This is a genomic window from Lysinibacillus sp. TE18511 (genome assembly GCF_054062295.1).
In genome coordinates, this window is the sequence record NZ_JBSSFD010000008.1 from 115,343 (window position 1) to 158,268 (window position 42,926).

A 42,926-nucleotide genomic window follows, 5' to 3' on the forward strand; every position below is an offset into this window, starting at 1 on the left:
TTTAAAACGAACAGGTGAAGGTTTTAGAGGTGAAAAGATTGGCATTGTAAAAACTTGCAATGCACTTCCTAAGCTTAAAAAAGGTCATAAATATTCGAATCCACGCATTTCATTTGACGGACGAAATTGGTTCTTATCCATTGGATTTGAGCAAGAATTTGAGCCATATGATTTGACCGACGAAAGTTTAGGAATTGATGTGGGTATCGAAAAATTGGCAGTTTGTTCTGATGGTGAGTTCAAAAAGAACATGAACAAAACTGAAGAAGTCAAACGATTAGAGCGAAAGTTGAAGCGAGAACAACGACAACTAGCTCGTAAGCTTGAAGCCAATACGAAAGCGTATACTAAAAAACGAAAGCCAATCTATAAAATACCTTTAAAGAATATGAAAAATATTCAAAAACAAAACACTGAAATTCGTAATTTATATAAGCGACTTAACGACATCCGAACAAATCATTTACATCAGTGTTCTAATGAGATCGTGAAAACCAAGCCATCTCGTATTGTAATGGAACATTTAAATGTAAAAGGTATGATGAAAAACAAACATCTGGCGAAGGCGGTAGCCGGGCAGAAGTTATATGAATTCAAACGGCAAATTCAATACAAATGTGAAAAGTATGGAATTGAACTTGTTGAAGCCGACAGATGGTTTCCATCATCAAAAACTTGTTCTTCTTGTGGACAAATCAAATCAGATTTGAGACTGAAAGACAGATTATTTATCTGCTCTTGCGGATTAAAGATGGATAGAGATTTGAACGCAAGCATTAACTTAGCAAATTATTCAATCTAAGAAGCTTAACTGAAACTAAGCCTTAGATGTGTACGTAACGATACTGCGGAATTTAAGCCTTTGGAGAGTCATACCAAATGGCAGTAGCCTCGGCGAAACCAGACTCGGTGAATAAGGAAGACACAAAACGAAAGTCAAAAGATATAAGTTGTGTCACAGTAGAGATGTCTACATTTTTTTAGAAATGTATATGTTTTTCGTATCGGGTTAATGGTCATTGATTTAAAAAATCCTCAAGAAGCATCGAAAGCTGGAAAAGTGATGCTTATGGTCATAACGATCATTTTCTTAATGGCTATTATGCTTGCCTTGATGCTTGTCTCTTGGAAGGATTTTAATATTGAGGAAAGCCCATTTATTACAGCCCTTCGTGATTATCACATTCCTTTTGTTGCAGATATTTTTAATGGCATTTTAATTATTGCCGGTTTTTCAACAATGGTAGCCTCTTTGTACGCAGTCGTAACGATTCTCATTACACTTGCAGAGGATCATGATGCCCCAGCTGCACTGGCTAAAAAGGGAAAAATGAAGGTTCCATTTCCTGCTTTGCTCTTTCTAGCCAGTGGTTTAATCATTACAATTGTTATTGGTTTCCTCATGCCAGAAAAGATTTTTGAATATTTGATGACAGCTGCAGGTCTCATGCTTATTTATAACTGGCTCTTTATATTAGTAACATATGCGAAGCTAATGGAGCTAACGAAGTGGGATCATGTAAAAAATGGTATCGGGATGTTGCTCATTGGTGTGACAGTGTCTGGAACGTTAGGGGAAAAAACTAGTAGACTCGGATTTTTCGTGAGCCTGCTTTTTATCGTCATAATAGGAATTGCCACTTGGATTGTGATGAAAAGGCAAAAACACGATAAACATGTTTAATGTTCTTCGTTGTGTGATGAAAACAGAGAATTTTGCATACGTAGAAATGGACATTTCGATGGACTACCGTGATCATCGCTTAGAAAATATTGCTTCCATTCATAACTATCTTCTTGCCCATACCATTTTAAATCAGGATGAGCTGGAATGGCATCATATTCAGAGATGCGTTGACGAATTAGTTTTTTTAATTTTCGACCAAATACAGTAGAGTCATTGATTTCTTCAAATATCCAGCGGGGCTGAAATGCCATTAACAAAGTAGAAAAATGACGGCTCTTTCGCGATTTATGGGCTGGCGTTGCACAAGAGATAAAATAAGGTTGACCGTTAAAACAAAATTCCCAATCATGATGAGATGGATCAGTTGGAATTTCCACTGGCCAATCGCAATCATCAAATTTAGTTAAATTGTTTAAAACCAACCAAAACAAATTTCTATAATCCTCAACATCGAAGTTTTCCAGCATATCGTCAGGGGTTTTAAAGAAAATGGCGTGGGTTGTATATTTTCCAAATGTTTGCGAGCATTTTCCGTATTCCTTTAAGCATTGTGCTAACGTCTTTATCGATTGCTCCTCCCGTGGATCTTCGATAAAACTATAACGAAGATGGTTTGATAAAAAACCTGTTCTAGCTGGGATACAGGGGAAAGTATTTACTTCATCTTCAACTGTGGCAGCGAAGTCTTTATATGCTGACTGTTGCCATAATGGAAGTGTTTCAAAATGTTCTTCTATCCACTTCTTGTCTACTACTTCCATTTGAGTCTCCTCCTTCTATACATATTATTAAAAAAAGTGCAGATGAGTGACGATGTATTGGCAATAATGTTTTCTAAATAGTGAAAATAAGGGGGATTTACACTTAATAGGCTCATCACCATAACGAGTGGTTGATTTCCGTTCCGACTGGGCGCTTTGTTGCTGACGCTTCGCTTTCACACAGATAAAACATTTGCCGCTGACGCTTCGCTTTCGCGCAGAGCAGAGCTTCCTGGGGGCGTCCGATGAGCCGCTTCGCTTCGCTGCAGGGTCTCGGGCCAACAAGATGTTGGTCACGATGGCGTTATCACAGGACGTGATGCCCTTAGCCTTCGTTCCTCTACCGCTAATCCCCAAGGAGTCGCCCAGCCTCCACTCCAATCAACATTCAAATGTCATTCCTAATTTTTAATAATAAGCAAATTAATAGTTTCAATTTTATTTATAATAGAAAACATGATTAATGATATGATAAAGTTCTAATATTTCAGTTATTTAACATAGAGATTAAATTGAGAAGTTGAAGAAAAATCAATGAAAGGATGTTAGGCATTTGAATTCATCTACTATAAAATTAACAAATCGTATGTTAAGGATCAAAAAAAATGCAGAAAAAGAAGCTTCCTCTTCACAACATAATATGTTACTACCAATTCATTTCCTACTGGCTTGTTTAAAAGAAAAAGAGGGGGTCCTTGGCGAAATAGTATTAAAATGTACTATAGATGGAGCTTCTTTAAGAGACAGGGCTAATGAGTTTAGTCTAAAATCAGACAAGCAAGTTACAAGTCATCATTTATTTAATGTTCCCATAACAAAGGATGTTGTAACTGTATTGGAACAAGCAACTAGCTATATGCAAAACTATAACCAGGTTTATTTAAATGAAGGTCACTTGCTTAAAGCATTAATAAAGACGAATATGCTTGAGGAATTCGTTTCAGAAGAAGATATGAAATTGATTTTAAAGCTTGGTACCACATCAAGAGATATGGTTACTCATCTTGAAAATTACAATTTTCCAAAAGTGAATTCTAGCAATATTCGTAGGGTAAATCGTGATGATCAGAATAAGCTAATTCAATTTGTAGAAAATCATTTTTCACAAGAGTGGTCAGATACAATTAATAGTGCATTTTTAAGTACTACACCTTCTATATATGTAGCTTTTGATAATAAGGGAGATCTTGTTGGATTTGCTGCATTTGACGTGTATCAAAATAAAAAATGTTATTTTGGCCCTATGGGTGTAGCGAAATCTAATCGAGTGAAAGGGATAGGATACTCTCTACTCCATCATTGTTTAAAAGATATGCATGATATTGGGTACGAATATGCAATCATTGGGGGAGCAGGTCCAATCGAGTTTTATGAGAAAGCTTGTCATGCTGTCGTCATTCCTGCTACCAACATTTAAAGGAGATAAGTTATGAATATAGTTCAGGCAAACACTATTTCTCCAATTATTAGAAAGCTACTTTCTTTTGCAACGTCGGATGAAAAAGTTCTACAAGTGTATGAAAAATATATCTTTTTATCGAATAGGACATTATATAGCTTCGAAGTTGAGGGTGAAATAGTCGGTTGTATTGGGATAGAACAAATCAGTTTATCAAAATGTGTTATTAAGCATATTGCTGTATTAGTTAATCAAAGAGGAAAAGGCATTGGCAGTAAAATGATTAATTTTATGGCAAATGAGTACACATCAATAGTTGCTGAAACAGATCATGAGGCAGTAGATTTTTATCGACGCTATGGTTTTTTCATAACTAGCCTAGGGGAGAAATACCCGGGTGTGGAACGTTTTCTATGTCAATATACTAAACAGTGAAAGAACCTGCAATGCTTTTCCTAATGAAAGCATGCAGGTTTTTTTATAATTTTGGATGAAAGACCTTTTTGTTAAGAATGTTTAAAGCATATTGAATGTCCTCTAAATCTTTCTTAGATGCATGTTGTATTAGTTGTTGAAAGCGCTCTTCTATACAGGCAAATGCTTCTTTCATCATTTTTTCTCCATCTGCTGTAAGGCAAACATAATGCTTTCTTCGATCTTCGGTATCAATCATTTTTTCTACTAGCTTTGTTTCCTGTAATTTTCGTAATTCACGGCTTGTATTAGGTAATGACATATGCAGACAGTCACTAATTTCAGTAGGCGTGACTGGCTGGCTTACTTTTATATTTTCAAGAATTTTATATTGTACTGGGGTAATATTGTCGATTTTAACGTCTTGTGTTAATTCGTGCGTTACTTGGTGTACAGCTGTTGTAAATGCTACAAACTGATCGAATAAATCTTTTTTGTCCACACTTGTTCACCTCTTACTGACAAGATAACAAAAAACTTATCTTAAAACAATTATCATTTGACAACTAAAAACAGAAGGTTTATTATTTTGTTATCAAATGATAAGCAATGGAGGGCGCATGATGAACGCATTAATTATTTATACATATCCGAATCATAAAAGTTTGAATTATGCTTTTTTACAGGAGGTTATGAAGGGCTGTAATGACAATCCTTCTATAAAGGATATTCAAATAGTAGATTTATACGAGGAGCAATTTAATCCGCTTTTAGTATTTCATGAACATAAACGCCGTCGGGATATGTTTCGTGATCCAAAGCTTGAGAAATATCGAGAACAAATTAGGTGGGCTGATAAAATCGTTTTTGTCTATCCGATATGGTGGGGAAGACCACCAGCAATGCTATTAGGGTATATTGACCAATTGTTTGCGGCCAATTTTGCGTATAAAGATAAAAAGGGGCTATTTCCAGAGGGGCTTCTAAAAGGAAAATCAGTGGTGTGTATTTCGACAATGAAGGGTCCAACAAAATATCCTTTATTATGGCTGAATAATGCTCATAAAATATTAATGAAAAGAGCGTTATTTAGTTTTGTGGGCATTAAACAAGTGAAGTTTTTTGAATTTGGCAATATGGAAAGTAAAAAGGGGAAACAAGGTAAAAAACTTGAAAAAGTTTATCAGTATTTTAGAAAAGTAGCTTACTAGATTCCTTGTTTAATAGACCCGTGCCAGACGAAGAAAGAAGCTATTATTCGTTTGCACGAGTCTGATCTGTCTGCAATGGCAGTGTGACAAAAAATGTTGTAAATTCAGCAAGCTTGCTTTCGACAGTGATTGTTCCGTTATGCATATCGATAATTTTTTTGACAATGGATAGCCCTAAGCCACTTCCACCATTAGCAGCTGTCCTCGATGGGTCAGCCTTATAAAATCGCTCAAATATATGCTTTTGCTGTTCTTCTGTTAGACCAATACCATTATCATGAACGGCAATAGTAATCGTATTGATTTGCTTCGTCATAGAAATTGTAATGGTGCCAGTAGCGGGTGTGAATTTAATGCTGTTGCTAAGTAAATTCATCCATACTTGATTCATTAAGTCTTCATCAGCCATAACCGAAATATTTTCTAATTGAAGATCCATCTCTATATTTTTAGCTAACCAATTCGGTTCAAGTGCTAGCACTACATGGCGTAATTGCTTATCGAGTCGGTAGTGCTTTGGCTCGAAGGGGTGATGCTGTGATTCTAATGACGTTAGCTTTAGTAAATTGTCACTAATTTTCGATAAACGATTACTTTCCATCTCAATAATTTCTAAATAATGCTGTCGCTTATCCTCTTGGAGATCCATGTTTTTCAATGCTTTAGCAAAACCATTAATAGATGTAAGGGGAGATTGGATTTCATGAGATACATTCGAGATAAATTCTTGTCTCATTCTTTCTAATTCGCCTAATTCGACCGCCATATGGTTGATACCATGTATTAATTGACCGAATTGATCTTCATTTGTTTTAAGGTCTAATTTTACAGTAAAGTCACCTTTAGCAAGTCGGCTTAATGCATCTACAACCGTATCCCAATAGTTTCGCTGTTTATTTAGTCCAATTAAAAAGAGAATAATAATAGTGCAAGTAAAGAGAACAAATACGCCAACTACGGTCCATAACTGAAGCCAAAAACCTTGTGGATGTTTACCTAACCAATCATAAATCCATGAAGTAATGTGGAATGAAATAAAAGCAAATATGATGTTAACGATAAGAAGGACCGTTAAAGATAACAAAAGCTTTAAAAAGTTTTTTAGTCTTCTCATGAAACAAGTTCCAATCGATAACCTAAGCCACGAATTGTGCGAATAACAAATCCACTTGTTTCTTGTGGGAAACGTTGACGAAGCCTTTTAATGTGAACATCGACTGTACGTTCATCACCTTCATAGTCATATCCCCAAATTTCTTCAATGAGTTGTTCGCGTGAAAATGTTTTCCCAGCATAGCTTGCTAAGGCAAATAATAATTCAAATTCCTTTAAACGCAGTGTTAAAGATTTCCCATTATATACGACTTCATGTGTATTGCGATTTAACTTTACATTGCCAGCTTCCACGAGTTGAGATATGGAAATACGGTATCTTTTAAGTATTGATTTTACACGGACGATTAGCTCTGCTGGCTCAAAAGGTTTCACAAGATAATCATCTGTTCCAAGATTAAAGCCCTTCACCTTTTGTGAGGTTTCTCCCTTTGCGCTGAGCATCAGGATGGGGAGTTCATCGTTAAATGAACGTATTTCTTCACATAATTCCCAGCCATCCATTTTTGGCATCATAATATCCAATATGATCATATCCACTTTATCAGAAGCTAATTTGGACAGTGCATCCACACCGTCCGTAGCCTCAATTACCTCTAAACCTTCATTTTGTAAAAATATTTTTATTAATTCTCGAATATGCGCATCATCATCTACAACTAAAAGTGTTGTCATGCTAACAAATCCCTTCGTTATTCCTCTTTAATACGTAATTGTTGCTTGGCAAACTCTCGATACATGTCATGAGTCTCAAATAGAGTATCATGTGTGCCACTGCCCGTTATATGTCCTTTTTCCACAAAAAGTATTTGATCTGCATCCACTACTGTTGAAAGGCGGTGGGCAATGACAAGCGTTGTTCTACCTTGCATTAAATTATCTAAAGCTTTTTGAACATAGATTTCCGAGTTACTATCCAGACTAGATGTTGCTTCATCTAGCATTAATATTTGAGGGTTGCGTAATAGTGCTCTGGCGATAGAGATGCGTTGTCGCTGACCGCCAGAAAGTTTAATGCCCCGTTCTCCGACTTCTGTGTCAAATTGCTCTGGCAGTTCGTTGATAAACTGATCGGCATAGGCCATTTTAGCAACTCTTTCAAGTTCTTCATCCGGCACCACTCTGTCGATGCCGTAGCAAATATTTTCACGAATCGTACCAGATAGCAGTGCACTCTCCTGAGCAACGTAGCCGATTTGGTTTCTCCAAGAATGTAGGGAGTACGTGTCGATCGGAGTATCTCCGAGTATGATACGTCCGTTAGTAGGTTGATAATATCTTTCTAACAGAGAAAATGTCGTTGTTTTTCCTCCGCCACTTGGTCCAACGATGGCCGTTACTTTACCTGGTTCAATTGTAAAATTGATATTCGATAAAATCGGTTCTTCTCCATAAGCAAAGTCAACATTTTTTACATAAATCGGTTGATCCACCTTTTCTAATGTTTTTCCTTCGAAAATATTTTCTTCTTCATGCTCAAGTAATGCACTGATTCGCTCTGTAGCACCCATCGCCTTTTGTAGCTGTGTAAAGAACATCGTTAATTGGGTCATTGGCATGATGATTTGGATTAAATATAAAATAAATGCCACCATGTCGCCAGCTGTAAGTTCTCCTGAAGAAACTCGTACGCCACCGTATCCAATAATCGCCACAAGGACTGACATTAATACAAACGAAATAAGCGGAGAGATAAGGGCGTGGATTTTCGCTTCTTTTAAACCAAACGTAAAGAGGTTGGTAATTCCTTTCTTGCCTCTCTCGTATTCCAAACGCTCGGCGTTAGAAGCCTTTACTAATCGAGTTTCAGGTAAAACTTGATTTAACACAGACGTAAATTTTGCCGTCTCATCTTGCATACCTTTGGAAATGACAAACATCCGTCTTCCTAACAGCATCAAAATAATCATAGCAAGCGGAACAGCAATGAGCATCACTAAAGTCATTTTCCAATCTAAGATTAATAGAATGATGACTGATCCTATAATGGAAATAACACCCGATAAACAGTTCGCAAGGTGTTCTGTAATAAGCTCCTTGACGACAGCTGTGTCATTCGTAACACGACTTAATGTTTCGCCTGTATCATTTTCATCGTAATAGGGAATTGGTAAATGAAGTAACTTTCTCCAAAGCTGATCTCTTAAATTCGCGACAACATGATGTCCGACACGATTTAAATAATAAATGGAAAGCCCACTCGCAATAGCCTGCACGATAAAAGCAATACCTAACAAAATAATTTGCCAATAATCAAGGGACTCTACTGAAAAGCCATCCACTAATTTTTTTGTAAATAACGGAACGATAAACCCAACCCCGGTAGTCGCTAAACTCATCATTAATGAGATTATTAAAAGCCATATTGGCGGCTCAGCTTGTTTGACTAAGCGAACAAATCGTCGCCAATCATTCTGTTTTGTCGTATCTTTTGAAGTCTCCTGCAACGTAAAAAGCCTCCTTCATTTTCATCAACAATAAATTATGAACCTTTTATGTTTCTTACTATAGCACGTCTTTGTGAACTGAATATGAAACGAGTAGTTCATAGTAAAATATGATGATTGTGATAGAGGTTTATTCTTGAAATGTATCTATTTCTAAGTTTTTTAGGGGAAGTTCCAAACAGGTTCATTTTTTGGAGAAGCAACATACAATATTATAAACCGACAGTCGGTCTATTGTGGTTTAATTACAAAGGAAAATAGTCACTATGTTGACGTATTAAAGTTCGTGTTGTATTATTTTAGTAAACATGGTGACTAAAAAGAGGTGCTACATATGGATTTTAATCTTTTATTGAAGGAATTACATTTTATGCAGCAAAGTTATGCGACATTGTTTTCAGTTGTCAATAAAGTCCAGATCAGAGGAGATGAATATTTAGAGGTATTAACTTCTAGACAGCATATGGCTTTAATTGCCATTGCCCATTTACCAATAGAAAATACAACGCTCGTTAATATTGCTAAAAAGCTCGGTACAACAAAGCAAACCGCAAACAAATTAATAACAAGTCTTGTGAAAAAAGGATATGTTCAAACGATACCAAGTAAATTAGATAAAAGATCAATTAATGTCGAGATTACTTCAGAGGGAAAAATAGCTTTAATTGCTTGTTCGGAGAAGTCTACTTACTTTTTAGCAGATATCTTTAAAGACTTTAATACTGAGGAAATTGAAACATTGTGGAAGTTATTGCAAAAACTCTATCGTTTTGACGGTGAGGAACTAGATGGATATGAAGAAATGGTAAATATGGAGATAGGGGAGCCAGAACAGATTTCGGACTTCCAAGAGAGAGTTTTGACTGAGTTATTAAAACGACGATATGGAGATGAAGAACGCCGTGACTAAAGGAGTTATAACATTTTTTTATCCTCAAAAAACAAAAGAGATGAAGCAGAAGTTAAAAGAAAAAGTTTATCTTATGAAACGTAAAATAAAGAAATCTTCGTATTACGTTAAGGAAAAACTTCGTCGGAAATCAAAAATAAGTCGCACTGGAAATTATATATCTATTATCGTGGGACTCTTGCTGCTAATGATATCTTGGAGCGCGCAAAGTGAGTGGCTCATGTGGTTAAGTACTATGAGTATTTTTTGTAATGTCCTTCTTCTTACAATACAAAAATATTCTACACTTTCAAAAGGGTCTTGAATGTTAAAGGAAGGGGTCTAAAGAATGGAATCACAGATTAAACGAAAAGGCTTTTCAAAAGATTTTAACCTCATGGTAATTGGGCAAATTATTTCTATTTTAGGATCTGCTCTCTTACGATTTGCCCTATCACTATATGTACTAGATATTACAGGGCGTGCAGATCTTTTTGCAGGACTATTTGCGATATCAAGTATTCCAATTTTACTAGCACCGTTTGGAGGAGCTATTGCTGACAGGTTTAATCGACGTAATTTAATGGTAATATTCGATTTTACTAGTAGCATCATTGTTTTTGCTTTTTTTGTAGTACTAGTAATTGGTCATATTTCTATTTTGCTTATTGGTGTTGTGATGGTGCTGCTTTCTTTCGTTAGTGCCATGTATGCACCTACAGTGATGGCCAGTATTCCAGTCCTTGTAGAGGAGGAAAAACTTGAGCAAGCAAATGGAATTGTCAATGGTATTCAAGCGTTGTCTAATGTAGCGGCTCCAGTACTAGGGGGGATACTATATGGCATGATTGGCTTAAAAGTGCTTGTTATAGTGAGTGGTCTGTTCTTTTTCCTCTCTGCCATATTAGAGATGTTTATTAAAATACCATTTATGCAACGAGAACAGAACGGACATATTATTTCAACGCTTGTAAATGATTTGAAAGAGGGCTTTAGCTATGTAGTGAAGCAATCTTTTATTTTCAAATGTATGATTTTAGCGGCATTATTAAACTTATTATTAACACCCTTATTTGTCGTGGGTGTACCAATTATTCTTCGTGTCACTTTGCAAAGTAGTGATACATTGTATGGAGTAGGGATGGGGTTAATCGATTTTGCTACGATCTTAGGGGCTTTATCAATGGGGTACTTTGCGAGAAAAATGGGCATCAATAATTTGTATTTTTGGATTTTCATCACGGTTTTATTGATTGTTCCAATGGCTTTATCGGTTACCCCTATCATGCTTAATATTGGCTATTATTCATCCTATACTTTATTTGTTGGTAGTGCACTTTTAATAGCAATGATTATGACGATTATTTCCATTTACGTGATTACAGTTGTACAAAAAGAAACACCTAATGAAAACTTAGGGAAGGTGATGGCGATTATCATTGCCGTTTCACAATGTATGGCACCAATTGGTCAAATATTGTATGGGCTGTTATTCGAAGGTTTTAGTGTTAACATCTATGTTCCTATTTTAATAATTAGTGTTGTCATGGTTGTGCTGGCAATAGCAACAAAGAGGATTTTGCGATTTGAAGTGAGCGAGGCTGTAAAATGATGCTCTAGAAAATCTTTGTGAAATCGCCTCTGAAGGACCTTTCGCCTTGCTTACGATAGTGGGTTGTGATTAATGGCCATAAATCTCCGAAATACACGGGCCATTAACAGAGAAATAGGGTAAAGGAGATTGAATGACTTGGTCAAACAAGAAAAAAGAGAAATCGATGCTGTTCGATTTCTCTTTTTCCTTAGGCAAAGGGGACAATAATGGATGGAATTGTGTAATATATAAAATATCGGCATTTTTGGAGACTGATTCGGAATGAACAAAATAATACTTACAAAAACTTGTCAAGAATATGCATGCCTATTTACTTACTTTAGCAATTGTTCAAAAAGATGAAAGCAGTCTCTTAAAAGTGAGAAGGGGTGTTTGTCTCAATGACCAGAAAAATTAACAATACAAGAATTTATTTGAGCAAGAAGATTAGTACTTGTATCGCGCTAAAAATGGGGGTTGTGCAAACTATGTGATTTGTGAAATATCATTAGTTTTTAATGGCGTAGTTGATTTCCTATTTGCACTAGTGAATAGGAATTTGTACTTTGAAAGGGTTAATATATTTCTGATTATTCCGTCGATTCGAAAACGTTGTTTTATCAACGGATAATATATAAAATTAAGAAACACGACAGCACAAAATTGTTGTATAATGTTGTGGTATGAGGAAAGAAAGCAGGTTGACAAAAATGGAAAGCAAAATGAATGTATACACAGTTAAAAACATGCAAAAGCATCAAGCATTCGTATTGAAGAATAAGCTAGATGTGAAACTTAAGGTGAATATATGAAAAACTGGTTGATTTTCATTTCTGTCTTTATGGTTTCATTGTCACTTGTCATTAGTATTATAGTACTCTGGAAAGCCGAGGCTCCATTCCGTTCAATTGAAGAGCAGGCTGAACAGTTGGCACTCGATGCCAAAGCCCTCGCAATTGTCTCGGAGTCATACACATATAATGGCAAACATTCGTACGTCACTGTGTTCGGGGTAGATGAAAACAGTGAGAAAAAGGCTGTCTTTGTTCCGACGAATCTAAAAGCTGATTCAATTAAGGAAGTATTTTTGAAAGATGGTATTACGGAAAAGCAAGCATTATCGGTTTTAAAAAAAGAAGGAAATGTACAAAAGGTCCTCAATGTAAAATTAGGCTATGAGGAGCCAGGTGCTGTTTGGGAAATTACATACCTAAACGATCACGATAAGCTCAACTATGTCTATATTATGTTTAAGGACGGCGACTGGTGGACGCGCATTACGAATTTATAAGAGGAGTAGATCCCGTATGAAAAATTTATTAGCAAACCGTGTGAAAACTTTAACACCATCAACAACTCTAGCAATTACTGCGAAAGCAAAAGAGTTAAAAGAGCAAGGAATTGATGTTATTGGTCTAGGTGCTGGTGAGCCAGACTTCAACACGCCACAAAATATTTTAAATGCTGCCATTGATTCGATGGAAAAAGGTTTAACAAAGTATACACCTGCTGGCGGTCTTCCAGTACTTAAGAACGCTATTATCGATAAACTACAACGCGACAACAACCTTACATATAAGCCGAATGAAGTAATTGTAGGTGTTGGGGCGAAACATATTCTTTACACTTTATTCCAAGTTATTTTAAACGAGGGCGATGAAGTTATTATTCCGATTCCTTATTGGGTATCTTATCCAGAACAAGTGAAATTAGCGGGCGGTGTACCTGTTTATGTTGAAGGTACAAGCGAGCAAAACTATAAAATTACTGCAGATCAATTAAGAGCTGCTGTGACAGATAAAACAAAAGCAGTTATTATCAACTCTCCTAGCAACCCATCAGGTATGATTTATTCTCGTGAGGAGCTAGCTGAACTTGCAGCTGTTGCAGAAGAAAAAGATATTTTAATCGTGTCAGATGAAATTTATGAGAAGCTTGTATACAATGGTATTGAGCATTTTTCAATTGCACAGTTATCTGATGCAGTGAAAGCACGTACAATCGTAGTAAATGGTGTTGCAAAATCTCACTCTATGACAGGCTGGCGTATCGGGTATGCTGCAGGAGATGCGGACATTATTAAACCAATGACTGACCTTGCATCACACTCTACATCAAATGCAACAACAACTGCACAATATGCAACAGTTGAAGCGTATAATGGGCCACAAGACGCTGTAGAAGAAATGCGTCAAGCTTTCGAATCTCGTCTTGAAAAAATTTATCCACAGCTAAGTGCGATCCCTGGCTTCAACGTATTAAAGCCTCAGGGTGCATTCTACTTATTACCAGATGTAGCTGAAGCTATGGCTCATACTGGTTATGATTCAGTAGATGCGTTCGCTGCGGATATTTTAACAGAAGCAAACGTAGCAGTGATTCCAGGCTCTGGCTTTGGTGCACCAACTACAATGCGATTATCTTATGCTACATCTTTAGAATTATTAGAAGAGGCAGTCCGTCGAATTGATGCATTTGTAAAATCAAAATGGCAAGACTAATCCTTTTAACCAACTTTGGAGGATTTCTATGAAAAAAATTATGATTCAAGATATGCCAAAGCATATCGGTGAAACCGTCAAGCTAGGTGCTTGGTTAGCAAACAAACGATCAAGTGGGAAAATCGCTTTCTTACAATTACGTGATGGTTCTGGCTTTGTTCAGGGTGTTGTTGTAAAAGAAGAAGTAGGCGAAGAAATTTTTGCTATTGCAAAAGGTATGTCCCAAGAAACATCAATGTACATTACGGGAGAAGTTAAAGCAGATGAACGTTCAAGCTTTGGCTGTGAGCTAGCTGTTACTGGTATTGAAGTACTACATGCTGCAACTGATTTCCCTATTACACCAAAAGAACATGGACCAGAGTTTTTAATGGATAACCGTCACTTATGGCTACGTTCTCGCAAGCAACACGCTATTATGAAAATCCGTAACGAAATTATTCGTGCAACTTACGAGTTTTTCAACAACAATGGCTTTACAAAAATGGACCCACCAATTTTAACAGGTTCAGCTCCTGAAGGTACTTCTGAGCTATTCCATACAAAATATTTTGATGAGGATGCATACCTTTCTCAATCAGGTCAGCTTTATATGGAAGCGGCTGCGATGGCATTAGGTAGAGTATTCTCATTCGGTCCAACGTTCCGTGCTGAAAAATCTAAAACACGCCGTCACTTAATCGAATTTTGGATGATTGAGCCAGAAATGGCATTTGTAGAATTTGAAGAAAACCTAGAAGTGCAAGAACAATATGTAGCGCACATCGTACAATCAGTGCTGGCAAATTGCAAATTAGAATTAGAGCGACTTGGCCGTGATACATCAAAACTTGAAAATATCAAAGCGCCATTCCCTCGTATTTCTTACGACGATGCTATTAAATTATTACATGAACAAGGATTTGACGATATTGAATGGGGCGATGATTTCGGTGCACCACATGAAACAGCAATTGCCAATTCATATGATAAACCTGTATTCATCACTTGCTACCCAGTAGGCATTAAGCCATTCTACATGCAACCACATCCAGAGCGAGATGACGTTGTATTATGTGCAGATTTAATTGCACCAGAAGGCTATGGAGAAATCATTGGTGGTTCTGAGCGTATTCATGACTATGATTTATTAAAATCGCGTCTTGAAGAACATAACTTATCATTAGATGCTTATGCATGGTATTTAGAGCTACGTAAACAAGGTTCTGTACCACATTCAGGCTTCGGTCTAGGATTGGAACGTACAGTGGCATGGATTTCTGGTACTGAGCATATCCGTGAAACGATTCCATTCCCACGTTTACTAAACCGCTTATATCCATAAGCATTACTACCCGTTAATGTTAAGGCGGGATCAATTAAAAGTCGCGTAGTGAAATGTCTACGCGGCTTTTCTACTTACGATGGAAAAAGGAGTCAAGTATAATATGAACACAAACAATAATCGACTCCGTACATGGACTGAGCAGAGAATGGTTCAAATTCCTCAGCTTTTTTTTCAGTTTTATAAGGAGTTAAATATTGAGGATGAAGAGGCACTGATTGTTATACATTTACTTGCGTTCCATATGGAGGGCAATGATTTCCCAACACCTAATGATCTGATGAATCGTCTCACAATGCCTGACAATGACATTACTTCACGTCTACAACGATTAATGCAAAAAGGCTTCCTTGAAATTACAAGCGACGTCGATGCAAATGGCAAGCTATATGAAAAATATTCGGTATACCCACTGTGGGAGCGTATTATGCAGATTATTGAAATGAAGGAGCACCAAAAATCAGCAACAACACTTCGACAAGAAGAAGGTGAGGTATTCCGGTTATTTGAAGAGGAAATGGGGCGTCTTTTATCTCCTTTAGAGCTAGAAAAAATCGGTTTTTGGCTAGATGAGGATAAGCACAGTCCAGCGCTTATTAAGGAGGCGCTGAAGGAGGCTGTGTTTGCTGGCAAACTGAGTATTCGTTATATTGATCGAATATTGCTGGAGTGGAAAAAGAAAAATATTATGACACCACAGGCTGCACAAAAACAAAGTGAACAGTTCCGTGAAAAACAAACTTTTAATAGACCGCCAGCCCGTACAATGCAACAAGATATGCAGTCGGCAAATAAAGTACCATTTTATAATTGGTTAGAAGAAAGAGAATAGGGGGCTTACGGATGTTAACAAAAAAACAATGGGAGCATTGTCTAGCGGAAATGGATCGTATGTTTCCTGATGCACATTGTGAGTTAGTGCATGACAATCCGTTTGAGCTGACTATTGCCACGTTATTATCGGCACAATGTACGGATGTTCTTGTAAACAAGGTAACGAAAACATTGTTTCAAAAATATAAAAAGCCAGAAGATTATTTAGCTGTATCCTTAGAGGAATTACAACAAGATATTCGCTCTATCGGCTTGTATCGAAATAAAGCGAAGAACATTCAAGCATTATGTCAACGACTACTAGAAGAATACAACGGCGAAATACCAGCAAGTCGAGAAGCACTAGTTACATTGCCAGGGGTTGGTCGTAAAACAGCGAATGTTGTATTATCGGTAGCCTTCGATATTCCTGCACTCGCTGTAGATACACATGTTGAGCGCGTATCTAAACGATTAGGGCTTTGTCGCTGGAAAGATTCAGTGCTTGAGGTGGAAGAAACGATTATGAAAAAAACACCGATGGACAAGTGGTCGAAAACGCATCATCAGTTAATCTTCTTTGGTCGTTATCATTGTAAGGCACAAAATCCTGGCTGCCTTACATGTCCTTTACTTGCTGATTGTCGAGAGGGCCACAAGCGTTTGAAAAAAGGACTGGTGAAGGAAGCGTGAATGTAGAGGCAATCGCAAAGGAAAAAATTGATGCTTGGTTTGCAGAGTGGACAGTGCTTGAAGCGAAAATTCATGCAGCTCATGATGCTAGAAATGGTGAAGCAAAAGGCTTAATGGAAGAAGCTGTTGTATTGTTTGACCGTTTAGTACAAGAAGCAGGTGACGAGGTATTGCCCATTAATGGTATTGACCGATTGGCTTTTATTCAAGCAAAGCCAGGTCAATATGCTTGCTATCGTCAGCTTGATGAATTATTTAAAGAAACTAAAAAACGAACTGCACGATTACGGCTCCAGGTAACCAAGGGCTAGAGTAGGCGGAACGTGATCAAAATGATTGATAGAAAATACGAATCGACAGTTTGGATCACAATAGTGACGTGAAAGAAACGCTGATACAAATGAAAAAAGCAGAGAAGTGAAACTTCTCTGCTTTTTCTTTATTCTGTGCTTTCGCCATTTTCATCCGGGGTCACTGGTTCGGTAGGTGGAGTTGGTGGTTGGCCACCATTATTGTCGCCACCATCGCTTCCGGTGCCGGTATCGGTATTACCTCCACCACCGTTATTGTTACCATTTCCGTTTCCATTGCCATTTCCGTTTCCATTGCCATTACCATGGCCATTGTTGCCATTTTCCTTGTCCTTGTCCTTATCCTTGCCGTTATTGTCACCTTGTTCGGGTTCCGTTGGTTCCTCGATTACAGGTTCATCTGGATTCTCTGTTTCCAACTCTTCATCAATCGTACCCGACACCTGGAAGGTTGTTGTACCTGGTTTACTGCGTGTACCATCTACAATCGCCATGACAGAAATCGTATAATTGCCATCTTCCAATGCATTGCTGACTGTTAAACCTTTGCTTTCCGTTGTGCCGAGAGAAATAGTCTCTCCACCTTCTCGTGAAGCGGATACTTCAAAGGTTGTTGGTAGAGGTTCATTTGTTTCCGGATTAAGCATTGCATCATGCTCCCAAGAAATATCAATAGATTGACCTTCTAAATCTAGGCTTGCACTTACATTGTAAGGTGTAGTAAGTTCCGGAACTTCGTATTTATTTGAAACTTCGTTAGGCTCTGTACCACGAACAAATAGCTCTGTTTGACGTAATTCTTTTGGTGTGTAATCACTTGCTAATTTAAGTGGTTTTGACCCAACTTCAATTGTTGCTTCCACAACCGAGCTTGGCTTTTTGAAATTTGGTGTTTCAACATCCGCCGAAATCTCGGTCATAATTTGTTTAAATAATTGTTGTGGTAAACGACGTTCATCCCAAGTTGTAATTGGATCAAAGTGTTTTTCATAACCACTCCAAATAGCGATTGAATAGTTTGTTGTGTAACCAGCGAACCATGAATCCGGCACACTCGTATCTGGTAAATTATGCTTGTCAAAATCAGCTCTTGAGTAGTTTGTTGTCCCTGTCTTACCCGCGATATCTAATCCAGAAACATTGGCAGCAGTACCTGAAGCATCAGGCTTATTACTAACAACGTCACGTAGCATATCTGTCACCATATAAGCCGTATAATCACTCATCGCAACATTAGACTCTGGTGTATAGTCTTTTGTTGTTTTACCATCACGGTAAACGATTTTTGTAATCGCATGAGGGTCAGTGTAAACACCATTATTCCCAAATGCTGCATAGGAAGCTGCCATTTGGATAGGAGACATCGTAATATCCCCACCACCGATTGCATCAGATTCATACACATTTTCAGCTTCAATACCTAAACGACCAATAAATTCTTTTGCTTTATCTGGACCAACTTCTTGTAACGCTTTTACAGCTGGAACGTTACGTGAAGCGTATAAAGCTTTACGTGCTGTGATTGGCCCCATATACTGACCATCCCAGTTCGTGATGGTTTGTTTCGAATTTGTGTAATTCATTGGTTCATCCACAAGTGTTTGACCCGTTGACCATTTTAAGTTTTCGATTGCTGGTCCATAATCAAGTAATGGCTTCATTGTAGAGCCTGGTTGATTTTTTGTTAAGTCATCTGCATAGTTGAAACCACGAGCCCCGTAATTGCGTCCGCCGCCAACTGCTTGAATTTGACCAGTTTTTGTATCAATGACAGCTACACCTGATTGAATCTTTTCTGTTGGGAAGTTGCTGTCATCATTCATAATATTTTCAACAGTTTGTTGTGCTTTCGGGTCAAGTGTTGTGTAGACTTTAATCCCTTCCGCCATTGCATTACCATCACCGTTATCCTCTAACTCATTAATAACGACATCAAGGAAGGCGTCATATTTAGAACCAGCAAATTTTTGACGTGTCGCATCGTCAGCTAGACCAGCTTGAACGTCTACTTTCTTTGCTTCCTCCATCTCAGCTTTTGTAATTTTACCATGTTGATACATTAATCCTAGAACTGTATTACGACGTTTTTCTGCAAGTTCAGGATTTTTTAATGGATTGTAAGCATTTGGACGTTGTACTAATCCTGCAAGTAATGCTTCTTCATCTAAAGTTAAATCTTTTAATTCTTTACCATAGAAATATTGAGCTGCTGTTCCGAAGCCGTAAACACGACCTGACATCAGCATTTTGTTAAAGTACATTTCAAAAATTTCTTCTTTTGAATACTTGCGTTCTAATTGGAAGGCCAACCAAGCCTCTTGTGCCTTACGTTTTAATTTTTTCTCGTTTTGTAAAAATGAGTTTTTAACAACTTGCTGTGTTAATGTAGAGGCCCCTTGTGCCCCGAAACCATCACGGAAGTTGGCGATTATTGCGCCACCGAGGCGATAAAAATCCATACCACCGTGTTCGAAAAAGCGTACATCTTCCGTTGCAAGAATTGCGTTAACCATATCCTCAGGTATATCTTCATATTTTACATATTTGCGGTTTTCTGCACCAATTGTTGCAAATAATTCACCGTTTTTATCATAAAACTCAGAGGAAACGGGGTCCTTCAGTAAGTTTTCATCTAGTTCAGGTGCGGTACTTGCATAATAGGCGAATAACCCAGCACCTCCAATAAAGCATGCAGCTATAATTGCCACAAGTGTTAGCGTAATGCGCTTGAACCATTTTTTCTTCGATGATTTCGGAGGCGCGCTTTTTTTATTTTTTTGAGCGAGAGCCTTTTGATGCTCACCGCGTGTACGACGACGTTCAGTCATTCTACTATCTCCTCACTTTCAAAACCATGACTTTGTGCTTCAATGAGCTTTTGGATAATCGGTAAATAATCGATACGTGGATAATAGCTTGTGGAAATTTCAAAAGCTTCCACTTCAATCGTTGAAAAGGGTATCGATTTACGTTCACCTTTTTCCATCGCTAGCCAGGCCTTTTGTAAAACTTCGTATGGCACAATAAAATATCGTTCATAAGCTGAGAAACGAACGATGATAAAAGCCACACCATTTTGTTCCGTCACTTGCTGCATATGTGTCATTTGATGTAAATGAATATTCTTTAGGGGAAAACTGGTCTTTGAAGCAGTTTCCTTTGCATCAAAATCAATATAATGCCCGTTCCAAACGCCGTTGTAATCTGTTGTCGAGGGCGTTCGGAAATAAGCCTCACGAATAACTGCAGCACTTCGTGATGGGTACTCTACTTTGACGATTTGCACGGGAACAGGTTTCTTATGAATGATAGCAAGTTGCTTTTTTACATAATAGTCGTTTGCTTCATTAATTTCATCCTCTAGTGTTTTTCCTCGATTACTAAAAGAAAAATCTTTATCTTTCCCCTTTTTAGCTGTTTTTTGAACAGCTGGAGTAGGAGAATACAATTTCCCATTCGGATAACGAATTGTCACTTTAGTTCACCCTCTATAATACTGCTATTATACAATAGTTTACCATGATTCAGTAGCAGTTCTCCACTTCCATTGATAGCATGGTTGATGCTAGATTAGCAATGGTCAAAAATACCAAACAAATAATCAATCATTGGGCAATTTTCGCCTCTTAAAGTCGAAAAATATCATATAGCACAACTAGTTCTATCACTTGAATCGTCAAAATAACAGATGGAATTTCCAAGCGCATTTTATAGAGAAACTGTACTCCACATTAGTCCCGCTACTTGATCGACGATTTTGAAGACAATGTTCTTACTACAATAGTTCAATTAATCTTTATCGAAATACTTCTTCTTTCAGCTAACTTACGCTTATTTTGTCACGCATGAAGGTAATTTTATACACGCGAGGAATACATAAGTAAAGCAAAAGGAGGCGTTAATTTGAACAAGTTAGGACAATTAGTTGCGCAGTTGGATCTGGTCAATCAATTACTTTTAACGAGAGTGTCTTTGGAAAACAATGCACAGAGCATGCATTTTTTTATGCAGCTCAAATCTGTTAGCCAGAAAGTAAGCTTAGCAGAAAAGAACTGGCAAGTAAAGAATGCTTGTTCGCCTATAAGTAGTGAAAAATGATAGACTTTGGTACACTTATCTCATATGCAATTTAAATAACTCAATATGAGTATTTTTAATGCAATATTTACCACATTAAGAGATATGTCTTGGAGTAAAGTAAGGCATTTTTGCTCATATAATGTGTGTAATTTAGCAGACGATTTTGTTGGTTGGCACGAATTTTAAAAACGTTGTTTCGGAAAATCAACCTAAAATGATACTATGCGTTTATGTTCATGTAGATGAATCTTAAATTTTAAGGATGAAGCAACTGTTAAAATTCGAACTTCTTTTTAGAGGTAAACGAAATTGTCAGCTATTTACGATAATGTTGTAATTGATGAGATGAGGTGCAAAATTGTTATTAATACAGCAAACTTCCATATTAATAGATGAATGTGAAAAATGTGTTTCACGCTTCTGGCAAATGCGTGAGGAGGATCGTACTCCAGACTTTTTTACCGAGGTTAAGCCACACGCTGATGTTATTCACCAGCTTTTAAAGGAATGGCAGCAAGAGGCGAATAGTTGGATTCAAAAAAATCGTCCAAAATATATGCATACACAACAAACTGCTTCAGTGGTGGAATCGATGGAGCAATTTGTTGTGCAATCTTTTTATAAAGAAACAAGTAAAAAACGTTTTTTAGATGCGATTCATTCAACCTCTTATACATTGAAGATTTTTGATGGGTTAGTGAAGGAGGTATAAATGGATGTTATCTAAAAAAAGGACGATTAGCGAATTGTTAAATGAGTGGAGATACGATGAGGAATTGAAGGAACGTATTTTACATTGGCAAACGCTTGAGGGGCGTGAAGCTAAATATGCACCTTTCCCGGAAAATTTACATCCTTCACTAGTAAAGGCTCTTCAAGCAAGAGGGATAGAACAATTGTATACGCATCAACGTCAGGCATTTGATTACGCAATGGAGGGTGTTTCCTTTACAGCCGTTACACCAACAGCATCTGGGAAATCGTATTGCTATCATTTACCGGTACTTCAAAAAATAGTAGAAGATAAAAATGCACGGGCTATTTATTTGTTTCCAACGAAAGCTTTAGCGCAGGATCAAAAAAATGATTTAAATGAACTAATCGAACAAAGTGGTGAGGAAATTTTAAGCTATACGTATGATGGGGATACTGCGCCTGGTATTCGTCAGAAGGTTCGTAAGGCAGGGCATATTGTAATGACAAACCCTGATATGCTCCATTCAGGGATTTTGCCTCATCATACGAAATGGGTATCACTATTCGAAAATTTGCAGTATATCGTCATTGATGAGTTGCATACATATAAAGGTGTGTTTGGTTCACATGTTGCGCATGTTATTCGAAGGTTAAAGCGTATTTGTGAATTTTATGGCAGCAACCCGATTTTCATTTGTACGTCAGCAACCATTAAAAATCCTAAAGAATTGGCTGAGACTTTAACGAATGAAAGCCATGCCTTAATTAGCGATTCCGGAGCGCCAGTTGGGAAAAAGACATTTCTTTTTTATAACCCACCCATCGTCCATAAAACATTTGGCGTGCGTCGAAGCGCTGTTTTAGAGGTGAGCGATCTCGCGAAAAGATTATATACAGCAGGTATTCAAACCATTATTTTTGCTAAAAGTCGTGTACGGGTAGAAATGATTGTGACGTATTTGAAGGAACTTACACGCAATAAGCTTTTAGATGAATCGGTGCGCGGTTATCGAGGTGGTTATTTGCCTTCTGAACGACGTGTCATTGAAAGAGGGCTTCGTGACGGTACTATTCAAACGGTAGTTAGTACAAATGCGCTTGAATTGGGTGTGGATATTGGTCAATTACAAGCATGTATCATGACAGGTTACCCAGGAAATATCGCAAGTGCCTGGCAACAAGCAGGTCGCGCTGGTCGTCGTCAGGACGAGGCGCTAATCATTTATGTTGCGCAATCGGCAGCGCTTGATCAATACGTAGTAAACCATCCGCTTTTTTTACTTGGTAGTGCACCTGAGGAAGCGCGTATTTATCCTGAAAATATGTTGATTTTAATGGATCATTTGAAATGTGCAGCGTTTGAGCTACCATTTTCCGCACATGATACGTATGGTGAATATGAGATTCAGGAACTACTTGAATATTTAGCGGAGGAAGGCGTAGTTTTTAAAACAAGTGAGAAGTGGCATTGGATGAGTGACCGTTTTCCAGCACATGATATTAGTCTTCGTTCGGCTTCACAAGAAAATGTTGTTATTATTGATATGACTGTCCCTGGACAAACAAAGGTTATTGGTGAAATGGATCGCCACAGTGCGATGACATTATTACATGAAGAGGCAATTTATTTACATCAGGGCACGCAATTTCAAGTAGAAAAGCTTGATTGGGACGAGAAGAAAGCGTTTGTACGAGAAGTAGATGTCGATTACTATACGGACGCAAATCTAGCAGTTGAGATGAAAGTGTTAGAGGAAGACCGGAGTCGAGATTATAAGGGTGGCATGATTAGCTTCGGTGATGTGGGTTTAGTCGCACAAGCTACGTTATTTAAAAAAATACGCTTCGGGACGCATGACAATATCGGTTCTGGTCCTATTTATCTACCACCTGATGAAATGCATACAAGTTCATCATGGCTATCATTCTCTGCCCCGGAAAAATGGTCTGAGGCAGAGCTTACGGACGCGATGACGGGAGCTGCATATGCGATGAATGCGTTCATCCCTTTGTTTATTCAATGTGATAGTAGCGATGTAGCAGTTGTCCCGCAGGTAAAGGCAACTCATAATGAGCAACCGACGTTTTTTGTTTATGATAAGTATCCCGGCGGTATTGGGCTAAGTGAAAAAGTCTATGAATTATGGGATGAACTATTATCGAGGACACAGCACCATGTAGCGAGCTGTGCTTGTGAGTCGGGTTGTCCATCTTGTATTGGGGCTCAAGATAGTTTACAGCAGGCGAAGAAAAAGGTACTACAAGTATTAGCAATTTTACAGGCAGAAAATGAGTGAACAATTTTACAGGCAGAAAATGAGTGAAGTAAATGTCTTACGAAAATAAAATTTTACAAATGAAAAAAATGCTCGGTAAAAAAACCACAACTACTATAAAAAAAGAGGATAAACCAGCTTATCAAAAGCCTGCTGCTCCAAGTTATACTGAGCGGTGGGAAAAAGCCGGACTGACAGTTGTAGAAAATGAGTTCGGTATTTTTTTTAAACGACAGGTGCATTATCCATTTAGTTATCAGCATGGTCATTATAAGTTGCAGTCATTTTTTGATGCATTAGAAAAATGGCAAGAGGCAAAGTTTGAACATCCATATGCGCTGGAAATGAATGAAAAGGTTTTATTTTTTGATACGGAAACAACTGGTTTAAAGGGTGTAGGCACGCAAATTTTTCTTCTAGGTTTTCTAGAAGTATCAGAGGAAGAAGAAAGTTTTATTTTAACGCAATATATTCTTGCTGATCCTGCTCATGAGGCAGCGTTACTTTTTGCATCAATGCTTTGGCAAAAAACAGCAACGATTATTACCTACAATGGAAAAAGCTTTGACTGGCCGCAACTTGAAACACGTTGGACACTCCACCAAAAAGAATTACCTAAATTACGAACACAGAGACATATCGATTTGTTGCATAGTTCAAAGCGTTTATGGAAAAATGATATGGAACGAATGAAATTAAAATCTGTGGAAGAAGAGAAGCTAGGCTTTTCCCGCATTGGAGATATTCCTGGCTATCTTGCACCTATTATTTATTTAGATGCAATCAAAAGTGGTGTTCCAGATGCACTTATAAAAGTTCTTCTTCACAATGAATGGGATTTACTTTCATTGATAACGCTTTATATACATTCGACGAAGTTGCTGTTTGAAGAGACAAGTGAAGAATCTGCAAAAACGTTCACGAATATCGGTAAATGGTATGCTGATTTAAAGGAAAGTTCACAGAGCGTAAAGGTTTTAGAAAAGGTTACGGCTCAATTTAATGAACTTGAAGCAGGGAATGCTCAATATTATTTAGCAATACAACATAAAAAAAATAAAAAATTTAGTGAAGCAATCGATGCTTTTGTGGCTTCTCTACATTTTGTTGATCCACGAAAAAAATTACATGTATTAGAACAGTTAGCCATGTTATATGAACATCAAATAAAAGATTATGAGCAGGCCCTTTATTATACGCAAGAAGGCATACAATTAATAAAAAAAAATGAGCAATGGAGGGTGGAACAAAAGCAGAAATGGGAAATTTCTTGGGAAAAGAGGTTGCACAGATTAGGAAATAAGAAATAATTTCCCGGGTAAGTGCAAGAAACGACAAGTTTAGCCTTACATTTGATAGTTTCAGACGATATAATGTGATGAAGTGTGCTATAATAAAATCGTGTATGTAGTGTGAGGAAGGGCGATGTAAATGGACATAAAATTAACGTCAAAAATGATCCTTGAAAAGGAATTTAAGAAAAACTTTAAAGGCTACAATGTAGAAGAAGTCGATTCATTTCTTGATGAAATTATTCAAGACTATGAAACGTTCGAAAAAGTAGTGGCCCAACTACGTGAAGAAAATAAACAGTTAAAAGAAGAAGTTGATAATACACCTAAGAGACAACCTGTCGCAGCTGCAACATCTGGTACGACAAACTTTGATATTTTAAAACGTCTTTCGAATTTAGAAAAACACGTATTTGGTAGTAAGTTATACGAATAATTTTTTATCAAGTATATTGTATTTATCATAAAACTCTAGTATAATACTTCGTATCATCATGAAATTCGAGTAATCGCTGCGGCGCTAGACGTCGTAGAGGAAAGTCCATGCTCGCACGGTTCTGAGATGACCGTAGTGTTCGTGCTTACTGAAAAAATAAGGTAAGGCAGCTGTAATGGCTGACGGCGGAAGGAAAACCTAAGTCTTAATGATATGGTTGAAACTTCCTGAAAGTGCCACAGTGACGTAGCTTGCTTGGAAACATGCAAGGTGGAACGAGGTAAACCCCACGAGTGAGAAACCCAAATTATGGTAGGGGCACTCTCTAGAAGGAATTGAACGGATAGAGGGACAGAGTTCGCTCTGTAGATAGATGATTACTACCCGGTCGTACGAGGCGCAAGCTGATTGAGTACTCGGGAACAAAACATGGCTTATGGAATTTTTTGATGCTTATCTATGAAATAACAAGCGCTCTCCAATTTGGTGGAGAGCTTTTCTTTTGAATTCAGTAAGAAAAAGTTACTTGTCAATCATGTTTAGACATGCGCGATATACGTTTGAAAATAAGGCAATACACTGTTGTTCATGCCTCTGTCGCTACGATTTTAACTTCTTTCAGCAAAGTTTTTTTGTACCGAAAGCGAAGCGATAGGTACAGAAGTCTCCCACCTTCATAGATGGAGAGATAAATGCGGATTAAAGTTATTTTTTTATGCCGAGGCATAATTGATACATAAACATCTAAAAAACGGATATCGCAACGATGTACATATTTGTCTACTTACGAGTAGACAGGCGCAAATGCGCTTATCTAAAAAATGAGGGTAGTAAAGAGAGATAGGATGGAGCGGAAACATGAACGGAGTGAACGAACGGAATAGTCTGGAAAGGCTAAATTCGATTTCCAAATATCCTACTGCCTTAATAACGAAAATCTTCGAAAATGTATCTGAAGGCATCATGATTACGAATAAAAATAAAAAAATAGAAATGGTCAATCCTGCTTTTGAATTTGTAACTGGCTATAAGCGTGATGAAGTGATTGGCAAATCGCCAGCGGTTTTACAGTCTGGTGTACATGAATTGCAATTTTATTTAGATATGTGGCAAGAGATACGACAAAAAGGCATTTGGCAAGGAGAAATATGGAATCGTCGTAAAACCGGAGACTTATATCCCGAATGGTTAACGATTGTCGGTATAGCCAATGATGAGGGAGAAATTACTAATTACTGTGGTATTTTCTCTGATTTGTCTGAAAGAAAAATAGTAGAAAATGAACGGGAAAAGCGTTTATTAACTGACTCATTAACGGATGTATCAAATCGCTTTGCTTATATTGAAAGAATGAATAGTCTATTAGAATCGACTTCTACTATTTCTCATTCAGTACAGCATGCAGTCTATTTTTTAGATTTAGATCGATTTAAGCAAATTAATGATACGTTGGGACATGCAGTTGGAGATACCATTCTAGTAGAAGTGGCAAAGCGCTTAAAAACATTGTTGAAAAATAAAGATATTATTGCAAGGAATGGCGGAGATGAGTTTATTATTACGTTAACAAACGTGAAAAATGACAAAGAAGCCGCAAACTTTGCTGAACTAATCATTGGGACTATTGAACAGCCTTTAGATATTAATGGTCAGGATATTTTTATTTCTACGAGTGTTGGTGTCAGCATGTATCCAGCAGATGGAGAATCAACGGAGCAATTGATTCGTTGTGCTGACAAGGCAATGACTTATTCCAAAAAGAATGACCTTAACGGCTATGCGTTTTATTTTGATGAATTGAAAACTGACTCTCAACGTGTTTTATTATTAGATTCAGAACTACGGAGAGCAATAGAAAATCGGGAATTTGAGCTGCATTTCCAACCTAAAATCTCTGTGGAAAATGAAGAGATTCAAGGCGTAGAGGCACTTGTTCGTTGGAATAGTGAAAGGCTAGGGTTTGTTTCTCCAGTAGAATTTATCCCATATGCAGAGGAAACAGGATTAATTATTCCATTAAGCGAAGTGATTATAGAAAAAGCTTGCGAGGCAGTTATTGAGATGCGTCAATGTGGTTACAAGATTCCAGTTGCCATTAATATTTCTAGCATTCACTTTAAGCAACAAAACTTTTTAGAATCTATTCAATCGATATTAGAGCGCTATAACACACCTGCGAACAATTTTGAAATAGAAGTTACAGAACGTACTGTGATGAACAGTGCAAATGAAACGGTTAGCAAGCTCGTGAGACTCAAAAAGATGGGCTTTAAAATTTCTATTGACGATTTTGGGACAGGCTATTCGTCTCTTAGTTATTTAGTTCGCTTCCCACTGGATTGTTTAAAAATCGATCGAAGCTTTATTCAGCATATTGGCTCACTCGATGAAAAACAGGCAGTAGTGGATGCAATTATCCAAATGTCGCATCGTTTAAAAATGAAAGTTGTTGCTGAAGGTGTAGAACATGCACAACAAGTGGATATACTACGTAAAATGAACTGTGATATAATCCAAGGTTATTATTACAGCAAACCATTACCGCTTCACGAACTCATTGAGTTTATGGAGTATTGGAAAATTGAGCATCAAGGAAGGAATTAGAGTATGGCAAACTATAAATTAGTAGCAACTGCGGCAATGGGTTTAGAGTCGATTGTGGCACAAGAGGTAAAAGCACTCGGCTATGAAACAACAGTCGATAATGGCAAAGTGTATTTTGAAGGTGATGAAACGGCCATTGCACGAACAAACTTATGGTTACGTGTAGCAGATCGTGTAAAAATTGTTGTAGGACAGTTTCCTGCCAAATCTTTTGAACAGTTGTTTGAAAGTGTAAAAGCTCTACCTTGGGAAAAATACTTACCAGTTGATGCAGCTTTTCCGGTATCAGGGAAGTCTGTCAAATCTAAATTATTTAGTGTACCAGATTGCCAGGCAATTACTAAAAAAGCAATTGTAGAGCGCATGAAACAGCATTATAAACGTTTAGGATTTTTGGACGAATCTGGTGCAACCTACAAGATTGAAGTTTCAATTTTAAAAGATGTGGCTACACTTACCATTGATACATCAGGTGCAGGCTTGCATAAACGTGGTTATCGTCAAGCACAGGGTGAAGCACCATTAAAAGAAACATTAGCTGCGGCACTTGTACAAATTTCAAAGTGGAATCCGAATCGACCGTTCGTTGACCCATTCTGTGGTTCAGGAACAATTACATTAGAAGCAGCGATGCTTGGACAAAATATTGCACCAGGCTATAACCGTGAATTTATTTCAGAAGATTGGCCATGGATGAAGGCAAAAATTTGGGATGCAGTACGAGATGAAGCAGATAGCTTAGCGAACTATGATCAACCTCTGGAAATTATCGGGTCTGATATTGACCATCGAATGGTAAGTATTGCCCAAGAAAATGCAATAGAAGCTGGATTTGGTGATATAATTACGTTCAAGCAAATGCAAGCACGTGATTTCACGACACAGCTTACAGATGGTGTCATGGTCGGCAATCCACCATACGGTGAACGTATTGGCGATGTTGAAGTCGTAGAACAAGTGATTCGTGATTTAGGTAAAGTCATGAAAAACTATCCGACTTGGTCTGTGTACATGCTGTCCTCAATGAAAAACTTTGAAGAATTGTATGGCCGTCAAACGACGAAGAAACGAAAATTATTTAATGGTTTTATCGAAACGAATTATTACCAATACTGGGGACAAAAGTCTAAAAGAGATTAACGAAGGATAACGGAAGATAAGATTTTTTCTTATCTTCCGTTTCGTCGCGTATAATAGGACCAGATAGTTAGAGGGGGAACGTCAATTGCGTAAATCTTTACCATTTGTATTATCAAAGGATCGCTCATTTTTTGAGTCATTAGGTGACTGGATGGGGGACGTCCTTTACGATGAATTACCTGAAAAGGGCTTTGAATGTCGTGACGAGCAAATTTTTATGGCCTATCAAATAGAGCAGGCCCTAAAAGAGAAAAACGTGCTTTTTGCAGAGGCAGGGGTAGGGACTGGGAAAACAATTGCTTACTTACTACCAGCTGTATCCTATGCACGCTATACTGGTAAACCGGCTCTTATTGCATGTGCTGATGAAACCTTAATCGATCAGCTAGTAAAAGAGGGCGGCGATATTTATAAATTACAGAAAACATTAGGTCTTGAAATTGATGTCCGCTTAGCAAAGTCAAGAGATCAGTATCTGTGCTTAAAGCGCTTTGAGGAAGCAGAGAAAGTAGAAACTGATGAATGGATCGATGATATTGCGTTTTCTATACCTGATGGCGTATATGCACAGGGTTCAATGATTGCGATACAACCTTATGGTGAACGCAGCAATTATCCAACTGTCAGTGATGAAGATTGGCAAAAAGTAAACTATAACTCGATTATGCAGTGTTCAGTATGTGATCTACGTAATCGATGTGGGCAAACGCTACACCGTGCACATTATCGTAAATCGACGGACTTGATCATTTGTTCGCAAGACTTTTTAATGGAGCATTTAGCTACAAAGGAGTCTCGTGAGCGTGAAGGGCAATTAGCTCTATTGCCTGAAGTATCAATGATGGTGCTAGATGAAGGGCATTTATTAGAATATGCTGCACAAAAAGCAATGACGTATAAAGTACAGGCGACAACAATTGTTAGACTTTTAGAACGTTTAATGGTGGATGGGGTACGAGAACGTACACTATATGCGATGGAAAAATTACAAGATGATCATGAGCTATTTTTTGACCAGCTGCGAGATGATTTAGTAGTTTCTAAAGAAGAACGTAAACGTATTAATAAATCGAATGCGCTGTTAAAATACGGTAAACAGCTTATTGATGATGTGGAAACATTACTTGAAGAATTGGTTTTTGAATCTGAAATGTATATGATTCCAGAGTATGAATTGAATATGGCGGAAGAGTATTTAGAACAATACGAAGCATCTTTACGTATTTTCATAGCACAAGGGGATGCTGTAGATTGGTTAGAGGAAACGGATGGGGAAGAAACGCTTGTCATTATGCCTCGTCTCATCACAGAAGTTTTAGCAGAAAAATTATTCTCTAAAAAGCTTCCGATTGTATTTTCTTCAGCGACTTTATCCGTTAATAAAGATTTTTCATACATTGCCTATAGTTTAGGAATTCGTAATTATCAATCGTTTTCTGTTCCATCGCCATTCGATTATGAAGAAGTTATGCGAATTTATTTACATGAGCTATCTCAAAAGGACAAAACTTCGCGTGTTCAACAGCTATTACGTGATGGTGAAAAAACGTTAATTTTATTTAAATCCAAACAAGCAATGTTAGATTTCAAAGCGGAGTTACCTCTTATGGAGCGAATGTATGTAGCATTTGAGGGGGACCGTGAACTATCAGGAATCGTTCGTGATTTCCAAGAAGGCACAGTCAAAACATTATGTTCCTATCATTTATGGGAAGGTCTTGATTTGCCTGAGGAGGCATTAACACGTGTTATAATATACGATTTACCTTTCCCACCACATGATCCATTATTTGATGCGAAACGTACGTTTGCAGAAAATCCATATGAAGAAGTTGAATTACCATTTATGCAGCTTCGTTTGCAGCAAGGAATGGGGCGATTAATTCGTACTTCAAACGACCATGGAGATATTCATATCTTGTTAAATGAAGAAGAAGCAAAACAACGTGAAACATTTGAAAATATATTAGCTGTCACACCAGAAATTAAGTAATAAAAAGCGAGTTTGCATTCATTGCAAACTCGCTTTTTGATTATATTGAAATAATAATTTTGTCGTAAAATGTAGATGAGCTTGAAAAAAGTGTTGAATATTTCTCTTTTAAGCTATATAGTTCTTTGTAATGCAACGAAAATTATTAAAATAAATTATTTTTTATATTGAAAATGATTTTACAAAAGGTTTATAATGATGACAAGAAATTTTAAGAATAATTCGATTCTGATTATTCGGTGATAGGGGGTTTGAACCTGTCGAACATTCAATCATTGTGTAGAAAATTTACGAACTTATCTACAACAGATATAGAAAAGTTAATAGAAATAGAAGCTACACTAACATATTATGCTGAGTTGACAGATTGTTATATGTTCATAGATTGTATGATGGAAAACTTACCGCATGCAATTGTTGTGGCAGAGGCATTCCCAAAAAAAGAAAAGAGCTTATACGAAAAATCCGTAATTGGCAAATTTGTATTTGAAAGCTTTGAACCAGCAGTATTTGCTTCTTTTAAACATAAAGAAAAATCGTCAATTACTAGAGCAATCACACAGGAAGGAATAACTGTTGAACAAAACGTTATCCCTCTCCTTAATGATCAACAACAGGTCATTGCAGTGTTAATACAGGAAAAAAAGGTAGAGATGCAAACAACATCTAAAGATGATTTTCGGAATATGCCATTTGCGTTAATTGAGCATAGTGTAGAGCACAATTCTCAACCGATTCCAGTCGTTTCTGATTTGTTAGTAGAATCAATTATTCTCACAAATCATGAAAACAAAGTCATCTATAGCAATCCTGCAGGTTACCGATTTATATCAGAGCTATCAGGGCTAGAATGTTTTGACAACGTTCCATTGAATAAGATTTTACCTTTTTTACAGGAAGTCTATGATAAGGGCGATGATGTCTTTTTCTTAGAAATTACGATTGATCGTAAATCCTTTATTGTAAAGAAAATACCTATTCGTGATCAAAACGATAAAGTAACACTTCTCATGATTCATGATCTTACAGAGCTTAAGCTAAAAGAAAATGAACTAATGATGAAAACTTTTGCAATAAGAGAAATTCACCACCGTGTGAAAAATAATTTACAGACAGTTACAAGCTTATTACGTTTGCAAATGCGAAATGATTTGTCAGCTTCGAATGCAAGTGCTTTTCAAGAAGCATTAAATCGAATATATAGTATTTCATCTGTCTATGAACTTATTTTAGAAAATGAGGATAACGCTGAAGAGAAAGTAGACGTTATCGCTTTGTCTAAAAAGATTGGACATAAAATGGTTGGGACATCCAACACGCCAGCTATTCACTTAACCTTTCTTCACGATAATGTACAACTATTTTGTCATGCTAAAAAAGCTGTGTCGCTCGCGTTAATCATTTGTGAGCTACTGCAAAATGCATTGAAATATGCTTTTACTGGTCGTGAGGAGGGAACAATCGATATACAATTTCAGCAGGATGCTTCCACTATTTCACTTCATATTTCTGACAACGGCGTTGGAATGCAAGAGGTGAAGGCATCATTTGGAATGGAGATTATTACAAGGCTTGTTGAATATGATTTAGCTGGCACATTTACAATTATCCCTAGTGAAAAAGGTACACATACTCAAATTCAGTTTCCTGTAAGTGAGGAGGTATTTATCCTAAATGACTAGGAAAGTTATGATTGTCGAAGATGAGTCACTAATTGCGATGGATTTGAAGTTAATGCTAGAAGATAATGGCTACGAAGTGGTAGCACAAGCGAATAATGGAGAATCAGCAATTGAATTGGCTTTTACACATAAGCCTCAGTTAATCTTAATGGATATTAAAATGCCGAAGCTGGATGGTTTAAAGGCAAGTAAAATTATCGAACAACAGGTCGGTATACCGGTACTATTTATTTCAGCTTATAGTGAAAAAGAATTGTTACTATACATGAAACAGGACAATATTTTAGGCTATGTTATGAAACCGTTTTCCGAGAAAAATGTCCTTCCAGCGTTGGAAGTAGCTTTTCATCAAATTGATAAGTTCAACCGTCTTAACGGGGATTTGCTGCATAAACAAACAGAATTAGAAAAGCGAAAAATAATCGAACGCGCAAAAGGTTTGCTGATGCAGTCAGAGAATCTTAGTGAGGACGAAGCTTATAAAAAAATTCGAAGTGAGAGTATGCAGACTCAACAGGAAATGGTGCTTATCGCAAGGCGCATTATCAATACTTTACAAGTAAATAGTTGAAGCAAAGACGCTTTAAAGAGATTTTCTCTTTAATGCGTCTTTTTTCATATAGAAAGATAAAAAATAAAGGGGTGGTGAGTAGGATGGCAATGATAGGAACGGTAATCGTTTATATTATTATGATTTGTGCAGTTTTAGGGGCAATCGGAGCAATTCGGGATGCTGAGTATGGTATCGGTAAAGAGTTTATGAATGGTATTCATACGGTTGGACATATTTTTGTACCTGCTGCAGGGATCATGGCAGCTATACCTTACTTAACGTGGTTTATAAGTCATTTTATTAGTCCAATTTTTGAGTTGATTGGTGCTGATCCTGCCATTGCAGCAACGGCAATTTTGGCTTCGGACATGGGAGGATATCAATTAGCAAATGCGTTAAAAGAGTCCTATGAAGGATGGGTCATGGCTCTAGTTGTCGGATTTATGTCTGGTGCAACAATCGTCTTCTCTATTCCAATGGGTCTTGCCATGTTAGATAAGCGTGATCATAAATATATGGCTTTAGGTATTATGGCGGGTGTTTTAACAATTCCGATTGGAGCATTTATTTCTTCCATCATGATTGTGACGTTTAATACAGAGGTTCGTGAAGTGATTAGTACAACAGCGGAACCAACATATGTTTTTGCCATTTCAGTTTTACAAATATTAATTAATTTATTGCCTTTATTTATTTTCGTAGTGTTAATTGCGTTAGGTCTCAAGCTAATTCCAAATGGCATGATCAAAGGCTTCATGATTTTTGGACGTGTGATGGATGCTGCTATCAAGCTTGTGCTAGTGTTCTCGATTGTAGAAATTTTCACAGGTATTTTTACAAAGGTCTTTGGTGCATGGGGCTTTGATCCAATCATGGCAGATAAAGTCGATCAATTCCGTGCATTAGAAACGGCTGGATATATCGGTATTATGCTAGCGGGTGCATTCCCAATGGTGTATTTGATAAGAAAATATGCATCGAAACCTCTAGAAGCAGTAGGTAAAAAATTAGGCTTATCGTCAGTAGGAAGCGCAGGTCTTTTAGCGACAATTGCTAATATTTTGGCCATGTTTACACTCGTTCGACATATGCCACCGAAAGATAAAGTTATTAACATCGCCTTTGGTGTTTGTTCAGCATTCCTTCTAGGAGATCATTTATCGTTTACGGCGAACTTCCAGCCGACAATTATTTTACCTGTTATTGCTGGTAAGTTTTTAGCTGGTGTGATTGCTATTATTTTAGCCTATAAGTTATCTGTTCCAACAGCCTTAAGGCTAGAACAAGAGGATCGCGAGGCAGGCATTATAAAAGAAGGTGAATATCTAACCGATCAAAAGTCTTAATTAAATAAACCTAAAAGAGGTGATGACGTGTGAGTGAAGAGAAGAAACGGTTTATTCAGGAGTTTGTGCCCGGTAAGCAACTAACATTGAGCCATATAATAGCAAATCCTGACCCTGATATGTTTCAAAAGCTAGGCATTCAAGAAGCGGGTGCACTTGGCATCATGACATGTACACCGAGTGAAACAGTTATTATCGCAGGAGATTTAGCAACAAAGGCAGCCAATGTAAGACTAGGATTTTTAGATCGCTTTACTGGCAGTCTCGTTATTGTTGGCAGTGTGTCAGAGGTTGAAATGGCGATGTTAGAAATTAATCGTTTTTTATCAGAGATGCTAGGCTATACGCCATCAAAAATAACTAAGTCATAGGATGTGCCGTATGAAAAATCGAGTAATGATCATAGGTGGTGTGCAAGCAGGGAAGTCGACACTGATGAATGCGTTATTGGGGAAAGATGGACAAGCCAATAAAACACAAGCGCTCGTTTATGATGACTGGATTGTTGATACACCTGGAGAATATATAGAAAATCCGATGTATTACAGAAACATTATGGCAACATCGCTTGAAGTGACACATGTGATTTATTTGCAGGATGCCACGTCAGCAAAGAGTGTTTTTCCTCCGCAATTTAGCTTAGGAATTCCGAAAATTCAAATTGGTGTCATTACAAAAATTGATGCACCTCTTGCAGATGTAGAAAGAGCAACAGCATTATTACAAAATGTCATGACACATGGTCCTATTGTGAAAACCTCTTCGTGGCAAAAGCTTGGTATTGAGTTTATTGCGCCACTTATTCAGCTCAAGTCTGAAGAAGAAATTCGTCAATTTGTGATGGATCGTGATAGTCCTTATCTCATGTATAGCCATTAGTGGCGAGAGGGAGGAGTAAATTGAAGACAGAAAAAATTTATAGTGCAGGCATTGATATTGGTACAAGTACAACAAAAATGGTTGTGAGTAGTTTTCTGTTGAAAAATGTTGCTGGTGTAACACATGTGCCGCGGATAGAAATTATTGAAAAAACGGTACTACATCAAAGTCCTATTATTAAAACACCGTTTATCAATAAAGAAATAATCGATATGGAAAAAATTGAACAATTTATTTTTCAGCAATACCAATTAGCCCAAATTGCACCAGCAGACATATCAACGGGTGCCATTATTATTACAGGTGAATCTGCAACAAAGGAAAATGCCAGCGAGGTTGTTCATGCGATTGCAGATACAGCCGGACACTTTTTAGTGGCCACTGCTGGTCCCGATTTGGAAGGCATCATTGCCGCAAAGGGTGCAGGTACCTTACAACAGTCTAAAAATACTGCCAAAGTAATTGCCAATATCGATATCGGCGGTGGAACAGCAAATATTGCGGTCATGCAGTTCGGTGAAGTTATTGGTACTTGCACATTGCATGTTGGTGGAAGACTAATAGAATTTCATAACGGAATTGTTCAATCGATTTCACCACCAATTATGAAACTTATGGAAAAATGGTCAAATCCATTAAAAGTTGGTGATACAGCAGAGGATGCTCGTGTCACACAACTTATCCAAGAAATGGCGGCTACATTAGCGATGACGCTAAGTGGACAATTAACAGATGAAGAGCATCCATTATTGTTAGGGCATTTGCCAATTTGGGATAAACCAGTTGAAGCAGTCGTCTTTTCTGGTGGAGTAGCAGCCTGTATTTATGAAAAGGATTGCACAAAACGCCAGTATGATGATATCGGCGAAAGATTAGCAAAAAACCTTTTACAGCACGAGCAATTGCAATCCTTTTTATGGCTAAAGCCAGAGGAAACAGCCCGGGCAACAGTGACGGGTGCAGGTACCCAAATAACTGAAATTAGTGGTGCAACAATCCAGGTAGATGCGGATGTATTACCTTTAAAAAATGTGCCTGTTTTCAATTGCTATATGGACACGGACAAAAATAAGTTCGACTATACGATAAAGACAGCTGTAGAACGAGCCGATGCTTTATTTTCTACACAAGAGAATCGCTCTCCATTTGCACTCTATTTTAGTCAGTTACCATATTTAAGTTTTCAAGATGTCCACACATTAAGTAAGGCCATTTTGCAGCACTTAGCGACGAGAAGCTCCAAGGAAATACCAATTATCATAGTCATTCAATCAGATTATGCAAAGGTTATTGGACAAACGATTCAAGCACTGAATCCAACTGTTCACATTATTTGCATCGATCAAATCAAAGTAGAAACGGGTGATTATATTGACATTGGGGAAGTACTACCATCTGGTGTAGTCCCAGTCGTTGTAAAAACACTTGCTTTCCACTCAAAGTAAGGAGGATGAATGTGAAATTATCGGTGATATTTGGTGGAGAAAAATATAATTTTAATTCATTAAAAGATGTAATGGCCAAAGCCAATGAAGAAAAATCAGGTGATCAGCTAGCTGGCATTGCTGCTGAATCTGTACAGCAGCGAATTGCAGCAAAGGCTGTTTTAAGCGAGCTGTTAGTGAAAGATATAAGAGAAAATCCATTAGTTCCTCAAGAAAATGATGAAGTGTCACGCATTATTGAAGGTGATATTAATGAGCAAATTTATGGAGAAATAAAAAACTGGAGTATCGAGCAGCTAAGAGAATATATTTTATCCAATGAAACAGGCGACCGGGAATTAAAACGGTTAAGCAAGGGCATGAATTCAGAAATTATTGCGGCAGTTACAAAGCTTATGTCCAACTTAGATCTCGTACATGCTGCTAATAAAGTTGAAATACTGTCAACTTGCAATATTACGATTGGACAAAAGGGTACTCTTTCCTCAAGATTGCAGCCGAATCATCCTACAGACAATATTGACGGGATTATTGCCTCGTTAAAAGAAGGATTGTCCTATGGTATTGGTGATGCAGTTATTGGTATTAATCCAGTAGATGATTCCGTTGAAAGTGTGAAAAAAGTATTGCATGCGACAAAGGAGTTTATCAATGATTGGTCGATTCCTACACAAAACTGTGTGTTAGCACATATTACAACACAGATGAAGGCTATTAAACAAGGTGCACCAGCCGATATGATTTTCCAAAGTATTGCTGGAACGGAAATTGCTAATCGCTCGTTTGGTATTTCTGCTGACCTAATAAGAGAAGCAGAGGAGCTTGTGAAAAAGCATGGAACAGGAACAGGCCCGAACTTATTCTACTTTGAAACAGGACAAGGTTCGGAGCTATCTGCTGAGGCACATATGGGTATTGACCAAGTAACACTCGAATCGCGCAATTACGGATTTGCTAGACATTTTAACCCGTATATCGTGAACACCGTTGTTGGCTTTATTGGACCTGAGTATTTATACAATAACAAACAGGTAATACGTGCTGGCCTTGAAGATCATTTCATGGGTAAAATGCACGGTCTCCCAATGGGCGTGGATATTTGTTACACAAACCATATTAAGGCAGACCAAAATGATATTGAAGATTTAAGTGTTTTGCTAACAGCAGCGGGTGTCAACTTTATTATCGCTGCAGCTATGGGCGACGATATCATGCTGAACTATCAGTCAATGAGCTTCCATGATGTCGCAACATTACTTCAAACGTTTGGTAAAAAACCAGCTCCTGAATATCTAGTATGGTTAGAAAAAATGGGCATTTATGAAAATGGTCGTCTATCTGCAAGAGCTGGCGATTTATCGATATTTGAAAGGTAGGTGAATCCATTGAATGAACAACTAGTTTCGATGATCACACAGTTAGTTATGGAAAAGATGGGCAATAATGGGTCAGACAAATCCTATCATGACACAGCTGTCCCAACAGAAAACCAAAAGGAAACACTTATTAAGTTTCACAATACGGTAGCTAATGCTAATTATGCTGATGAAGTAGTAACCCCGAGCACAATTGAACAATCAAATGAACCATTAATTAAGCTTTATCATACTGAATCAAGTAATCATGAACAATCATATTACAGCGCAAGTAATGATGAATCGGCTTATACTTCAGTACCTATCACAGAATTTAAATTTGAAGAGGACGAAGTGTCTGAAAGTGTTCAAGCTGCTAAAAAGCATACACCAGCAAGAATAGGTGTTGGAAGAGCTGGGACAAGGCCTAAAACTAAAACTTGGCTAAAGTTCCGACTCGATCATGCAGCGGCAGTAGATGCAGTATATGGAGAAGTGACAGAAGGGCTATTACAAAAGCTTAACGTCTTTCAAGTAACAACTAAAGTGACAGATAAGGAAGAATACATTACCAGACCGGATTTAGGCCGTCGCTTATCAGATGATTCAAAGGCTCTTATTCAATCGAAATGCCAAAAAAATCCTAAAGTGCAAATCATTATTTCTAACGGATTAAGTGCTAGTGCGATTGAAGAGAATGTGCAAGACGTTTATTTAGCGTTACAGCAAAGTCTTAGCAATTTAAAGATTGAAATAGGTACTACTTTCTATATTGATAAAGGGCGTGTTGCTCTCATGGATGAGATTGGCGAGCTTTTACAAGCAGAGGTCATCGTGTATTTAATCGGTGAGCGTCCTGGACTTGTATCAGCTGAGTCAATGAGTGCCTATATATGCTATCAACCAAGGATAGGCACAGTGGAAGCTGATCGAATGGTCGTTTCGAACATCCATAAAGGTGGTATCCCGCCGTTAGAGGCAGGTGCTTATTTAGGAACAGTCGTTCAAAAAATATTGCATTACAAGGCAAGTGGAGTAGGTCTTGTGGCAAAAGAAGGTTAGGGGGCCCAACAATGAATCCTCAAAAAATTATGGCTGAAATTTTGGCAATGCAAATTATTCCAAGAGTAAATAGTGAATTAGCAGAGCAATTAGATTTAAAGCCATATCACAATAGCATTGGACTCGTAACTCTCACAATAGATGACGTTGGATATGTAGCATTAGATGAAGCGACGAAAAAAGCAGATGTTGATGTAGTTTACGCAAAAAGCTTTTATGCTGGAGCGGCACATGCATCTGGGCCATTATCTGGTGAGGTCATTGGCATCATTGCTGGTAGATCACCTGATGAAATACGAAGTGGTTTAGATGCGATTCAACAGAAAATTCAGTTTGATGCGTATTTTGAAGCTATTCTTCAAAATGAAAACCACGCTCTCTTTGCACATACTGTAGCAAGCTGTGGTACGTATCTGGCAGAGTTGGCGAATGTTAAGGCTGGAACTGCTCTTGCTTATTTAATAGCACCACCACTTGAGGCTGTCGTTGGTTTAGATGCTGCATTAAAGGCGGCAGATGTAGAGCTAAAGGTTTTCTTTGGTCCACCATCTGAAACCAATTACGGTGGCGGTTTATTAAGTGGTAGCCAATCTTCCTGCCAAGCTGCAGCAGATGCTTTTAGAGAAGCTATTGAGAATTTAGCGAGAAATCCAGTTGTATAGAAAGGAGGGGCTTTATGGCCACATTAGATAAAGATTTATTAGCAATTCAAGAAATGAGAGACGCCGTGAGACGTGCCAATCTTGCACAGGCTGCTTACATGCAGTATTCACAGCAGCAAGTAGATAGTATCGTCAAAGCTGTTGCTGATGCCGCATTTAAAGAAGCAGAACGTTTGGCAAATATGGCCGTTCAGGAAACAGGGATGGGTATACCTAATCATAAAAAAATGAAAAATGAGGTAGCCTCTCGAGATGTCTACGAAGATATAAAAGAATTAAAGACAGTTGGTGTCGTTGGTTTCGATCGCATGAAAAAAGTTACAGAGATCGCTAGTCCGTTTGGCGTGGTCGCGGGCATTGTCCCAACGACAAATCCAACATCAACAGCAATCTTTAAAACACTTATTTCATTGAAAACTAGAAATGCTCTAGTATTAAGCCCACATCCTTATGCAGTCGACTGTACAAAGGAAGCTTTAGAGATTTGTAGAGTTGCTGCAGAAAAAGCAGGAGCACCAGAAGGATTGCTACACTGTTTAACGATGTCTTCTATGGAGGCTACACAGCAACTAATGAAGCACCCAGATATTCATTTAATTTTAGCGACTGGTGGCGGTGCGCTAGTGAAAGCAGCCTATAGTTCAGGTAAACCTGCTTATGGTGTAGGACCAGGAAATGTTCCGGCTTACATTGAAAAATCAGCTAATATTTCTAAGGCTGCTCGTCAGCTTGTACAAAGTAAATCTTTTGATAATGGCACAATTTGTGCAACGGAACAATCCATTATTGTAGATAAAGTCATTGCTCAACAAGTTTTAACAGAGTTAAAGAAAAACGGTGCTTATCTTTTGAGTGATGAAGAGAAAGTGAAGATGGAGAAGCTAATTTCTCCTATCCCAGGAAAAGTAAATCCTCAAATTGTAGGGAAATCAGCTGCATGCTTAGCGGATTCTGTAGGTATTACCGTGCCAGAAGATACGAAAGTACTTGTTGGGATGGAAACAATGATTGGCAAAAACATTCCATTTTCACTTGAAAAATTGTCACCGATATTTGCATTATACACAGTCGAGGACAGCACAGAGGCAAAACAAGTGATGATTGATTTACTAAACATTGGTGGACGCGGCCATACATGCTCGATTCATACAGAAAATGCGGCTTTAGCTGAGCAGTTTTCAGTTGAATTACCAGTGTCCAGAATTGTGGTCAACACATTATCTTCTATTGGCGCTGTTGGTGGAACTACTGGATTAGCACCTTCCTTCACATTAGGATGTGGCACGTTTGGTGGCAATATTACGTCCGATAACATTACAGCGAGACATTTATTAAATATTAAACGTATGGCTTATGGCATTAAAGATGTAGAGGTGCCAAAACCAGAATTCTTAACAAATCCAGTTGTAGAAAGTATCAAGGAACAAGATTCATCTATTGATACAGCTATGGTGCAGCAAATTGTGGATCAAGTATTAAAACAAATAACATTAAATAAATAATTTGGAGGAATGACAAATGAGTACAGCATTAGGAATGGTAGAAACAAAAGGATTAGTAGGAGCAATTGAAGCAGCAGATGCAATGGTGAAAGCTGCTAGCGTTAATTTAGTAGGAAAAGTGCATGTTGGTGGCGGTATTGTTACAGTATTAGTTCGTGGTGATGTAGGCGCAGTAAAAGCAGCTACTGATGCAGGAGCAGCGGCGGCACAACGTGTAGGAGAACTTTTATCAGTACATGTAATCCCACGTCCACACCATGAGTTAGAAATGATTTTACCAAAAGCAGAAGCTTAATTTTATTTCAGTCCGAATAAAGGGGACGGAAGGAAAAGTCAAAGCGACGGAAAGAAGAGCCGAAGCGACGGATAGAAGCCAGAGCGACGGAATGAAGGTCCGAACCGACGGAAAGAGAAGCCGAAGCGACGGAAAGAGAAGCCGAAGCGACGGAAAGAAAAGCCGAAGCGACGGAAAGAAAAGCCGAAGCGAAGGATAGAAGCCAGAGCGACGGAATGAAGGTCCGAACCGACGGAAGGAAAAGTCGAACCGACGGATGAAATCACTGGAGCGACGGAAAGAGAAGCCGAAGCGACGGATAGAAGCCAGAGCGACGGAATGAAGGTCCGAACCGACGGAAAGAGAAGCCGAACCGAAGGATAGAAGCCAGAGCGACGGATAGAAGCCAGAGCGACGGAATGAAGGTCCGAACCGACGGAAGGAAAAGTCGAACCGACGGATGAAATCACTGGAGCGACGGAAAGAGAAGCC

41 protein-coding genes and 1 other RNA gene (1 of these 42 cut by a window edge) are annotated in these 42,926 nt (G+C 37.9%); 33 read left to right on the forward strand and 9 right to left on the reverse strand.

Annotated features, from left to right (window positions below):
• Together ACVWXS_RS08555 and ACVWXS_RS08560 are read left to right on the forward strand one after the other, a co-directional pair.
• A protein-coding gene (locus tag ACVWXS_RS08555; protein WP_456957600.1) for an RNA-guided endonuclease InsQ/TnpB family protein crosses the window boundary here: on the forward strand, nt 1-802 show its 3' portion. 350 nt of this gene lie to the left of the window's left edge; 802 of the gene's 1,152 nt are visible here — the last part of the coding sequence; its start codon lies off the left edge, out of view; it ends in the stop codon at nt 800-802.
• 210 nt (nt 803-1,012) lie between these two features.
• On the forward strand, nt 1,013-1,684 hold the full coding sequence (locus ACVWXS_RS08560; protein WP_456957602.1) for a hypothetical protein: 672 nt from the start codon (nt 1,013-1,015) through the stop codon (nt 1,682-1,684).
• On the opposite strand, the gene ACVWXS_RS08565 is transcribed toward ACVWXS_RS08560, so the two are convergent.
• On the reverse strand, nt 1,681-2,448 hold the full coding sequence (locus ACVWXS_RS08565; protein ID WP_456957604.1) for a YqcI/YcgG family protein: 768 nt from the start codon (nt 2,446-2,448) through the stop codon (nt 1,681-1,683). The two genes, ACVWXS_RS08560 and ACVWXS_RS08565, sit on opposite strands and share 4 nt — an antisense overlap.
• A gap of 27 nt (nt 2,449-2,475) precedes the next feature.
• Entirely contained in the window at nt 2,476-2,829 is a 354-nt protein-coding gene (locus ACVWXS_RS08570) for a hypothetical protein (protein WP_456957606.1), read from the reverse strand.
• Between the two features lie 172 nt (nt 2,830-3,001).
• Between ACVWXS_RS08570 and ACVWXS_RS08575 the strand changes: the two genes are divergently transcribed.
• Both ACVWXS_RS08575 and ACVWXS_RS08580 read left to right on the forward strand, forming a co-directional pair.
• On the forward strand, nt 3,002-3,865 hold the full coding sequence (locus ACVWXS_RS08575) for a GNAT family N-acetyltransferase (RefSeq protein WP_456957608.1): 864 nt from the start codon (nt 3,002-3,004) through the stop codon (nt 3,863-3,865).
• A 12-nt stretch (nt 3,866-3,877) separates the two neighbouring features.
• A complete protein-coding gene (locus tag ACVWXS_RS08580) occupies nt 3,878-4,282 on the forward strand; it encodes a GNAT family N-acetyltransferase (RefSeq protein ID WP_456957610.1) in 405 nt (134 codons plus the stop codon).
• 43 nt (nt 4,283-4,325) lie between these two features.
• Here the strand turns inward: ACVWXS_RS08580 and ACVWXS_RS08585 are convergent, their stop codons facing one another.
• Nucleotides 4,326-4,763, reverse strand: coding sequence for a MarR family winged helix-turn-helix transcriptional regulator (locus ACVWXS_RS08585; protein ID WP_456957612.1), 438 nt, complete (start codon nt 4,761-4,763; stop codon nt 4,326-4,328).
• A gap of 121 nt (nt 4,764-4,884) precedes the next feature.
• Here ACVWXS_RS08585 and ACVWXS_RS08590 point away from each other — a divergent pair, with 121 nt between their 5' ends.
• Nucleotides 4,885-5,472 (forward strand): NAD(P)H-dependent oxidoreductase, encoded by a 588-nt coding sequence (locus tag ACVWXS_RS08590; RefSeq protein ID WP_456957614.1) that lies wholly within the window; start codon nt 4,885-4,887, stop codon nt 5,470-5,472.
• Between the two features lie 43 nt (nt 5,473-5,515).
• Here the strand turns inward: ACVWXS_RS08590 and ACVWXS_RS08595 are convergent, their stop codons facing one another.
• The 3 genes from ACVWXS_RS08595 to ACVWXS_RS08605 are packed head-to-tail and all read right to left on the reverse strand — an operon-like array spanning nt 5,516 to nt 9,032.
• Complete coding sequence (locus tag ACVWXS_RS08595) at nt 5,516-6,586, reverse strand: HAMP domain-containing sensor histidine kinase (RefSeq protein ID WP_456957616.1); 1,071 nt, start codon at nt 6,584-6,586, stop codon at nt 5,516-5,518.
• Nucleotides 6,583-7,260: a response regulator transcription factor gene (locus ACVWXS_RS08600; protein ID WP_456957618.1), complete on the reverse strand. Its 678-nt coding sequence runs from the start codon at nt 7,258-7,260 to the stop codon at nt 6,583-6,585. Before ACVWXS_RS08600 ends, ACVWXS_RS08595 begins: the two co-directional genes overlap by 4 nt.
• A gap of 17 nt (nt 7,261-7,277) precedes the next feature.
• Nucleotides 7,278-9,032: an ABC transporter ATP-binding protein gene (locus ACVWXS_RS08605; RefSeq protein ID WP_456957620.1), complete on the reverse strand. Its 1,755-nt coding sequence runs from the start codon at nt 9,030-9,032 to the stop codon at nt 7,278-7,280.
• 334 nt (nt 9,033-9,366) lie between these two features.
• On the opposite strand from ACVWXS_RS08605, the gene ACVWXS_RS08610 reads away from it, so the two are divergent.
• The 8 genes from ACVWXS_RS08610 to ACVWXS_RS08645 all read left to right on the forward strand — a co-directional run bounded on the left by ACVWXS_RS08610 (nt 9,367) and on the right by ACVWXS_RS08645 (nt 17,157).
• Complete coding sequence (locus ACVWXS_RS08610) at nt 9,367-9,942, forward strand: MarR family winged helix-turn-helix transcriptional regulator (RefSeq protein WP_368637889.1); 576 nt, start codon at nt 9,367-9,369, stop codon at nt 9,940-9,942.
• Nucleotides 9,943-10,270: 328 nt separating this feature from the next.
• On the forward strand, nt 10,271-11,533 hold the full coding sequence (locus tag ACVWXS_RS08615; RefSeq protein ID WP_456957623.1) for an MFS transporter: 1,263 nt from the start codon (nt 10,271-10,273) through the stop codon (nt 11,531-11,533).
• A gap of 790 nt (nt 11,534-12,323) precedes the next feature.
• On the forward strand, nt 12,324-12,806 hold the full coding sequence (locus tag ACVWXS_RS08620) for a cell wall elongation regulator TseB-like domain-containing protein (protein WP_368637887.1): 483 nt from the start codon (nt 12,324-12,326) through the stop codon (nt 12,804-12,806).
• A gap of 16 nt (nt 12,807-12,822) precedes the next feature.
• A complete protein-coding gene (locus tag ACVWXS_RS08625; protein WP_368637886.1) occupies nt 12,823-14,016 on the forward strand; it encodes a pyridoxal phosphate-dependent aminotransferase in 1,194 nt (397 codons plus the stop codon).
• 28 nt (nt 14,017-14,044) lie between these two features.
• On the forward strand, nt 14,045-15,340 hold the full coding sequence (gene asnS, locus ACVWXS_RS08630) for an asparagine--tRNA ligase (protein WP_068982766.1): 1,296 nt from the start codon (nt 14,045-14,047) through the stop codon (nt 15,338-15,340).
• 103 nt (nt 15,341-15,443) lie between these two features.
• Nucleotides 15,444-16,172 carry a DnaD domain-containing protein gene (locus tag ACVWXS_RS08635; protein ID WP_456957626.1) on the forward strand — a complete coding sequence of 243 codons (729 nt, stop codon included), beginning with the start codon at nt 15,444-15,446 and terminating at the stop codon, nt 16,170-16,172.
• Between the two features lie 11 nt (nt 16,173-16,183).
• Nucleotides 16,184-16,846: an endonuclease III gene (gene nth / locus ACVWXS_RS08640; protein ID WP_368637884.1), complete on the forward strand. Its 663-nt coding sequence runs from the start codon at nt 16,184-16,186 to the stop codon at nt 16,844-16,846.
• Complete coding sequence (locus ACVWXS_RS08645) at nt 16,843-17,157, forward strand: YpoC family protein (RefSeq protein WP_423489297.1); 315 nt, start codon at nt 16,843-16,845, stop codon at nt 17,155-17,157. Before nth ends, ACVWXS_RS08645 begins: the two co-directional genes overlap by 4 nt.
• A 128-nt stretch (nt 17,158-17,285) precedes the next feature.
• Here ACVWXS_RS08645 and ACVWXS_RS08650 read toward each other — a convergent pair whose 3' ends face one another.
• Both ACVWXS_RS08650 and recU read right to left on the reverse strand, forming a co-directional pair.
• Nucleotides 17,286-19,985 carry a PBP1A family penicillin-binding protein gene (locus ACVWXS_RS08650; protein WP_456957628.1) on the reverse strand — a complete coding sequence of 900 codons (2,700 nt, stop codon included), beginning with the start codon at nt 19,983-19,985 and terminating at the stop codon, nt 17,286-17,288.
• On the reverse strand, nt 19,982-20,632 hold the full coding sequence (gene recU / locus ACVWXS_RS08655; RefSeq protein ID WP_456957630.1) for a Holliday junction resolvase RecU: 651 nt from the start codon (nt 20,630-20,632) through the stop codon (nt 19,982-19,984). The genes ACVWXS_RS08650 and recU overlap by 4 nt, the downstream gene beginning before the upstream one ends.
• A gap of 428 nt (nt 20,633-21,060) precedes the next feature.
• Between recU and ACVWXS_RS08660 the strand changes: the two genes are divergently transcribed.
• The 20 genes from ACVWXS_RS08660 (at nt 21,061) to ACVWXS_RS08755 (ending at nt 42,455) form a co-directional block, all read left to right on the forward strand.
• Nucleotides 21,061-21,255, forward strand: coding sequence for an endonuclease (locus ACVWXS_RS08660; RefSeq protein WP_068982760.1), 195 nt, complete (start codon nt 21,061-21,063; stop codon nt 21,253-21,255).
• Nucleotides 21,256-21,595: 340 nt separating this feature from the next.
• On the forward strand, nt 21,596-21,949 hold the full coding sequence (locus tag ACVWXS_RS08665) for a YppE family protein (protein ID WP_456957632.1): 354 nt from the start codon (nt 21,596-21,598) through the stop codon (nt 21,947-21,949).
• Nucleotides 21,950-21,953: 4 nt separating this feature from the next.
• A complete protein-coding gene (locus ACVWXS_RS08670; RefSeq protein WP_456957634.1) occupies nt 21,954-24,230 on the forward strand; it encodes a DEAD/DEAH box helicase in 2,277 nt (758 codons plus the stop codon).
• Nucleotides 24,231-24,262: 32 nt separating this feature from the next.
• Nucleotides 24,263-25,519: a ribonuclease H-like domain-containing protein gene (locus tag ACVWXS_RS08675; protein ID WP_402989625.1), complete on the forward strand. Its 1,257-nt coding sequence runs from the start codon at nt 24,263-24,265 to the stop codon at nt 25,517-25,519.
• A gap of 121 nt (nt 25,520-25,640) precedes the next feature.
• Entirely contained in the window at nt 25,641-25,937 is a 297-nt protein-coding gene (gene gpsB / locus ACVWXS_RS08680; RefSeq protein ID WP_368637343.1) for a cell division regulator GpsB, read from the forward strand.
• Nucleotides 25,938-25,998: 61 nt separating this feature from the next.
• An RNA gene (gene rnpB / locus ACVWXS_RS08685) (RNase P RNA component class B) lies at nt 25,999-26,379 on the forward strand.
• A gap of 416 nt (nt 26,380-26,795) precedes the next feature.
• Complete coding sequence (locus tag ACVWXS_RS08690) at nt 26,796-28,541, forward strand: sensor domain-containing protein (protein ID WP_456957638.1); 1,746 nt, start codon at nt 26,796-26,798, stop codon at nt 28,539-28,541.
• A 3-nt stretch (nt 28,542-28,544) separates the two neighbouring features.
• Nucleotides 28,545-29,681, forward strand: a complete 1,137-nt coding sequence (locus ACVWXS_RS08695) for a THUMP domain-containing class I SAM-dependent RNA methyltransferase (RefSeq protein WP_456957640.1) — start codon at nt 28,545-28,547, stop codon at nt 29,679-29,681.
• Between the two features lie 85 nt (nt 29,682-29,766).
• Nucleotides 29,767-31,674: an ATP-dependent DNA helicase gene (locus tag ACVWXS_RS08700; protein WP_456957642.1), complete on the forward strand. Its 1,908-nt coding sequence runs from the start codon at nt 29,767-29,769 to the stop codon at nt 31,672-31,674.
• Nucleotides 31,675-31,925: 251 nt separating this feature from the next.
• On the forward strand, nt 31,926-33,356 hold the full coding sequence (locus ACVWXS_RS08705) for a histidine kinase N-terminal domain-containing protein (RefSeq protein ID WP_456957644.1): 1,431 nt from the start codon (nt 31,926-31,928) through the stop codon (nt 33,354-33,356).
• Nucleotides 33,349-33,927 (forward strand): ANTAR domain-containing response regulator, encoded by a 579-nt coding sequence (locus tag ACVWXS_RS08710; protein WP_068982751.1) that lies wholly within the window; start codon nt 33,349-33,351, stop codon nt 33,925-33,927. The genes ACVWXS_RS08705 and ACVWXS_RS08710 overlap by 8 nt, the downstream gene beginning before the upstream one ends.
• Before the next feature lie 83 nt (nt 33,928-34,010).
• Nucleotides 34,011-35,255: an ethanolamine utilization protein EutH gene (gene eutH / locus ACVWXS_RS08715; RefSeq protein WP_456957646.1), complete on the forward strand. Its 1,245-nt coding sequence runs from the start codon at nt 34,011-34,013 to the stop codon at nt 35,253-35,255.
• Nucleotides 35,256-35,284: 29 nt separating this feature from the next.
• Nucleotides 35,285-35,626: an ethanolamine utilization microcompartment protein EutS gene (eutS, locus tag ACVWXS_RS08720; RefSeq protein WP_368637350.1), complete on the forward strand. Its 342-nt coding sequence runs from the start codon at nt 35,285-35,287 to the stop codon at nt 35,624-35,626.
• Nucleotides 35,627-35,636: 10 nt separating this feature from the next.
• Nucleotides 35,637-36,134 carry a EutP/PduV family microcompartment system protein gene (locus tag ACVWXS_RS08725; protein ID WP_456957649.1) on the forward strand — a complete coding sequence of 166 codons (498 nt, stop codon included), beginning with the start codon at nt 35,637-35,639 and terminating at the stop codon, nt 36,132-36,134.
• 20 nt (nt 36,135-36,154) lie between these two features.
• Nucleotides 36,155-37,579, forward strand: a complete 1,425-nt coding sequence (locus ACVWXS_RS08730) for an ethanolamine ammonia-lyase reactivating factor EutA (RefSeq protein WP_456957651.1) — start codon at nt 36,155-36,157, stop codon at nt 37,577-37,579.
• A 5-nt stretch (nt 37,580-37,584) separates the two neighbouring features.
• Nucleotides 37,585-38,955: an ethanolamine ammonia-lyase subunit EutB gene (locus tag ACVWXS_RS08735; RefSeq protein ID WP_368637353.1), complete on the forward strand. Its 1,371-nt coding sequence runs from the start codon at nt 37,585-37,587 to the stop codon at nt 38,953-38,955.
• A gap of 9 nt (nt 38,956-38,964) precedes the next feature.
• A complete protein-coding gene (gene eutC, locus ACVWXS_RS08740; RefSeq protein ID WP_456957653.1) occupies nt 38,965-39,996 on the forward strand; it encodes an ethanolamine ammonia-lyase subunit EutC in 1,032 nt (343 codons plus the stop codon).
• Nucleotides 39,997-40,007: 11 nt separating this feature from the next.
• Nucleotides 40,008-40,658 carry an ethanolamine utilization microcompartment protein EutL gene (gene eutL, locus ACVWXS_RS08745; protein ID WP_368637355.1) on the forward strand — a complete coding sequence of 217 codons (651 nt, stop codon included), beginning with the start codon at nt 40,008-40,010 and terminating at the stop codon, nt 40,656-40,658.
• Between the two features lie 14 nt (nt 40,659-40,672).
• Nucleotides 40,673-42,160 (forward strand): aldehyde dehydrogenase family protein, encoded by a 1,488-nt coding sequence (locus ACVWXS_RS08750; protein ID WP_456957655.1) that lies wholly within the window; start codon nt 40,673-40,675, stop codon nt 42,158-42,160.
• 16 nt (nt 42,161-42,176) lie between these two features.
• Nucleotides 42,177-42,455 carry a BMC domain-containing protein gene (locus ACVWXS_RS08755; protein ID WP_004269321.1) on the forward strand — a complete coding sequence of 93 codons (279 nt, stop codon included), beginning with the start codon at nt 42,177-42,179 and terminating at the stop codon, nt 42,453-42,455.
• Between the two features lie 38 nt (nt 42,456-42,493).
• On the opposite strand, the gene ACVWXS_RS08760 is transcribed toward ACVWXS_RS08755, so the two are convergent.
• The coding region (locus ACVWXS_RS08760; protein ID WP_456957657.1) for a hypothetical protein at nt 42,494-42,926 on the reverse strand (433 nt) is incomplete at its 5' end.

Excerpts from the sequence above, each read along its gene's own strand:
- ACVWXS_RS08670 (WP_456957634.1), top strand. The coding sequence starts at position 21,954 with ATGTTATCTAAAAAAAGGACGATTAGCGAATTGTTAAATGAGTGGAGA.
- ACVWXS_RS08755 (WP_004269321.1), top strand. The coding sequence starts at position 42,177 with ATGAGTACAGCATTAGGAATGGTAGAAACAAAAGGATTAGTAGGAGCA.
- ACVWXS_RS08610 (WP_368637889.1), top strand. The coding sequence starts at position 9,367 with ATGGATTTTAATCTTTTATTGAAGGAATTACATTTTATGCAGCAAAGT.
- ACVWXS_RS08560 (WP_456957602.1), top strand. The coding sequence starts at position 1,013 with ATGGTCATTGATTTAAAAAATCCTCAAGAAGCATCGAAAGCTGGAAAA.
- nth (WP_368637884.1), top strand. The coding sequence starts at position 16,184 with ATGTTAACAAAAAAACAATGGGAGCATTGTCTAGCGGAAATGGATCGT.
- ACVWXS_RS08600 (WP_456957618.1), bottom strand. The coding sequence starts at position 7,260 with ATGACAACACTTTTAGTTGTAGATGATGATGCGCATATTCGAGAATTA.
- ACVWXS_RS08565 (WP_456957604.1), bottom strand. The coding sequence starts at position 2,448 with ATGGAAGTAGTAGACAAGAAGTGGATAGAAGAACATTTTGAAACACTT.
- ACVWXS_RS08750 (WP_456957655.1), top strand. The coding sequence starts at position 40,673 with ATGGCCACATTAGATAAAGATTTATTAGCAATTCAAGAAATGAGAGAC.
- ACVWXS_RS08635 (WP_456957626.1), top strand. The coding sequence starts at position 15,444 with ATGAACACAAACAATAATCGACTCCGTACATGGACTGAGCAGAGAATG.
- ACVWXS_RS08725 (WP_456957649.1), top strand. The coding sequence starts at position 35,637 with ATGAAAAATCGAGTAATGATCATAGGTGGTGTGCAAGCAGGGAAGTCG.
- ACVWXS_RS08675 (WP_402989625.1), top strand. The coding sequence starts at position 24,263 with ATGTCTTACGAAAATAAAATTTTACAAATGAAAAAAATGCTCGGTAAA.
- ACVWXS_RS08650 (WP_456957628.1), bottom strand. The coding sequence starts at position 19,985 with ATGACTGAACGTCGTCGTACACGCGGTGAGCATCAAAAGGCTCTCGCT.
- ACVWXS_RS08595 (WP_456957616.1), bottom strand. The coding sequence starts at position 6,586 with ATGAGAAGACTAAAAAACTTTTTAAAGCTTTTGTTATCTTTAACGGTC.
- eutL (WP_368637355.1), top strand. The coding sequence starts at position 40,008 with ATGAATCCTCAAAAAATTATGGCTGAAATTTTGGCAATGCAAATTATT.
- ACVWXS_RS08710 (WP_068982751.1), top strand. The coding sequence starts at position 33,349 with ATGACTAGGAAAGTTATGATTGTCGAAGATGAGTCACTAATTGCGATG.
- asnS (WP_068982766.1), top strand. The coding sequence starts at position 14,045 with ATGAAAAAAATTATGATTCAAGATATGCCAAAGCATATCGGTGAAACC.
- ACVWXS_RS08620 (WP_368637887.1), top strand. The coding sequence starts at position 12,324 with ATGAAAAACTGGTTGATTTTCATTTCTGTCTTTATGGTTTCATTGTCA.
- ACVWXS_RS08735 (WP_368637353.1), top strand. The coding sequence starts at position 37,585 with ATGAATGTGAAATTATCGGTGATATTTGGTGGAGAAAAATATAATTTT.
- ACVWXS_RS08690 (WP_456957638.1), top strand. The coding sequence starts at position 26,796 with ATGAACGGAGTGAACGAACGGAATAGTCTGGAAAGGCTAAATTCGATT.
- gpsB (WP_368637343.1), top strand. The coding sequence starts at position 25,641 with ATGGACATAAAATTAACGTCAAAAATGATCCTTGAAAAGGAATTTAAG.
- ACVWXS_RS08695 (WP_456957640.1), top strand. The coding sequence starts at position 28,545 with ATGGCAAACTATAAATTAGTAGCAACTGCGGCAATGGGTTTAGAGTCG.
- ACVWXS_RS08580 (WP_456957610.1), top strand. The coding sequence starts at position 3,878 with ATGAATATAGTTCAGGCAAACACTATTTCTCCAATTATTAGAAAGCTA.
- ACVWXS_RS08615 (WP_456957623.1), top strand. The coding sequence starts at position 10,271 with ATGGAATCACAGATTAAACGAAAAGGCTTTTCAAAAGATTTTAACCTC.
- ACVWXS_RS08590 (WP_456957614.1), top strand. The coding sequence starts at position 4,885 with ATGAACGCATTAATTATTTATACATATCCGAATCATAAAAGTTTGAAT.
- eutH (WP_456957646.1), top strand. The coding sequence starts at position 34,011 with ATGGCAATGATAGGAACGGTAATCGTTTATATTATTATGATTTGTGCA.
- ACVWXS_RS08625 (WP_368637886.1), top strand. The coding sequence starts at position 12,823 with ATGAAAAATTTATTAGCAAACCGTGTGAAAACTTTAACACCATCAACA.